This window comes from uncultured Streptomyces sp. (assembly GCF_947488945.1).
In the GTDB taxonomy this organism is placed as follows: domain Bacteria; phylum Actinomycetota; class Actinomycetes; order Streptomycetales; family Streptomycetaceae; genus Streptomyces.
In genome coordinates this window covers 1-57,190 of sequence record NZ_CANLBS010000009.1, presented here as the reverse complement: position 1 = coordinate 57,190, position 57,190 = coordinate 1, and the positions used below count along the sequence as shown (strand labels likewise).

Genomic DNA, 57,190 nt, shown 5'->3' with positions numbered 1-57,190 from the left:
GCGGTCGCCGGGATCCTCTACGGCTCACTGGCCTGCCTGGCCCTGGTCCGGCCGGGTGCCAAGGGCGACCTGAAGCGCCTCATCGCGTACTCCTCCGTGGGGCACATGGGCTTCGTCCTCCTCGGCATCGCCACCATGACCCCCACCGGCGTCAACGGCGCGCTCTTCGCCAACATCGCCCACGGCCTCATCACCGGCCTGCTGTTCTTCCTGGTCGGGGCCGTGAAGGACCGGCACGGCACGGCCGACCTGGACACCCTCGCCGGTGCGACCGGGGCCGCGCTCTACGGCCGGGCGCCCCGCCTCGGCGCCCTCCTCGCCTTCGCCGCCGTCGCCTCCCTCGGGCTGCCCGGACTCGCCGGGTTCTGGGGCGAGATGCTCACCCTGTTCGGCGCCTTCGACCCGGCGCCCGGCCTCAGCCGGCCCGCGTTCCTGACCTTCATGTCGGTCGCCGCGTTCGGCACCCTGCTCACCGCCGGGTACATGCTGCTGGTCGTGCGCCGGGTCTGCATGGGCGGCCACGGCCCCGAGTCGCTGGGGGCCGCGGGCGACGAGCCTGCGGGGGCGGCCGGCGGACCGCCCGCGACCGGCGCGGCCCGCCCGCGGCCGATCCCCGACGTCCAGGGCTACGAGTTCGCCGCCTGGACCCCGCTCGCCGCCCTCACCGTCCTCGCCGGGCTCTGGCCCGCCGTCCTCCTCGGCCTCACCGACCCGGCCGTGCAGAAGCTCCTCGCAGGAGGCAAGTCGTGACCCCGGACCTCGTGACCGCCCTTCCCGCGGCCGCCGGCCCCGTCACCGCGGCGGGACCGGGCGGGAGCCTCGTCCAGTCCATCGACTGGCTCGCGATCGCGCCGCCACTGGCCGTCGCGGTGGCCGCCGTCGGCGTCCTCGTCGCCGACCTCTTCACCGACGCCCGCCACAAGCACCTGCTGGGCTGGGCCACCGTCGCCGGACTCGCCGTCGCCCTCGGCCTGCTCGTCCCGCTGCGCGCGGGGGACCGCTCCACCTTCTGCGTCCCGGCCGGTTCCGGCGGCGAGGCGTGCAGCTACACCGCCGACCACTTCGCCCTCGTCGTCCAGGCCCTCGTCCTCGGTGGCGCGCTGCTGACCGCGCTGCTCTCGCTGGACGACACCCGCCGGCTGCCCGCGGGCGAGTACTGGTTCCTGCTGCTGTCCTCCGCCGCCGGGGCCGCCCTGCTGCCCGCCTCGCGCGACCTCGTCACCCTGGTCGTCGCCCTCGAAGTGGCCTCGCTGCCCGCCTTCGCCCTGGTCGGCATCAAGCGCGGCGACCGGCGCTCCTCCGAGGCCGCCCTGAAGTTCTTCCTCTCCTCCGTCACCGCCACGGCCGTGATGCTCCTCGGCGTCAGCTTCGTCTACGCGACGGCGGGCACCACCCACCTCACCGAGGTAGCCGCCGCCCTCGACGAGGTGCCCGCCCGGTTCTCCACCCTCGCCGCCGCCGGTGTCGTCCTCACCCTGGTCGGCTTCGCGTTCAAGACCGCGGCGGCCCCCTTCCACTTCTGGGTCCCCGAGACCTACGTCGGCGCCCCGCTGCCGGTCGCCGCCTACCTCTCCGTGGTCGGAAAGGCGGTCGGCTTCTCCGGGCTCGTCCTGGTCACCGTCCTCGCCTTCCCCGCTTACGCCGACGTCTGGGGCCCCGCCCTCGCGGTGCTCGCCGCGCTCACCATGACCGCGGGCAACGTCGCGGCGCTGCGCCAGGACGCCGACCGCGCCCGCAGCGCCGTGCGCCTGCTGGCCTGGTCCTCGGTTGCCCAGGCCGGGTACCTCCTGGTGCCGATCGCCGCCACCGCGTACTCCGCCGACCCGCAGACCGGCTCCACCCTCGCGTACGCCCTCATGTACGCCGTGGTGAACCTCGGCGCGTTCGCGGTCGCCGCCCTGGTCGCCCGTACCCACCCCGGCAACCGGATCAGCGACTACCGCGGGCTCTGGACCCGCCGGCCCGCCGCCGCACTGGCACTGGCCTTCTTCCTGCTCTGCCTGGCCGGCCTGCCGCCGGGCGTCATCGGCCTGTTCGCCAAGGTCGCCGTCTTCCGGGCCGCCGTCGACGGCGGCCTCGGCTGGCTCGCGGTCGTCATGGCCGTGAACGTCGTGATCGCGCTCGTCTACTACCTGCGCTGGCTCGCGGCCCTCTTCCGCACCCCGGAGTCCGCCCCCGCCCCGGTCGGCGGCCCCACCGACGACCCCGTCACCGGACCCGCCGCGCAGGCGGTCCCCGTCCGCCGCGCGCCCGCCCCGCTCACCGCCGCGCTGGTCCTCACGGCCGCCGCGGGGATCGTGCTCTCCGGAGCGCCCCAGCTCGTACTCAGGTTCGCCACCGACACCCTTTTCTGACCCGTTCCCCACCTACCGGACCTTCCGCCGCGCCCCTCGCCGCCGGGGCCGTAGATCGGTTTGCCCACCGGGCCCCGGACAGGGCAGGGTCTTGCGTGCATACGTCACGCACAAGGCGGCGGCGTCCCGGGCACACAAGGAGAAGCAGCGGTGCTGAACGGCTTCAAGGACTTCATCCTCCGCGGAAACGTCGTCTCGATGGCGATCGGCCTCGCCGTCGGCGCCGCCTTCACCGCGGTCGTCACCGGCTTCAGCAACGCGTTCATCGTCCCGCTGATCGGCGTCATCACCCGGGGCACCGGCGACTTCAGCAAGGCCCACTTCTCCGTCGAGGGCGTCGACTTCCCCTACGGCCTGTTCATCGCCGCCGCGATCGCCTTCGTCATCACCGCCGCCGTCCTCTACTTCTGCGTCGTCGTCCCCATGGCCAAGGTGCAGGACCGCTTCACCGCCAAGAAGGCCGACCAGCCCGTCGACATCAAGGCCGCCCTCCGCGACTGCCCGCGCTGCTACACCGCGATCCCCGCCATCGCCTCCCGCTGCGCCTTCTGCACCAGCGAGGTCGAGCCCGATCCCGAGGCGCTGGAACTGGCCCAGAAGCTCCCCGCCCAGCGCTGAGCGGGGCGGGGACGGTCCGGCCGGGTCCGGCAGCCGCGCGCGGCACCGACCTCAGCGGCACGGGCTTCCGTGCCACCGGCCTCTCCGGCCTCTCCGGCACCGCCGCACGGCCGACGCGTACCCGGCCGGGTACGCCCCGGTCCTCCGCACGTCCGCCCGCCCCCGGTCCGATGCACAAGGGAACTAGCCCGCGCCACGCGGCGTTGACCTGTACGTGAGCCCCGCCGAGGAGCGGGGCCCACCGAGCAAGGGTCCCCCTGCCGCACGACTTGGAGGGCGTACCGTGCACCGCCGGCACAACGGGCTGAAGACCGCCGTACTCCTCGGCGGTCTGTCCGCACTCATCATCGCGATCGGCAGCTTCTTCGGGCGTGCCGGACTGCTCATCGCGCTCCTGGTAGCCGTCGGCACCAACGCCTACGCGTACTGGAACAGCGACAAACTGGCCCTCAGGGCGATGCGCGCCCGCCCGGTCAGCGAGTTCGAGGCCCCCCGCATCTACAAGATCGTGCGCGAGCTGTCCACCGCAGCCCGCCAGCCGATGCCCCGCCTCTACATCTCTCCGACCCAGGCACCCAACGCCTTCGCCACCGGCCGCAACCCGCGCAACGCCGCCGTCTGCTGCACCGACGGCATCCTGCAGATCCTGGACGAGCGGGAGCTGCGCGGCGTCCTCGGACACGAGCTCAGCCACGTCTACAACCGCGACATCCTGATCTCGTCCGTCGCCGGGGCGCTCGCCTCCGTGGTGATGTTCCTGGTCAACTTCGCCTGGCTGATCCCGGTCGGCCGGTCCGACGACGACGACGGACCCGGCCTCTTCGGCATGCTCCTGGTGATGCTCCTCGGGCCGCTCGCCGCCTCGGTGATCCAGCTCGCCGTGAGCCGTTCCCGCGAGTACGAGGCGGACGCCTCCGGGGCCCAGCTCACCGGAGACCCGCTGGCTCTGGCCAGTGCCCTGCGCAAGCTCGAAGCCGGCACCAAGCAGCTTCCGCTGCCTCCCGAGCCGCGGATCGAGACCGCGAGCCACATGATGATTGCGAACCCTTTCCGCCCCGGGCAGGGACTCTCCAAGATGTTCTCCACCCACCCGCCCATGGCAGAACGCATCGCCCGACTCGAACAGATGGCAGGTCATCGCCCATGAAGACGATCCTGAACGTCATTTGGCTGGTCCTGTGCGGCTTCTGGATGTTCCTCGGCTACCTCGCCGCGGGCCTCCTGCTGTGCATCACGATCATCGGCATCCCGTTCGGCGTGGCCGCCTTCCGCATCGGCGTCTACGCCCTCTGGCCCTTCGGACACATGGTGGTCGACCGCCACGACTCCGGTGGTGCCTCCTTCGTGGGCAACGTCCTCTGGCTGATCCTGGCCGGCTGGTGGCTCGCCCTCGGCCACATCGTCACCGGCATCGCCCTGGCGGTGACGATCATCGGCATCCCGCTGGCGGTGGCGAACTTCAAGCTGATCCCGGTCTCCCTGATGCCGTTCGGCAAGGAGATCGTCGACACCGACCGGCCCTTCGCCACCCGCTGACGGGAGCCGCCTCCCGGGCCGCCGGTCACCGGCGGCCCCGCTCCCGCGCAACCGCCCACCCCGCGCCCGCGTCCTGCATCACAGGACCGGAACAGGGGTAGGTGCGCCGCATGAGCATTGTCGGTTGGATCATTCTCGGACTTCTCGCCGGAGTCATAGCCAAAATCCTGCTGCCCGGACGCGACCCGGGCGGCCTCGTGGGCACCACCCTGATCGGGATCGTCGGCGCCTTCGTGGGCGGCTGGCTCTCCGGGAAGCTCCTCGACCGCCCGATCAGCAACGACTTCTTCGACGCCGCCACCTGGGTCGCGGCCATCGCCGGCTCCCTGGTGCTGCTCATCGTCTACCGCCTGCTCTTCGGCAACTCCCGCGAGCGCCGCTGACGCCCGGCGGAGAGGGCTCCGGGAGGGGCTCTACCCGCCGTCCCCGAGCCCCGTCTCCCGCAGCGTCAGGTTGAGCCGCCCTGCCCGCATCCCGGTGCCGGGCGGAGCCGTTCCCGGCCGCACCTTCGGTACCCCGTGGTACGCGAACCGTGAGGCGCCCCCGAAGACGAAGAGGTCGCCCGACTCCAGCTCCACATCGGTCCACGGGCGCCGCCGGTCCTCCGTGTTGCCGAACCGGAAGACGCAGGCGTCCCCGATGCTCAGCGACACCACCGGCGCACCGGACCGCTCCTCCTTGTCCTGGTGCATGCCCATCCGGGCCGTGTCGTCGTAGAAGTTGATCAGCGCGGTGTCCGGCGCGTACGACCGCGCCCGCGGCCCCTCCCCGTACGCCTCCGCCACGGCCTCCCGGCCGAGTTCCGCCAGCCAGTCGGGGAACGCGGCCACCCGTGCCCCGTTCACGTCGTCCGCAGTACGCCCGTAGCGGTACGGCTGCCAGTGCCAGCCGAGGCACACCGTGCGCACGGACATCACGCCCCCGCCCGGCAGCTCCGTCCGCCGCAGCGGCACCGGCCCCCGCGCCCATCCCCGGCACGCCTCGACCAGCTCCCGCTGCCGTTCCACCGGCAGCCAGCCGGGCACGTGCACCGCTCCCGGCGCGACCTCCGACCGCTCCCGCGGGAACAGCCCGTCCACGGCCCTCACCCTCTCTCCGGGTCATTCCTCGGCCCGCCCTCGGCTTCCGAGGACGACCGACGCCCCCGGCCGCGCGCCCAGGGTCCATCCGGATGCCTGCCCGCGGGCCCCTACGACGTGCGGGGCGGCGCACGCCTCCCGGCACGCCCGCCCCGCACGTCACGGCCCGCCACCCGGGCGGCCGCCGGTTCTACCGGTAGTTCACGTACTGGATCGCGAAGTCGAAGTCCTGCGCCTTGAGCAGCGCCTGGACGGCCTGCAGGTCGTCGCGGCTCTTCGAGCTGACCCGCAGCTCGTCACCCTGGACCTGTGCCTTGACGCCCTTGGGGCCCTCGTCGCGGATGATCTTCGCGACCTTCTTGGCGTTCTCCTGGGAGATGCCCTCGGTGATCTCCGCGAAGAGCTTGTACTCCTTGCCGGACAGTTGCGGCTCGCCCGCCTCCAGCGACTTCAGCGAGATGCCGCGCTTGATCAGCTTGGACTGGAAGATGTCGAGGATCGCCTTCACGCGCTCCTCGCCGCTCGCCTCCATCAGGATCTTCTCGCCGGACCACGCGATCGAGGCGTTGGTCCCCTTGAAGTCGTAGCGCTGGGAGATCTCCTTGGCGGCCTGGTTGAGGGCGTTGTCGACCTCCTGCCGCTCGACCTTCGAGACGATGTCGAAACTGGAGTCGGCCATGACGTGTGGCTCCTTGCGTCGTAAGCGTGCGGTGTGGGGCAAAGCCTAAGGGCTCGCCCTGACCAGGGCCCCGGATCAATCGGGTGGCGGAGCACCCCTGGGCATCGGGTATCGTTTACGTCGTCGCCAAGGAGCTCACCAGCGGGGTTCCGGAGCGATGTTCGAGGCGGTGTGCCCGAGTGGCCAAAGGGAGCAGACTGTAAATCTGCCGGCTCAGCCTACCCAGGTTCGAACCCTGGCGCCGCCACCGAACGGGAAGGGCCCGTGAACAGCAGGAATGCTGTTCACGGGCCCTTTCTGCATGCCGTGACACAGAAAGCCGGTATGGGCGATTGCCCCACTTTGTCTCACTGTGATTCGCGTGCTGACCAGCGGGTGCGGGGCACTCGCGGGGCAGGCCCGCGGGTGCTTACGCGGTCCCACGCAACACCCCTGCCGATCCGCGCGTTCGCGGTCGCCGCGGGTGCCGTCGGGGGAGGTGGCGGAGGTGCGGAACCAGGCGCGCAGGGCTAGGTTCTGACGAGGCGTCAGGGCGGGTCTTCGCCGCGCACGGCAAAGCCGCCGCACCCCGGCGGGCCCGGGTGCGGCGGCTTTCACGTACGGCTGTGCGGGCGGTGCCGGAGCGGGTCGCGGTCAGTTGCCGGCGACGTCCTTCACCGCGACCATCACCGGGACGTTGCCCGAGATCAGTTCGAGGGTCAGACCGGCCGTGCCCGGGGTGTCGAGGAGTTCCAGCAGGGTCGCCGCCACGTCGTCGCGCGGGACCGGGCCGCGGCCCGTCTTCGCGGACAACAGGACCAGACCCGTGCCGGCGTCGTTGGTGAGCATGCCGGGGCGCAGGATCGTCCAGTCCAGGCCGCTCCGGGCGCGTACGTCGTCGTCCGCCTCACCCTTGGCGCGCTGGTAGACGTCGAACACCTCGTCGCCCCGGTGCGAGGCGTCGGCGCCCATGGAGGAGACCACGATGTAGCGCCGCACCCCCGCGCGCTCCGCGGCGTCGGCGAACAGCACCGCCGCCCCGCGGTCGACGGTGTCCTTCCTCGGGGCCCCGCTGTCCGGCCCGGCGCCCGCGGCGAACACCGCCGCGTCCGCGCCCCGCAGCACCTCCGCGACCTCCTCCACGGAGGCCGTTTCGAGGTCCAGGACCACTGGCTGGGCGCCGATCGCCTCCAGGTCCTGGCTCTGGTCCGGGTTGCGGATCACCCCGACCGCCTCGTCCGAGCGTGCGGCGAGCAAGCGCTCCAGCCGCAGCGCGATCTGACCGTGTCCACCTGCGATGACAATGCGCATGTCTCCGACCGTACGCCGCACCGCCCGCTCCTGCCGCCGCTCCCGCCGGGGTTCCGCCGCCGGACCCGGCCCGTCCCGGCCGGCCGGCGTCCTCAGCCGTCGTCGGGCCCGGCCCCCGGTGAGGGCCCCGCCCCCGGCCGTCCCCGCCCCCCTCCCGGATCGGAGCGGCCCTGGCGGGGGAGGCCGGGGCCGCCCGGCGCCTCGGAGTCGCAGTACTCGCGCACCGCGCTGGTACGGGCCACGATCCGGCCGCGGTGGACCACGATCCGGCTGTAGCCGAGCGACAGGACGCCGGCCAGTTTCTCGCCGCGTACCGCCAGCAGCTCGGCCGGGAAGCCCGCCTCGATCCGCACCTCGGCCAAGCCCATGGCCTGCCGGGCGCCCGCCGTCACCGCCTCGTAGGCGTGCTCGGCGGACAGGCCGTGCTGCGAGGCGAGCAGGTACGCCGCTTCGAGCGGGTCGCCGCGGCCCACCGGGTTGGCGACGTCGCGCAGCGCGCCGCCGCCCGCGGCGACCCGCACGCCCGCCGCGCGCAGCAGGCGCACCGGGGCGGTGCCCCGGCGCTCGGTGCCCGAGCAGCCGCCCTGGGGGAGGCAGACCACCGTGACGCCCGCCGCGGCCAGCTGGTCGGCCGCCCGGGAGGCGACGGCGAGCGGCAGGTGGGCGAGGCCGGCGCACGGTCCGATCGTGACGCGGTGCCGCAGCCCGCCCGCCATGGCGGCCAGCCGGGCGAGCCGGGCGGGATCCTCCCCGTCCGTGTGCAGGTCCACCGGGGCGCCGTGTTCGGCGGCGACCATGAGTGCCGCCTCGACGTAGCCGGAGGGGTCCGGGTCGAGGTCCGGCCGGCCGCCCACCGCGTCGGCGCCCATCTTCATGGCGTCCCGGAGCATCGCCAGCCCGTCCCCACCGGCCACCCCGGTCAGCAGCCGGGGCGCCGCCACCGTCGTGACGTCGGCGAGCCCGCGCAGCGCCCGCCGGGTCTGCAGGGCCGCCTCCAGGGGCGTCAGCCCGTGCAGGTCGCCGATCCGGACGTGGCCGCGCTGTGCGGTCGCGCCGTGGCCGAGCTGGAGCAGGGCGGCCTCCGTGGAGCGCCGCTGGACGTCCTCGGCACCGTGCGAGACGGGCCCCCGGCCCTCGGCGGTGAGGGCGCCGTCGCTGTGGCCGTGCGGCTCGGCCGGGGCGGGGAGCAGCAGGTAGCCACCGAGATCGACGCGGGGGCCGCGGGCGGTGAGGCTGCCCGCGGTGCCGACGGCCTCGATGCGGTCGCCGCCGATCCGCACGTCCACCACGCGGCCGTCGGTGAGCCGGGCTCCGCAGAGCAGCAGTGACCCGGCCGCGGCTGCGCGGTCCGCCGGGGAGCCGCCGCCGGTCCCGGGGCCGGAGTCGCCGCGCCCGGGGCCGGAGCCGTCGGCCTCGTCGTCGGGGCGCCGCGGCTGACTGTCGGGCATCGCGCTCCAGGAAGGGATTCGGGGCCGCGGGCGGGAGGCCGCGGGGCGGATCGAGGGCGGGCTGGATCGAGGGCGGGGCGGCCGAGGTCGGGCGGGTGCCGGCCCCGGGCCGGTGCCTCCGGGGCTGCCCGAGCTCGGGCAGGGTTCGGGCGGACGGGCCGGGATGAAGATCCGGACGGGCCGGGGTCAAGATCACGCGGAGTGGTCCGAGCGTAGGGCGGGGTCAGGGCGGCGTCCGGGAGGAGCGGATAAGTCATACCGGCGGGGGTCCGCCGCGACGGCCGTGGCAGGAGGTGCGGGCGGGTTCCGTGGGGCTCCGTCCGGACCGGTCGCGTGCCTGATCAAGGGCCGGATGGCGGTGCGGCGAGGGGGCCGTGGGAGGTTCCGCGGGGGCTGCGGGAAACGGATTTGGGCGATCGGCGAATGACCGTGTAATGTCTTCCTCGCTCGCCCCAATAGCTCAGTCGGTAGAGCGTCTCCATGGTAAGGAGAAGGTCTGCGGTTCGATTCCGCATTGGGGCTCTGGTGATCGGGAACCTCCGTTTCGGCGGAGGGGATCGTCATCAAAGCGGTGTAGCTCAGTCGGTAGAGCAAGCGGCTCATAATCGCTGTGTCACCGGTTCAAGTCCGGTCACCGCTACACACGGTAGCCGATTGTGGGGTCGGTCCTTCGATCGGCTACTCTTTTATGCGTTCATCCGTACATCCGTCCGTCCAAGGAGCACTCACGTGGCTGCCACCGACGTCCGCCCGAAGATCACGCTGGCCTGCGTGGAGTGCAAGGAGCGGAACTACATCACCAAGAAGAACCGGCGTAACAACCCGGACCGTCTTGAGATGAAGAAGCACTGCCCGCGCTGCAACTCGCACACCGCGCACCGCGAAACGCGCTGAATCAGGCTCGTACACGAGGCCGTCCCCACTGGGGGCGGCCTCGTGTCGTTGTACGGGGTCCGCACGTCCGGCCGTGTCTCCGGGCAACGGCGGGCCGGGCCCCTTCGTCCGTTCATCAGTTCTTCTGCTCATCGGGAGGTAGCGCGCTCATGGCGCTCGACCAGTCCTTCGTGGGACGGACCTATCCGCCCACCCCGGCGTACGAGGTCGGCCGGGAGAAGATCCGCGAGTTCGCCGAGGCGGTGGGCGATCTCCACCCGGCGTACGTCGACCCCGAGGCCGCGCGCACGCTCGGTCACCCGGACGTCATCGCGCCCCCGACTTTTGTCTTCTCCATCACGTTCAAGGCGGCCGGCCAGGTCGTCCAGGACCCGCAGCTCGGCCTGGACTACAGCCGTGTCGTGCACGGCGACCAGAAGTTCGCCTACACCCGCCCGGTCCGGGCGGGGGACCGGCTGACGGTCACCTCCACCATCGAGAGCGTGAAGTCGATGGCGGGCAACGACATCCTGGACGTCCGCGGCGAGGTCCACGACGAGACCGGTGCCCACGTCGTCACGGCGTGGACGAAGCTGGTGGCGCGCGGCGCCGAGGAGGCGTGATGGCGGCGAACATCGACTACGACGCGGTCGAGGTCGGCACCGAGCTGCCGTCCCGCTCCTACCCGGTCACCCGCGACACGCTGGTCCGGTACGCGGGCGCCTCCGGCGACTTCAACCCGATCCACTGGAACGAGAAGTTCGCGGTCGAGGTCGGGCTGCCCGACGTGATCGCGCACGGCATGTTCACCATGGCCGAAGCGGTCCGCGTCGTCACGGACTGGGCCGGCGACCCGGGCGCGGTCGTCGAGTACGGGGTGCGCTTCACCAAGCCGGTCGTGGTGCCGAACGACGACAAGGGCGCGCTCATCGAGGTGAGCGGCAAGGTCGCGGCCAAGCTCGACGACCGCCGGGTCCGGGTGGACCTGGTCGTGGTCTGCGACGGCAAGAAGGTGCTGGGCATGTCCCGCGCCGTCGTCCAGCTCGCCTGACGGCCCGGCGGACCCCGCCCGCCCGCGAGGGGCGCCCTCTCCGGAGGGCGCCCCTCGCGGCGTTCCCCGGCCCAGGCGCCCCCTAAGGGCGCTCGCCGCGTCCCGGCGCCCGCTTTCCGCCCGGCCGCCGCCCTCCGCCTCCCGTCGGCCTTACCCCGCACGTCGGCCTCCCGTCCGGGCCCGCGCCCGCCCGGCCTTCCCGCGTGCGGACCGTACTCTTGTCCCCGTGCAGGTACTCCACGACGCCCCCCTCGCCCCCCTGACCACCTTCCGGCTCGGCGGCCCGGCCGGCCGGCTCGTCACCGCCACGACCGACGACGAGGTGATCGCCGCCGTCCGGGAGGCCGACGAGCACGGCACCCCGCTGCTGGTGATCGGCGGCGGCTCCAACCTGGTCATCGGGGACAAGGGGTTCGACGGCACCGCGCTGCGCATCGCCACCCGGGGCTTCACCCTCACCGGCACCTCGCTGGAGGTGGCGGCCGGCGAGGTCTGGACCGACGTCGTCGCGCGCACCGTCGAAGCGGGCCTCGCGGGCGTCGAATGCCTCGCCGGTATCCCCGGATCCGCCGGGGCCACCCCGATCCAGAACGTCGGGGCGTACGGCCAGGAGGTGTCCGCCACCCTCACCGAGGTCGTCGCCTACGACCGGCGCGAGGGCCGCACGGTGACCCTGTCCAACGCCGAGTGCGCCTTCGCCTACCGGCACAGCCGCTTCAAGCAGGACCCGGACCGCCATGTGGTGCTGCGGGTCCGCTTCGAGCTGGAGGACGCCGGCGGCCTGTCGGCACCGCTCAAGTACCCGGAGACCGCCCGCGCCCTCGGCGTCTCGGCGGGGGAGCGGGTGCCCGCCGCGCTCGCCCGCGAGACGGTCCTGAAGCTGCGCGCCGGCAAGGGCATGGTGCTGGACCCGGAGGACCACGACACGTGGTCGGCCGGCTCCTTCTTCACCAACCCGATCCTCGGCGCGGCCGAGTTCGACGCGTTCCTGGCCCGGGTGGCGGCGCGCCTCGGCCCGGACGTGGCGCCGCCGGCCTTCCCGGCCGGCGACGGCACGGTCAAGACCTCGGCCGCCTGGCTCATCGACCGGGCCGGTTTCACCAAGGGGTACGGCACCGGTCCGGCCCGCATCTCCACCAAGCACGCCCTCGCGCTCACCAACCGCGGCGGCGCCACCACCGAGGACCTGCTGGCCCTCGCCCGCGAGGTCGTCGCCGGCGTGCACGCCGCGTTCGGCATCACCCTGGTCAACGAACCGGTCACGGTCGGCGTCAGCCTCTGACCCACCGGCCGCCCCGAGGCACCGGCCTTTCTGACCCACCGGCCCCTCTGAGGCACCGGCCCGTCTGAGGCACCGGCCCGTCTGAGGAGAGCCGGCCCCTCGCAGGCGCCGAACCCCCTGGGGCGCTGCACCTACTGAGGCGCTGCACCCACGGGGGCGCTGACCCGTCCGAGGCGCTGAGACCCTCAGCAGAGGCCCGAGCCCCGTGGCGCGAGCCCTGTTGCGCCACGGGGGCCCGCCGGCCCGGTCAGCCGCGGACCAGCGTGCTCCGGTCGGTCCGCTCCTGCTCCCCGACCGGGCCCGCCAGCCAAGCATCGATGCCGTCCAGCAGCTTGTCGCGCACGTCCGCGGGCGCCACCGACCCCCGCACCGACTGCCGGGCCAGTTCGGCCAGTTCCTCGTCGGTGAAGCCGTGGTGGCGGCGCACCAGCGTGTACTGGTCGGCCAGCCGGGAGCCGAACAGCAGCGGGTCGTCCGCGCCGAGCGCCATCGGCACCCCGGCGTCGAACAGGGTCCGCAGCGGTACGTCCGACGGCTTCTCGTAGACGCCGAGCGCCACGTTGGAGGACGGGCAGACCTCGCAGGTCACCCCCCGCTCGGCCAGCCGGCGCAGCAGCCGGGGGTCCTCCGCGGCGCGCACCCCGTGACCGATCCGGGTGGCGTCCAGGTCGTCCAGGCAGTCGCGGACGCTGGAGGGCCCCGACAGTTCGCCGCCGTGCGGGGCCGCCAGCAGGCCGCCCTCCCGCGCGATGGCGAAGGCCCGGTCGAAGTCCCGGGCCAGGCCGCGGCGTTCGTCGTTGGAGAGGCCGAAGCCGATGACCCCCCGGTCGGCGTAGCGCACCGCGAGCCGGGCCAGTGTGCGGGCGTCCAGCGGGTGTTTCATGCGGTTCGCCGCGATCACCGTGCGGATGCCGAGCCCGGTGTCGCGGGAGGCGGAGTCCACCGCGTCCAGGATGATCTCGATCGCCGGGATCAGTCCGCCCAGCAGCGGGGCGTACGAGGTGGGGTCGACCTGGATTTCCAGCCATCCCGAGCCGTCCGCGACGTCCTCCTCGGCGGCCTCCCGGACCAGCCGGCGGATGTCGTCCGGTTCCCGGAGACAGGCGCGGGCGGCGTCGTAGAGACGCTGGAAGCGGAACCAGCCGCGCTCGTCGGTCGCCCGGAGCCGGGGCGGCTCGCCGCCCGTCAGGGCTTCCGGGAGCCGCACGCCGTACTTGTCGGCGAGTTCGAGCAGGGTGGTGGGCCGCATCGACCCGGTGAAGTGCAGGTGCAGGTGGGCCTTGGGCAACAGACGTACATCACGCTCCATCGGTAGATCCTGCCGCACGCGCGGGTCCGAGCGGTAGCCGCTTTCACCTTCAGGGGGTGGTTCGAACAAAAAAAGTGCCCCCGGCCGGAACCGGGGGCACCTCGCTGGGGGCGGGGTCAGTCCTGCGCCTCGGCCAGCAGCTTCTGGACGCGGGAGACGCCCTCGACCAGGTCGTCGTCGCCCAGCGCGTACGACAGGCGGAGGTAGCCCGGCGTGCCGAAGGCCTCGCCCGGGACGACGGCGACCTCGGCCTCGTCCAGGATCAGCGCGGCCAGCTCCACGGAGGAGGCGGGGCGCTTGCCCCGGATCTCCTTGCCGAGCAGCGCCTTGACCGAGGGGTACACGTAGAACGCGCCCTCGGGGTCGGGGCAGACGACGCCGTCGATCTCGTTGAGCATCCGGACCATGGTGCGGCGGCGGCGGTCGAAGGCGGTGCGCATCTCGGCCACCGCGTCCAGCGGGCCGGACACCGCGGCGAGCGCGGCGACCTGGGCGACGTTGGAGACGTTGGAGGTGGCGTGCGACTGCAGGTTGGTCGCGGCCTTGACGACGTCCTTCGGGCCGATGATCCAGCCGACCCGCCAGCCGGTCATGGCGTAGGTCTTGGCGACGCCGTTGACGACGATGCACTTGTCGCGCAGCTCGGGGAGGATCGCGGGCAGCGAGGTGAAGGTCGCGTCGCCGTAGACGAGGTGCTCGTAGATCTCGTCCGTCATGACCCACAGGCCGTGCTCGACGGCCCAGCGGCCGATGGCCTCGGCGTCGGCCTCGCTGTAGACGGCGCCCGTCGGGTTGGACGGGGAGACGAACAGGACGACCTTGGTCCGCTCGGTGCGGGCGGCCTCCAACTGCTCCACGGAGACCCGGTAACCGGTGGTCTCGTCGGCCACCACCTCGACCGGGACACCGCCTGCGAGACGGATGGACTCCGGGTAGGTGGTCCAGTAGGGGGCCGGGACGATGACCTCGTCGCCCGGGTCGAGGATCGCGGCGAACGCTTCGTAGATGGCCTGCTTGCCGCCGTTGGTCACCAGGATCTGGGACGCGTCGACCTCGTAGCCGGAGTCCCGCAGCGTCTTCTCCGCGATCGCGGCCTTGAGCTCCGGGAGCCCGCCGGCCGGCGTGTAACGGTGGTACTTCGGGTTGCGGCACGCCTCGACCGCCGCGTCGACGATGTAATCGGGGGTCGGGAAGTCGGGCTCACCGGCGCCGAAGCCGATCACCGGACGGCCGGCGGCCTTGAGGGCCTTCGCCTTGGCGTCGACGGCGAGGGTGGCGGACTCGGAGATCGCTCCGACGCGGGCGGACACCCGGCGGTCGGACGGAGAAGTGGCAGCGCTCATGCCCCCATCGTCCCAGACCGGAAACCCGCCCGGCACACGGGTTTCATGGACCGGACACACCGCCTTCCGGGCCCTGTACGGTGCCGTCGGACAGTCGGACGGGAGCCGTCGGCACGTATCTGTTCGACGCGGGGCCCGGGACCACGTACACTCACCTGTCGTTGGCCCTCGCCAGTCACGCCGTCGCCGTACCGGTCCACCCGGTCGGATGCGGTAGGTTGGGGGAAGCCACAAAGGGTCGTAGCTCAATTGGTAGAGCACTGGTCTCCAAAACCAGCGGTTGGGGGTTCAAGTCCCTCCGGCCCTGCTACACACTCCTTCGCCAGGATGTGTGCGCATGTACGTACTTCATTGCACAGCCGTGCGGCTCCACCGGGCGCGGCACGGCCACGACCCGGAATCAGGTGAGTAGCGTGACGGACGCCGTGGGCTCCATCGACATGCCTGATGCTGAGGACGAGTCTCCCGAGTCCAAGAGGCCTCGGAAGGGCGGCAAGCGCGGCAAGAAGGGCCCTCTGGGCCGTCTCGCGCTCTTCTACCGCCAGATCGTGGCGGAGCTGCGCAAGGTCGTCTGGCCGACGCGCAAGCAGCTGTCCACCTACACCACCGTGGTGATCATCTTCGTGGTCGTCATGATTGGTCTGGTGACCGTGATTGACTTCGGCTTCCAGCGGGTCATCAAGTACGTCTTCGGCTGATCCCGCGGAGGGCGCCTCTCCGGGGCGCCCCTTTCGCATGTTCCACCCATTTGTATCCAGGAAGAAGCAGCCATCGTGTCTGACCCGAACCTGAACGACGCCGTCGAGCCCGAGGCGGACGCCGTCGAGTCCGCCGAGGACGAGCGCGACATCGTTGAGGCAGCGGACTCCGTGGACCCGGACCAGGCCGAAGCTGCCGACGACGCCGCGGGCGAGCCCGCCGAGGCCGCCGCGGTGCACGTCGAGTCGGACGAGACCGCCGAATCGGACGAGGCCGGCGAGTCGGACGAGGCCGTCACCGACGAGGCGGCGGCCGACGCGGAAGACGCCGACGACGAGAGCGACGACGGGGAAGAGGCCGAGCCGGCCGCCCCCGTCGACCCCGTCGCCGCCCTGCGCGAGGAACTCCGCCTCCTGCCCGGCGAGTGGTACGTCATCCACACGTACGCCGGGTACGAGAAGCGCGTGAAGGCCAACCTGGAGCAGCGCGCCGTCTCGCTCAACGTCGAGGAGTTCATCTACCAGGCCGAAGTGCCCGAGGAAGAGATCGTCCAGATCAAGAACGGCGAGCGCAAGAACGTCCGTCAGAACAAGCTCCCCGGCTACGTGCTGGTGCGCATGGACCTGACGAACGAGTCCTGGGGCGTCGTCCGCAACACCCCCGGCGTCACCGGCTTCGTGGGCAACGCCTACGACCCGTACCCGCTGACCCTGGACGAGATCGTCAAGATGCTGGCTCCGGAGGCCGAGGAGAAGGCCGCCCGTGAGGCCGCCGAGGCCGAGGGCAAGCCGGCTCCGTCCCGCAAGGTCGAGGTCCAGGTGCTGGACTTCGAGGTGGGCGACTCGGTCACCGTCACCGACGGCCCGTTCGCGACGCTGCAGGCGACGATCAACGAGATCAACGCCGACTCGAAGAAGGTCAAGGGCCTCGTCGAGATCTTCGGCCGCGAGACGCCGGTCGAGCTCAGCTTCGACCAGATCCAGAAGAACTAGGTTCCGCCGGGGCCCGTCAGGGCCTTTCGGACACATGCCTACCGATCAGGTCAGAGGGGCTTCGCAGCCGCTCTGACCTGCTTGGTTTTTGGTCGCACGACCATACCCGTTATCGTTGTGCGGTATGCCTCCGTCCGGATGACCGGAATGGCGGCGAAACACTCTCACAGGACCCGGAGAGAGCAATGCCTCCCAAGAAGAAGAAGGTCACGGGGCTCATCAAGCTCCAGATCAACGCCGGTGCGGCGAACCCGGCCCCGCCGGTCGGCCCCGCACTGGGTCAGCACGGCGTCAACATCATGGAGTTCTGCAAGGCCTACAACGCCGCGACCGAGTCGCAGCGTGGCATGGTCGTGCCGGTGGAGATCACGGTCTACGAAGACCGCTCCTTCACCTTCATCACCAAGACTCCGCCGGCCGCCAAGCTGATCCTCAAGGCCGCTGGTGTGGACAAGGGCTCCGGCGAGCCGCACAAGACCAAGGTCGCCAAGCTGACGGCCGCCCAGGTCCGCGAGATCGCCACGACGAAGCTCCCCGACCTGAACGCCAACGACCTCGACGCCGCGTCGAAGATCATCGCTGGCACGGCCCGTTCCATGGGCATCACGGTCGAAGGCTGACTCAGCCCCGTAGACCTCAGTGGTAGGACCACGCGCCGGTCCGCACCACGACTCCACACTCTGAACACACAGGAGCAGCAGTGAAGCGCAGCAAGAACCTCCGCGCTGCGGACGCCAAGATCGACCGGGAGCGCGTGTACGCCCCCCTCGAGGCCGTCCGTCTCGCCAAGGAGACCGCGACCACCAAGTTCGACGGCACCGTCGAGGTCGCCTTCCGCCTGGGTGTCGACCCTCGCAAGGCCGACCAGATGGTCCGTGGCACCGTGAACCTCCCGCACGGCACCGGCAAGACCGCCCGGGTCCTGGTCTTCGCGACCGGTGACCGTGCTGCGGCCGCGGAAGCCGCGGGCGCCGACATCGTCGGCTCCGACGAGCTCATCGACGAGGTCGCCAAGGGTCGCCTGGACTTCGACGCCGTCGTCGCCACCCCGGACCTCATGGGCAAGGTCGGCCGCCTCGGCCGCGTGCTCGGTCCGCGTGGTCTGATGCCGAACCCGAAGACCGGCACCGTCACGCCCGACGTCGTCAAGGCTGTCAACGACATCAAGGGCGGCAAGATCGAGTTCCGCGTCGACAAGCACTCGAACCTGCACTTCATCATCGGCAAGGTCTCCTTCGACGAGACGAAGCTGGTGGAGAACTACGCCGCGGCCCTGGACGAGATCCTCCGTCTGAAGCCGTCGGCCGCCAAGGGCCGCTACATCAAGAAGGCCGCGCTGGCCACCACGATGGGCCCCGGCATCCCGCTGGACGCCAACCGCACCCGTAACCTCCTCGTCGAGGAGGACCCGGCCGCCGTCTGAGCCTCCGCGCTCACTGCGAACGCCGCGTCACGCGTGTAGCGACGGGCCCCGCCACCTTTCGAGGTGCGGGGCCCGTCGTCGTGTCCGGGGGCGTCCGGAAGCGTTCGGAGGATGTCCGGAACCGGACCACGGGCCTGCCCGGCACCGGTCGCCTGTGCGACGGTGGGGCGACCATGGGGGCCGAGGGGCGGAGCATGTGATGACGGTGGCGACGGGGACGCGCGCGGCGAAGGCGGCACGGCGGCGGAGGTGGGCCGGGACGGCGCTCGCCGCCGCGGTGCTGGTGCCGGTCGCGGCGTGCACCGGCGGGTCGTCCGGCGGCGACGGCGGGGCGGACGCCGGGAACGGGGCGAAGGCCGGCGGGGTGGCGCAGGCGGCCCCGGTCGCCGCGCTGCGGGAGGCGCGGAAGCGGACCGGCGAGACGGCCTCGGCCAGGATCGAGGGGACCATGGAGCTGGGGACGGTGATGTCCATGGAGCAGACCGGCGCCCTGGACTGGTCCGACGGCCTCCGCGGCGAGATGACGATCACCTACGACGGCGGCACGGCGGCCGACGCCCTGAAGCGGTCCGGCGGCGACGGCACCCTGCGGGCGCTCTACCTGAAGGACGCCTACTACGCGCACCTCGGCGACGCCTTCGCGGCCGGCGTCGGCGGTCGGCACTGGATCCGGTACGGGTACGCGGACCTCGCGGCGGCCGCGGGGGCGGGCGGCGACGCCGTACGGGACGCCTCGCGCACCAGCACCCCGCTGGAGGGCGTCGAGGCGCTGCTGGCCTCCGGCGACCTCCGGAAGGTCGGCGAGGAGGACGTGCGCGGGGTGGCCGCGACGCACTACTCCGGGACGGTCGACGTGGCGGAGCCCGCCCCGGCCGGCGGCCTGGACGCCGGTGAACTCGCCGCCTTCCGTGAGCGGATGGCCGCGGCCGGCGTCACCGGCGGGACGGTCGACGTCTGGCTGGACGCGGACCACCTGCCGGTGAAGAAGTCCGAGCGCGCGCGGACCAGGACCGGCACGCTCAACTCCACCGTCTTCTACAGCGATTACGGCGTGGCGGTGGCGGCGAAGGCCCCGGCGGCCTCGGACACCGTCGACTTCAAGGAGATCGCCGGCGCGGCCGCCACGCCCGGCACCGCCCCCTGACGCGGGCGGCCCGGAGGCGGGCCCGGAGCGGCTCCGGGCCGCCCGTCCGGGGCGGATTTGCCCGGCGGCTCCCCGGTCGCGTACTCTCCAGAAGAAGCCAAAGACCGCTGGTCGTTGCCGTGCTCCCGTTGGGGGTGTGGCGGCCGAAGGATCCGTCGACGACGGACGTCCTGCGCAGGTGACTGTGGAATCGCTCCCGGATGTTTCGCATCCGGTCGAGCTGCGCCCTGGCACTTGTGCTGGGGCGTTTCGTCTTTACCGGCCCCTTCTGAGCGGTCCTCATCACCCGGAAGGAGGCCGACGCTCATGGCAAGGCCCGACAAGGCTGCCGCGGTAGCCGAGCTGACGGACCAGTTCCGCAGCTCGAACGCCGCCGTGCTGACCGAGTACCGGGGTCTCACCGTGGCCCAGCTCAAGCAGCTGCGCCGTTCGCTCGGTGAGAACGCCCAGTACGCCGTGGTGAAGAACACGCTGACCAAGATTGCGGCCAACGAGGCCGGGATCGACACGCTGGACGACCTGTTCTCGGGTCCGACGGCGGTTGCCTTCGTCACCGGTGACCCGGTGGAGTCGGCGAAGGGTCTTCGTGACTTCGCCAAGGAGAACCCCAACCTCGTCATCAAGGGCGGTGTCCTTGACGGCAAGGCGCTGTCCGCCGACGAGATCAAGAAGCTCGCGGACCTCGAGTCCCGCGAGGTTCTGCTCTCCAAGCTGGCGGGTGCCCTGAAGGGCAAGCAGACTCAGGCTGCTGTCCTCTTCCAGGCACTCCCGTCGAAGTTCGTCCGCACCGCGGAAGCGCTTCGCGCCAAGAAGGAAGAGCAGGGCGGTGCCGGTACTCCGGCTCCCGCCGAGGCCGCAGAGTAATTCGCTCCGCGGTCCAGCGGGCTCCACGTACGCCCGCCGACATACACCTCCGGCACCTGCCGAATTAGTGGAAGGACGCCTATCATGGCGAAGCTGTCCCAGGACGACCTGCTCGCGCAGTTCGAAGAGATGACCCTCATCGAGCTCTCCGAGTTCGTGAAGGCGTTCGAGGAGAAGTTCGACGTCACCGCCGCCGCCGCGGTCGCCGCCCCGGTCGCCGGTGGCGCCGGCGCCGGTGCTGCCGAGGCCGTCGAGGAGCAGGACGAGTTCGACGTCATCCTCACCGGTGCCGGCGAGAAGAAGATCCAGGTCATCAAGGTCGTGCGTGAGCTCACCTCGCTGGGCCTGAAGGAGGCCAAGGACCTCGTGGACGGCGCTCCGAAGCCGGTCCTCGAGAAGGTCGCCAAGGAGGCCGCCGAGAAGGCCGCCGAGTCCCTCAAGGGCGCCGGCGCCTCGGTCGAGGTCAAGTAATCACCCGAGGGGTCCGCTGACCCCTCAGGGACGCCCCTGCCGCCGCGCAGGGGGGTCCCACGTCGAAGGGCGATCACCCATCCGGGTGGTCGCCCTTCGGCGTTCCCCGGACGCCTCCGAGGTGGCTGCCTTGAACTTCGGGCGTCGAGGGGTATCGTGATCTTCGCCGTACGCCTCCTGGGGGCGCCCTCACGGCCCGGAGCCACCGGCGGTGGCCGTCCGGGGCGGCGTCCGGGCCCGAGGGCCTTGACGAACCGCACGAGGCGCGCAATTCTCAGGACGCGTCCCCATCTCGATCCGCATTCGAGGCATGGATCGGGATGGGAACGGGAAGTAAAGAAGCGCGCACCCGGCGCGAGGGCTAGACATAGGTGTTGAGAACAGCCGTTGACAGCGACGTGGGTCTCTGAGAACCCCGACTGGACATCAGTGTGCCTCTTGGCTACACTGACCCTTTGCGCTGCCTGTTAGCTGCTCCCTGCCCGTCACCAGGGGCATGCCCACGTACGAACACCGGGTTCAGACACTTCCCATCTGGGACGTCCGTGCCGGTGCCTCCGATGTGGGACCGGTACGCGCGTAGTGAGTCCGAGCCCTCGGAAGGACCCCCTCTTGGCCGCCTCGCGCAACGCCTCGACCGCGAATACGAACAACGGTGCCAGCACCGCCCCGCTGCGCATCTCCTTTGCAAAGATCAAGGAGCCCCTCGAGGTTCCGAACCTCCTCGCGCTGCAGACCGAGAGCTTTGACTGGCTCCTCGGCAACGCCGCCTGGAAGGCTCGCGTCGAGGCTGCTCTGGACAGTGGAAACGACGTCCCCACCAAGTCCGGCCTGGAGGAGATCTTCGAGGAGATCTCGCCGATCGAGGACTTCTCCGGGTCGATGTCGCTCACGTTCCGCGACCATCGCTTCGAACCCCCGAAGAACTCGATCGACGAGTGCAAGGAGCGCGACTTCACCTTCGCGGCCCCGCTCTTCGTCACCGCCGAGTTCACCAACAACGAGACCGGCGAGATCAAGTCCCAGACGGTCTTCATGGGCGACTTCCCGCTCATGACCAACAAGGGCACCTTCGTCATCAACGGCACCGAGCGTGTCGTGGTGTCGCAGCTGGTGCGCTCGCCGGGCGTCTACTTCGACTCCTCCATCGACAAGACGTCCGACAAGGACATCTTCTCGGCCAAGATCATCCCGTCCCGGGGTGCCTGGCTGGAGATGGAGATCGACAAGCGCGACATGGTCGGTGTCCGCATCGACCGCAAGCGCAAGCAGTCCGTCACCGTCCTCCTCAAGGCTCTCGGCTGGACCACCGAGCAGATCCTGGAGGAGTTCGGCGAGTACGAGTCGATGCGCGCCACCCTGGAGAAGGACCACACCCAGGGCCAGGACGACGCGCTGCTCGACATCTACCGCAAGCTGCGCCCGGGCGAGCCGCCCACGCGCGAGGCCGCTCAGACGCTGCTCGAGAATCTCTACTTCAACCCGAAGCGCTACGACCTCGCCAAGGTCGGCCGCTACAAGGTGAACAAGAAGCTCGGCGCCGACGAGCCGCTGGACGCGGGCGTCCTCACCAGCGACGACGTCATCGCGACCATCAAGTACCTGGTCAAGCTGCACGCCGGTGAGACCGAGACGGTCGGCGAGTCCGGCCGCTCGATCGTCGTCGAGACCGACGACATCGACCACTTCGGCAACCGCCGTCTGCGCAACGTCGGCGAGCTCATCCAGAACCAGGTCCGCACGGGTCTGGCGCGGATGGAGCGCGTCGTGCGCGAGCGCATGACGACCCAGGACGTCGAGGCGATCACGCCGCAGACCCTGATCAACATCCGGCCGGTCGTCGCCTCCATCAAGGAGTTCTTCGGCACCAGCCAGCTTTCGCAGTTCATGGACCAGAACAACCCGCTGTCGGGTCTGACGCACAAGCGTCGCCTCTCGGCACTGGGTCCCGGTGGTCTGTCGCGTGAGCGGGCCGGCTTCGAGGTCCGCGACGTGCACCCGTCCCACTACGGACGCATGTGCCCGATCGAGACCCCCGAAGGCCCGAACATCGGTCTGATCGGTTCGCTCGCCTCGTACGGCCGCGTCAACGCGTTCGGCTTCATCGAGACGCCGTACCGCAAGGTCGTCGACGGCCAGGTCACCGACGAGGTCGACTACGTCACCGCCGACGAGGAGGACCGCTACGTCATCGCCCAGGCGAACGCGACGCTCTCCGACGAGCTCCGCTTCACCGAGGCCCGCGTGCTGGTCCGCCGCCGTGGCGGAGAGGTCGACTACGTGCCGCCGGCCGAGGTCGACTACATGGACGTCTCGCCGCGCCAGATGGTGTCCGTCGCCACCGCGATGATCCCGTTCCTGGAGCACGACGACGCCAACCGCGCCCTCATGGGCGCGAACATGATGCGCCAGGCGGTGCCGCTCATCAAGTCGGAGGCGCCGCTCGTCGGCACCGGCATGGAGTACCGCTGCGCCACCGACGCCGGTGACGTGCTCAAGGCCGAGAAGGACGGTGTGGTCCAGGAGGTCTCCGCGGACTACATCACCGTCACGAACGACGACGGCACGTACACCACGTACCGCATCGCCAAGTTCATGCGCTCCAACCAGGGCACCTCGGTCAACCAGAAGGTCGTCGTCTCCGAGGGCGACCGGGTCGTGGCCGAGCAGGTGCTCGCCGACGGACCGGCCACCGAGAACGGTGAGATGGCCCTCGGCAAGAACCTCCTCGTGGCGTTCATGCCGTGGGAAGGCCACAACTACGAGGACGCGATCATCCTGTCGCAGCGCCTCGTGCAGGACGACGTCCTCTCCTCGATCCACATCGAGGAGCACGAGGTCGACGCCCGTGACACCAAGCTCGGCCCGGAGGAGATCACCCGGGACATCCCGAACGTCTCCGAAGAGGTCCTCGCGGACCTCGACGAGCGCGGCATCATCCGCATCGGTGCCGAGGTCGTCGCCGGCGACATCCTCGTCGGCAAGGTCACGCCCAAGGGTGAGACCGAGCTGACCCCCGAGGAGCGCCTGCTGCGCGCGATCTTCGGCGAGAAGGCGCGCGAAGTGCGCGACACCTCGCTGAAGGTGCCGCACGGCGAGATCGGCAAGGTCATCGGCGTCCGCGTCTTCGACCGCGAAGAGGGCGACGAACTGCCGCCGGGCGTGAACCAGCTGGTCCGCGTCTACGTCGCGCAGAAGCGCAAGATCACCGATGGTGACAAGCTCGCCGGCCGTCACGGCAACAAGGGCGTCATCTCGAAGATCCTGCCGATCGAGGACATGCCGTTCCTGGAGGACGGCACCCCGGTCGACATCATCCTCAACCCGCTGGGTGTCCCGTCCCGAATGAACCCGGGACAGGTCCTGGAGATCCACCTCGGCTGGCTCGCCAGCCGCGGCTGGGACGTCTCCGGCCTCGGTGACGAGTGGGCCAAGCGCCTGCAGGCCATCGGCGCCGACCAGGTCGCGCCCGGCACCAATGTCGCCACGCCCGTCTTCGACGGCGCGCGCGAGGACGAGATCTCCGGTCTCTTCGAGGCCACGATCCCGAACCGCGACGGCAACCGTCTGGTCCAGCCCACCGGAAAGGCCAACCTGTTCGACGGCCGCTCCGGCGAGCCGTTCCCGGCCCCGGTCTCCGTCGGCTACATGTACATCCTCAAGCTGCACCACCTGGTCGACGACAAGCTGCACGCCCGTTCGACCGGGCCGTACTCCATGATCACCCAGCAGCCGCTCGGTGGTAAGGCTCAGTTCGGTGGACAGCGCTTCGGTGAGATGGAGGTGTGGGCGCTGGAGGCTTACGGCGCCGCGTACGCACTCCAGGAGCTGCTGACGATCAAGTCCGACGACGTGACCGGCCGCGTGAAGGTCTACGAGGCCATCGTCAAGGGCGAGAACATCCCCGAGCCGGGCATCCCGGAGTCCTTCAAGGTTCTCATCAAGGAAATGCAGTCGCTCTGCCTCAACGTGGAGGTGCTGTCCTCGGACGGCATGTCCATCGAGATGCGCGACACGGACGAGGACGTCTTCCGCGCGGCGGAGGAACTCGGTATCGACCTGTCCCGGCGTGAGCCGAGCAGCGTCGAAGAGGTCTGACGGGTAGGCCGGCCGGATCTCCCTGATCCGGCCGGCCCTCCCGGGACCCGTTCAGACCATTGCTGAAGTGCCCCGTTTTCTCGCTCAGGCGAGGGGGCTCGAACCCCCGAAAGAGGGATTGACGACAAGTGCTCGACGTCAACTTCTTCGACGAGCTGCGGATCGGCCTTGCCACCGCGGACGACATCCGGACCTGGTCCCACGGCGAAGTGAAGAAGCCGGAGACCATCAACTACCGCACGCTCAAGCCCGAAAAGGACGGACTCTTCTGCGAGAAGATCTTCGGTCCGACCCGGGACTGGGAGTGCTACTGCGGCAAGTACAAGCGTGTCCGCTTCAAGGGCATCATCTGTGAGCGCTGTGGCGTCGAGGTCACGCGCGCCAAGGTGCGCCGTGAGCGCATGGGCCACATCGAGCTTGCCGCTCCCGTCACCCACATCTGGTACTTCAAGGGCGTCCCGTCGCGCCTCGGCTACCTGCTGGACCTCGCGCCGAAGGACCTCGAGAAGGTCATCTACTTCGCCGCGTACATGATCACGTTCGTCGACGAGGAGCGCCGCACCCGCGACCTCCCGTCGCTGGAGGCGCACGTCTCCGTCGAGCGCCAGCAGATCGAGAACCGCCGCGACTCCGACCTGGAGAACCGCGCCAAGAAGCTCGAGACCGACCTGGCCGAGCTGGAGGCCGAGGGCGCCAAGGCCGACGTCCGCCGCAAGGTGCGCGAAGGCGCCGAGCGCGAGATGAAGCAGCTCCGTGACCGCGCGCAGCGCGAGATCGACCGTCTCGACGAGGTGTGGAGCCGCTTCAAGAACCTCAAGGTCCAGGACCTGGAGGGCGACGAGCTGCTCTACCGCGAGCTGCGCGACCGCTTCGGCACCTACTTCGACGGCTGCATGGGCGCCGCGGCGCTCCAGAAGCGTCTGGAGTCCTTCGACCTCGACGAGGAGGCCGAGCGCCTCCGCGAGATCATCCGCTCCGGCAAGGGCCAGAAGAAGACCCGTGCGCTCAAGCGCCTCAAGGTCGTCTCCGCGTTCCTGCAGACCAGCAACAAGCCCAAGGGCATGGTGCTGGACTGCGTGCCGGTCATCCCGCCGGACCTGCGTCCGATGGTGCAGCTCGACGGTGGCCGCTTCGCGACCTCCGACCTGAACGACCTGTACCGCCGCGTGATCAACCGCAACAACCGCCTGAAGCGGCTTCTCGACCTCGGCGCGCCCGAGATCATCGTGAACAACGAGAAGCGGATGCTCCAGGAGGCCGTGGACGCCCTCTTCGACAACGGTCGTCGTGGTCGCCCGGTCACCGGTCCCGGCAACCGCCCGCTGAAGTCCCTGAGCGACATGCTCAAGGGCAAGCAGGGCCGTTTCCGTCAGAACCTCCTCGGCAAGCGCGTGGACTACTCCGCGCGTTCCGTGATCGTCGTCGGTCCGCAGCTCAAGCTGCACCAGTGCGGTCTGCCGAAGGCGATGGCGCTGGAGCTCTTCAAGCCGTTCGTGATGAAGCGCCTGGTGGACCTGAACCACGCGCAGAACATCAAGTCGGCCAAGCGCATGGTCGAGCGCGGCCGCACCGTGGTGTACGACGTCCTCGAAGAGGTCATCGCCGAGCACCCGGTGCTGCTGAACCGTGCGCCCACCCTGCACCGCCTCGGCATCCAGGCCTTCGAGCCCCAGCTGGTCGAGGGCAAGGCCATCCAGATCCACCCGCTCGTCTGCACCGCGTTCAACGCGGACTTCGACGGTGACCAGATGGCCGTGCACCTGCCGCTCTCCGCGGAGGCGCAGGCCGAGGCCCGCATCCTGATGCTGTCCTCGAACAACATCCTCAAGCCGGCCGACGGCCGTCCGGTCACCATGCCGACCCAGGACATGGTGCTGGGCCTCTTCTTCCTCACCACGGACGAAGAGGGCCGCAACGTCAAGGGCGCCGGTCGCGCGTTCGGCTCCACGGCCGAGGCGACCATGGCCTTCGACGCCCGCGAGCTGTCGCTCCAGGCGAAGGTCGACATCCGCTTCCCGGTGGGCACCATGCCCCCGCGCGGCTGGGTGCCGCCGGTCGCCGAGGAGGGCGAGCCCGAGTACCAGCCGGGCGACACCTTCCGCCTGCGCACCAGCCTGGGCCGCGCGCTCTTCAACGAGCTGCTGCCCGAGGACTACCCGTTCGTCGACTACTCGGTGGGCAAGAAGCAGCTCTCCGAGATCGTCAACGACCTGGCCGAGCGCTACCCCAAGGTCATCGTGGCGGCGACGCTCGACAACCTGAAGGCCGCCGGCTTCCACTGGGCGACGCGCTCCGGCGTCACCGTGGCCGTCTCCGACATCGTCGTCCCCGAGGCCAAGAAGGCCATCGTCAAGGGGTACGAGGACCAGGACGAGAAGGTCCAGAAGCAGTACGAGCGCGGTCTGATCACCAAGGACGAGCGCACGCAGGAGCTCATCGCGATCTGGACCAAGGCGACCAACGAGGTCGCCGAGGCGATGAACGCGAACTTCCCGAAGACGAACCCCATCTTCATGATGGTCGACTCGGGCGCCCGAGGAAACATGATGCAGATGCGTCAGATCGCGGGTATGCGTGGTCTGGTGTCGAACGCCAAGAACGAGACGATCCCCCGTCCCATCAAGGCGTCCTTCCGCGAGGGCCTCACCGTTCTGGAGTACTTCATCTCCACGCACGGTGCCCGTAAGGGTCTGGCGGACACCGCCCTGCGTACCGCCGACTCGGGTTACCTGACCCGTCGTCTGGTGGACGTCTCGCAGGACGTGATCATCCGCGAGGAGGACTGCGGCACCGACCGCGGCCTGAAGCTGAAGATCGCGGTCAAGGGCGCCGACGGCGTCCTGCGCAAGACGGACGACGTCGAGACCTCGGTGTACGCCCGCATGCTGGCCGAGGACGTCGTGGTGGACGGCAAGGTCATCGCCCCCGCCAACGTCGACCTCGGTGACGTCCTGATCGACGCGCTGGTCGCGGCCGGCGTCGAGGAGGTCAAGACCCGCTCGGTCCTGACCTGCGAGTCCGCGGTCGGCACCTGTGCCTTCTGCTACGGACGCTCGCTCGCCACCGGCAAGCTGGTCGACATCGGTGAGGCGGTCGGCATCATCGCCGCCCAGTCCATCGGTGAGCCCGGTACCCAGCTGACGATGCGTACCTTCCACACCGGTGGTGTGGCCGGTGACGACATCACCCAGGGTCTGCCGCGTGTCGTCGAGCTCTTCGAGGCCCGTACGCCCAAGGGTGTCGCCCCGATCTCGGAGGCGGCCGGCCGCGTCCGGATCGAGGAGACCGAGAAGACCAAGAAGCTCGTCGTCACCCCGGACGACGGCAGCGACGAGACGGCGTTCCCGATCTCGAAGCGTGCCCGTCTCCTGGTCGGCGAGGGCGACGCGGTCGAGGTGGGCCAGAAGCTCACCGTCGGTGCGACCAACCCGCACGACGTGCTGCGCATCCTCGGGCAGCGCGCGGTCCAGGTCCACCTGGTCGGCGAAGTCCAGAAGGTCTACAACTCGCAGGGCGTGTCGATCCACGACAAGCACATCGAGATCATCATCCGGCAGATGCTGCGCCGTGTGACGATCATCGAGTCCGGCGACGCGGAGCTGCTTCCGGGCGAGCTGGTCGAGCGGTCGAAGTTCGAGACCGAGAACCGTCGTGTGGTCACCGAGGGCGGTCACCCCGCCTCCGGCCGTCCGCAGCTGATGGGTATCACCAAGGCCTCGCTCGCGACCGAGTCGTGGCTGTCGGCGGCGTCCTTCCAGGAGACGACCAGGGTCCTCACCGACGCGGCGATCAACGCCAAGTCGGACTCCCTGATCGGCCTCAAGGAGAACGTCATCATCGGTAAGCTCATCCCGGCCGGTACGGGTCTGTCCCGCTACCGCAACATCCGGGTCGAGCCGACCGAGGAGGCCAAGGCCGCGATGTACTCGGCCGTCGGCTACGACGACATCGACTACTCGCCGTTCGGCACCGGCTCCGGCCAGGCCGTCCCGCTGGAGGACTACGACTACGGTCCGTACAACCAGTAAGCGAGTCGCTTGACCGACCGGAGGGCGGTCACCCCGTTGCGTACGGGGTGGCCGCCCTTCGGCGTGCCCGGACGTCTCCCGTCCGGAACCCGTCCCTCCGTAAGCCCTCGTGAGCTGCGGCTTTAGGGCCGCCTAAGAGGTGCCCTTAGCGCGGTGTGCGGTCATTGCCCCGTCGCCACTGATCGGCAGTGGTCTACACGGAGGTTGCTGATATGGCACTGCGTGACGTTCTGCAGTCCCTGAACGACACCGAGCTCGTCGCGAACCCGGCGGAGTCCCGCCTGGCCGGCGAGGGCGTCATCGACCCGGAGCGTGCGTCGGTCCTGCACCACGACGAGTCCCAGGACGCTCCGATGATGGTCATGAGCCAGATCAACGAGGCCTGACGGCTCCGCGGTCGAACGAGGCCCGGGGGCGTTCCGCGCCCCCGGGCTCCACCGAGCAGAGGGATGGGAACATCGCATGAGCACAGCCAATGTCCTGCCCGCCCCGTTGCGGGAGGAGCTCCTGGGAGAGGAGACCTGGGGCCGCTCGCACCGCGTGGTGAGGAACGCCGTCGATCCGTCGCTGCTGCTGTCCTCGGCCGACATCGGGGCCCGACTGGACGCCAGCCTGCTCAAGTGGCCCTATTTCACCCTGCTCAAGAGCGGTGAGGCGCCGGCGCCGTCGTCGTACACCACGGTCCGTGACGTCATCGGGCACAAGGTGGGCGGCTTCGCGGACGCCGCGGCGATCCGCAGGCACATGGCGGCGGGGGCCAGCCTGAAGCTGAACCAGGTCGCCGACTGGCACCGTCCCACCCGGGACCTGGCCCGCACCCTGGAGCAGCAGACCGACTGCGCGGCCAACTCCTACATCTTCTGGACCCCGGAGGCGCAGCAGGGCATGCTGCCGCACCGGGACGCGGCGCACGTGCTGGCGATCCAGGTCGAGGGCCGCAAGGAGTGGCATCTGCACGCCTCGCCGGAGCAGATCGGCGCGCGGGCCGGGCTGGACGTGGACAGCTCCGCCCCCACCCACGTGTTCACCATGGAGCCCGGCGACGTGCTGTACCTGCCGCACGGCTGGCCGCACGACGCGGTGGCCCTGGACGGCGGTTCGCTGCACCTGACCTTCACCCTGACCGGGCCCACGCCCGAGGACCTGGTGGACGCGGTGCTCCGGCGCTTCCTCCAGGACGAGGAAGACCTCGTCCACCACTTCCACACGCGTCCGCTGGACGCGCGCACCGCCGAGGTGCGGGCGGCGCTCGCCCGGACGGTGGGCGACCTGGACGGCGGCGCCTGGACGCGCACCGCACTGGACTCCATGCGAAAGGCGATCAGCTGATGACGACGACGGCACCGGTCCCCGCCCCGCGGACCGAGGAGGCCCCGGCCGGGACCCCCACCCTGCTGGAGCACCTGGTCGGCGACACCGAGGCCTTCTTCCGGGACCACTGGGCCCATCAGCCCGTGGTGCTGCGCGCGCCGCACGACCTCACCGGTCTGATCACCGAGCAGGAGATGTGGGACGAGGTCGAGTGCGGGATGCTCTCGCGCCCGTACTTCACCGCCTTCAACGAGGGGGTCCGCACCGCGATCAGCGACATGACCACCAAGCGGAACGTGGTGGGGCACGAGCTGTCGGGGTACGTCCGCGAGGAGCAGATCCGCAGCGACTTCGAGGCGGGCGGGACCTTCAAGTTCAACCAGGCCGAGCACTGGCACCCCCGTATCCGGGCGCTGGTCAAGGGCATGGAACCGCACTTCGCCGGCGGCCTGGAGTCCTTCGTCTTCCTCAGCCCGCCCGGCAAGACGGCGATGCAGGCGCACTACGACGGGGCGCACGTCTTCGTGCTCCAGATCGCCGGGGTCAAGGACTGGACGTTCGGGCGGATCCACCCCGGGTCCACCAGCGACTCCGTCCTGCACGAGGGCATGATCGCCGACGACCAGCGGATCGAGACCACGCTGCGCCCCGGCGACGTGCTCTACATGCCGCACGGCACCCCGCACTGCGCGACGGCGCGGGAGGGCAACTCGATCCATATCGCGATCACCGTCGAGGAGCCCACCGCGGAGAACCTCGCCAGTGTCTTCCTGGCCTCGTTCATGGGCAGCGACGCCTTCGCGGAGATCGAGCGGGACCACCACACCCGGAGCCTCGACGAGCGGGTGGAGAGCGTCCGCAAGGCGCTGCTGGGCCATCTCGCGGAGGCCGACGAGCGGCGCGTCCGCGACGCGGCGGTGAAGCTGCGCCGGGAGCACAGGTGAGGCCTGCCCACGCCCCCTGGATGACCGGCGGGGCGCCGCCGGTCACCACCCGCGGGACCCTGCGCGGCGTCGAGCCGGAGGAGACGTGGGCGCGGCTCGTGCCGCTGCTGCCCGGACGCGGCGTGACGCGGGTCGCCGATCTCACCGACCTCGACGTGCTCGGGATCCCGGTGTGGTCGGCTCTCCGGCCGGCCGCCGCGACCCTGGTCGCCAGCGCGGGCAAGGGCCTCACCCACACTGCCGCGCGGATCTCCGCGGTCGTGGAGTCCCTGGAGGTGGCGGCGGCGGAGCAGACGCGTCCGCCGGTCGTCCACCGGGGCACGGCCGCCGGGCTGGATCCCGGCTACGGCGTGCGCGAACTCTCCCTGCACCCGGTCTCGTTGGCCGACGACCGGACCGTGCTGGAGTGGACGGACGGGTGGGACCTGGTCTCCGGCCGGCCCGCCCCGGTGCCGGCGGCCGCCGTCGGCCTGCGCGGCTGGGCGGCGGACGGCTGGCAGCCGCCGCTGTTCGTGACCACCACCAACGGGCTCGCGGGCGGCAACGACCACGTGGAGGCGGCCCTGCACGGGCTGCTGGAACTGGTCGAGCGCGATTCCCTGGCCCGGCTCGCACCGGGCGGCGGGACGCGGGTGGACCCGGACGCCCTGGGCGACCGGCTCGGCCCGGTGGTGGAGCGGGTGCGGGCGGCCGGCGCCGAGATCGTGCTGGAGCGGATTCCGTCGGTGCCCGGCACCTGGACGTACACCTGCTGGCTGATCCAGCCGGAGATGTGGCAGGTCTTCGGCGGTTCCGGCTGCCACACCGTGCCCGCCATCGCCGCCGAACGGGCCCTGATGGAGGCGGTTCAGAGCCGGGGCTCCACCATCAGCGGCGCCCGCGACGACATCCCCGACTGGACCTTCCGCCGGGCCGGACCGGCCCCCCGGCCGCCGCTGCGACCGGCCGGCGTGTCGGAGGGACTGCCGCTGGAGGACCCGCCGGTCCGGCCGCTGGACGAAGTCCTGGACGGCGTGGTGGAAGCGGTCCGCGCGACCACCGGCAGGCCCGTGCTGGCCGTGGACCTGACCCCGCCGGCGGCGCCCTGGCCCCCCGTCGTCCAGGTCTTCGCCCCCGGCCTCGGCCTGACCCTGGAGCATCCGCGCCCGCAGGAACTCACGAGCAGGAGTTTTGTGTGACGTCCCGCCGCTTCGCGTTCGTGGGCCCGACGCTGCCCCCGTCCGAACGCCCCGACCACGGGTACACCTATCTGCCGCCGGTCCGGCACGGCGACCTGTACGCGCTCGACGCGCGCCCCGGTGACCGGATCCTGATCGTGGACGGCGTCTACCAGCACTTCGCCCCGATCCGGCACAAGGAGATCCTGGCCCAGCTGGCCCGCGGGGTGCACGTCGCCGGGGCGGCCAGCCTCGGTGCGCTCCGCGCCGCGGAGCTGGACGGCTTCGGCATGCGCGGCATCGGCCACGTCTACGGGCAGGCACGCGACGGCCGGCTCGTCGCGGACTCCGACGTCGCGCTGCTGCACGCGGACGACGGCGAGGACGAGGGCGCCGCCCGCGGGCTGACCCTGCCGCTGGTCGCGGTGCGGCACGCCGCGGGAAGGCTGCTGGCCGCCGGGAAGCTGGACGCGCAGGCCGCGGCGGAGGCCGAACGGGCGGCGGCGGCACTGCACTTCACCGAGCGGTCGGCCCGCGCCCTGCTGCACCGGGCCGGGGACGCGCGCGGGGCGGTGGAGGCGGTGCTCGCCGAGATCGCCGAGCACGGTGACGTGAAGAAGCAGGACGCCCTGCTGGCGCTGGCCGCCGAGGACGCCCCCGCGGCCGTCTCCGTTCCGGCCGCGTCCGTCTGGCACAGCTCGTACGGCCGGGAGGGCGAGTTCGACCACCGGCCGCTGCTGCCCGGCTCGCGGGTGACGGCCCGGATCGCGCTGGCCTGCCTGCAGTTGTTCGCGGCCGACTTCCCCGACCGGCACCGCGCCTACGCCCTGCGGCTCGCGGCCACCGCCGCCGGTCCGGCGCCGGACGCGGACGCCGGACGGGTGCTGGCCGCGGCGGGCTTCCCACCGGCCCCGCGCCCCGAAGCCCTGCTGGCCCGGTCCACGGCGGCCACCGTGGGCTGGACGGCGGACGAACGGCTGCTGGCCCGCACGTTCCGGCTGCCGCCGGGCCGACTCGTCTACCACGACCTGCCGCCCGAGGCGCTGGCCGGCGCCTCGCCCGCCGAGGTCGAGCGCTGGTGCCTGCGCCTGCTGCCGCCGGCGGGCCGCCCGCCGGCCCCGACCGGGCGCTGCCACCTCGTGCTGCGCGACCTGTGGCAGGCGCGCAGCGACCACGAGTACCGGCTGTGCGTCCTGGAGCGCGGGTTCCGGGACGAGCAGGAAGCCGCCCGGCTGGCCCGGGTGTTCGATCTGGAACTGGTCGACCGCCTCGCCCGGACGGCGGCCTGATGACCGCGCCCACCGCCGAGAAGGCCCCTCCCGGGCAGACGCCCTTCGGGCGGGCCATGGGCTTCGTGGAGGAACTGGTCCTCGAACCGCGGGCCGGACAGGTCGCCGCGTTCGGCGGCGACGAGGTGCTGCTCGGCGTCTCGGCACCGGCCCCGGACAACGCGCTGGTCCCCACCCTGGTCGCGTACGCGCGGGACGCCGCGGGCGCCTGGAGTCCGGTGTGGACGATGCCGTACGCCGACGAGGCGGTGCGGGTGCCGGGCGGATTCGTGTGCGTACGCCGCCGGCAGGGCCAGAGCCTCGTGCTGCGCCGGACCGGCGGCCCGGAGCGGGTGCTGCACCACACCTCCGGGCGGGTGCTGGGCCTCGCCGACCGGCCCGGGACCGCCGACGTCGTCTGTGTCGTCGGCGTCGCCGACGCCTCGGTCCGCCATCCGCGCGGGCTGTTCGCCGGGTCCGACGCGGTGTGGTCCGACGGCTCGGACCTCTCGCTCGGCGCGGCCCGCCGCCCTCTCGACGCCTGGCGCGTCCTGCTGCTCACGACCAGCGCCGACGGGGCGCCGCGCGAGCTGCCCATCGAGGTGCCGGCGGGCCGGCAACTCACCGGCGAAGCGGCCTGGGCCGGGGCCGGGACCCTGCTGCTCGGGATGTGCGCGCAGTCGCCCGGCGGGGTGCGCCGTTTCTCGCTGCTCGCGGTCGCCGTCGACGGGGAGGGGTCGCCGCACGGGCGTCCGCTCGACTTCGAGGGGCTGGACCTCTGCTATCCGGTGCAGCACCCGCGCGGTGGCTCCGTCGCCTACCTCGGCACCACGGTCCCGTCCGGCGACGAGCCGCCCGCGCAGATCGCCTGCGTACTGGACGGCTCCACGGGGGAGTTGCGGAGGCTGACCGAGCCGGGCGGCCTGTGGCAGCGGCCGGCCGGCTGGACCCGCTCCGGGAAGCTCGTCTGCACGGCCGAGGACGGGCCGCGCCGGTCCGTCCACGTGTACGACCCGGACGGCGGCGGCTGGACGACCGTGCCGGTCGGGGGGTCGGTCCTCCATCTGCGGGTGTGGGACGAGTACGCCTCCGTGCTGGTCTCCACCCCCGACGTGCCGCCGGCCCTGGACGTGGTGGACCTGCGCACCGGCGCCGCCGAGCGGGTGGAGACGACCCGGCTGCCGCCGGTCCCGGGCCGGGCGGCCCACCGCACCCAGCGGGTCGGGGGCGTGGCGGGCCCGCTGGCGAGCTGGCTCTGCCTGCCCGACGACGGGCCGGCGCGGGCCACCGTCGTCTTCTTCCACGGTGGCCCCTTCAAGAGCTGGACGGAGTGGTCCTGGCGCTGGAACCCCTGGCCGTTCGTGGCGCAGGGCTACGCGGTGGCCCTGGTCGAGCCGCCCCTGAGTCTCGGCTACGGGGCCGCCGTCGGCGCGGGCTGGCGCGCCTGGCGCACCGGCATCGCCGCGGCCGCCGCCGAACAGGTGCGCATGCTCCGGGCCGACGCCGGCCTGGAGGCCACCGACCTCGCCCTGATGGGCGGCAGTTTCGGCGGCTACCTGGCGCTGGCCACGGCGGCGGAGCTGCGCCCCCGGCTGGTGGCGGCGCACGCCGCGCCGCTCGACTTCGTCCAGGTGGCGGCCGGCAGCGACGTCGGCTGGCAGTGGGTGCGCGAGTACGGCGACCTGGCGGCGCGCGAGGCCGACTACCTCGCGCAGAGCCTGCCCCGCCGCCCGGTGCTGCCCGGCACCCGCGTGCTGCTCTCGCACGGGGTGCACGACGGACTGGTGCCGCCCACCGAGACCCTGCGAGCCCACCGGTCGCTGCTGAGCGAGGGCGCCCGCAGCGAGGTGGCGTTCTTCCCGACGGAGGCGCACCCGCTGAGCCGGCCCGGCAACGTGCGCGCCTGGTACCGGTGGGCGCTCACGGCGTGCGCCGACGAGTTCCGCCCGCCCGGCACGCGACCGGACGCGGGAACGGACGCCGGGCCGGCCGCCGGGACCGGCGCGGGGGAGGAGCGGTGGTGACCGGCCCCGCTCCCCGCCCGGTCGTGACGCGCGGCAGCATCGCCCGGGGCCTGGAAGCCCTCGGAGTCGGCCCCGCGAGCGTGGTCCTGGTCCACTCGTCGCTGCGCTCCTTCGGCTACGTGGCCGGCGGCGCGCAGACCGTCCACCTCGCGCTGCGGGACGCGCTCGGGCCCGACGGCACCCTCGTGGTGCCCGCCTTCACCCCGCAGCTCTGCCACCCCTCGACCTGGCTCCGCCGCGACCTGGCCCAGCCCTCCGAGGTGGCGGACACGGCCGCCGTGGCCGCCGAGATGCCCGTGTACGACCCGCTGCGCACCCCGGTCGCGCGGACCGTCGGCGCGGTGCCGGACCTGGTGCGGTCGCTGCCGGACGCCCTGCGGTCCTCGCACCCGCACGTGTCGTTCGCGGCCGAGGGCCCGCTCGCCGCCACCGTCGTCGGTAGCCATCCCGACGCCTGGCGGTTCTCCGCGCAGGGCCCGCTGGGGCACCTGTGGGACCTCGACGCCACGGTCCTGATGCTGGGGACGGGGTGGGACCGCTGCACGGCCCTGCACCTCGCCGAGTACCAGGTGGCCTATCCGGGCCGCCGGGCCGGCCGGTGGGCGCTGCCCCGCGCCGGGGCGGACGGTGCGACCGACTGGTATGACGTACCTGAACTCCTCGTCTGGGAGGGCGACTTCCCGGCCGTCGGGACGGCGTACGAAGAGGGCGGCGGGCCGGTGCGCGCGGTGCGCGTCGGTGACGCGGTCTGCCGTGCGGTGCCCCTGCGGCCGCTGGTGCGCTTCGCCGCGCGCCGCATGCTCGCCCACCGCGACCTGCGGCGCGGCGTCGCGCCGCCCGGCTGGCGCGACGTCGTCGAGGCGGACGGTCCCCTTCCCGTGCTGCTCGCGGACTGGGCCGACGAGGAGCGCGCGTACGAGGAAACACCCACCACCAGGAGCACCACGTGAACCATGAAGTCTCCCTGCGGCCCGTCACCGAAGCCGATCTCTTCCTCTTCGAGCGGGAGTTCGCCACCGAGGAGGGGACCGGGCCCTACCAGTGGTTCGGCTTCACCCCGGCCACGGGGCTGCGCCGCCGCCTCCCCGAGGACGGGCTGCTGGGCCCCGACGGAGGCATGCTGAGCGTGGCGGCGGACGGGGAGACGGTGGGGCGGACCGAGTGGTTCCGTTCCTCCTGGGGGCGGCCCGACACGTCGTCCTGCTGGACGGTGGCCATCGGACTGTTCCCCCCGGTGCGCGGCCGGGGCATCGGCACCGAGGCGCAGCGCCTCCTGCTGGGGTACCTCTTCGACCACACGCGTGCCGAGCGCGTCCAAGCGTGGACCGACCACGCCAACATCGCCGAGCAACGCGCCCTGGAAAAGGCCGGGTTCGTCCAGGAGGGCGTCCTGCGCCGGGCCCAGTGGCGGTCCGGCGCCTGGCACGACCAGGTGCTGTACGCCGCCCTGCGCGGGGAGGGGCCGCGATGACCGGGCCGATACCGGGGAGCCTGCGGCTCGACAACGGGATGCGCGTCCTGCTGGAGCCGCTGCCCGGCACCCATGTCGTCGCGGTCTGCCTGCACGTGGGCACCGGCTTCCGCAACGAGCCGGTCGCGGGCGCCGCCCACCTCCTCGAACACGTCCTGGTCCAGGGCGCGTCCAGCAGTCGGCCGCTGACCGACGCCGTCCTCGCCATGGGCGGCACCATGAACGCGCGGACGGCCGCCGACTACACCCAGTTCACCTCGGTGCTGCCGGCGGACGGCCTGGAGATCGGGCTGCGCATCGAGCACGAGCGGCTGGCCGACCCCGACCTGTCCACCGGGCACGTCACCGCCCAGAAGGACGTGGTGCTCGCCGAGATCCGGCGCAACATCCTCCAGCGACCGCACGGCGGACTGGTCCTGTTCGACCTGCCGGACCTGCTGCACGACTCGTGGGAGAACCGGCACAACGGCTACGGCGACGCCGAGGCGCTGGCCGGACTGGACCCCGAGGCGCTGAGTGCGTTCCACGACCGCTCGTACGCCCCGGAGAACGTCCACCTGGTGCTGGCGGGCGACTTCGACCCTGACCGGGCGCGGGAGCTCGTCGCCCGGACGCTGGGCACGCTGCCCGCCCGGCCCACCTGGCGCCGGGCCCCCGTCGGGGAAGGGCCCTCGACCGCTCCCCGGCGGCGGGAGCGCGCCGACCGGGTGGCCCCGGCGGGCCGTACCGTCTGCGGCTTCCGCAGTCCCTCCCCCTCGGCCGACCCGGCCGGTCACCTGGCGACGGTGCTGCTGAGTGAACTCGTCGAGACGCTCGGGGAGGCCTGCGACTGCCACACCCCCGCCGACCGCCCCTGGGGCGGCTTCCGGGCGCGGGTGAGCCGCACCGGCAACCCCTTCGACGTCGCCCACGACACCCTGTTCTCCGTCGACTTCCCGCACCCGGCGGACGCCTCGCCCGACGAGGCGGAGGCGTGCCTGCGCCGGCTGCTCGGCCGCGTCGCCGAAGCCCGGATCCCGATCGCGGAGCCGCTCGCCGTCATCCGCCGGCAGACCGCGCTGCACCTGCACGCGGAGCTGGACTCGGTGACCAGCCGCGCCTCCTGGCTCGCCGTCGGCGCGGCCGTCCACGGCGATCCGCACCACCTGGCCGGGCTGCCCGACGCGCTGCGCGCGGTGCCGGACGAGGAGGTGGCCCGGTGGGCGGGCCACTACGCGAACCGTCCGGGAGCCCGGATCACCAGCCTTCCCGCCCCGGCCGGCCTGCCCGCCGGCCCGGTGCCGTCAGGAGCCGTCCGATGAACGCACCCGCCCCGCCGGTCCTGCCCGAACCGCACTTCGTGCCGCCGGAGCACCTGGACACGGCCGGTCCGCGCGGCACCGCCGTCGCCGTCGCCCGGCCCGGCGCCGGCGGACTCGCCGAGGCCCGCCTGCTGCTCCCGCTGGCTCCGGCCCCGGCGGCGCACACCACCCGTACCAAGATCGCGGCCGAGGTGGTCGGGGCCGCGCTGGAGGAGGCCGTGGGCGCGCTGGCGGTGGTCCGGACCGAGGTGCGGGGCGACCGGCTGGTGATCGCGCTGCGCACCTTCCGGGACGACCTGGCCGACGTCTGCGGCCGGGTCGCCGCCACCGTCGCCGCGGACGGCACTTTCACCCCGGAGCGCGTGGGGCGCGCGGCGGCCCGCGTGGCCGAGGGCCTCACCGCCGCCGCCGGGCACCCCGCCGTGGTGGCCCGGAACGGCTTCCTGGCCGCCGTGTACGGCGACCACCCCTACGGGCGCCCGGCGACGGCGGCCGAGGCGGCGGCGGTCACCGGGCCGGAGGCGTCCGCCCTGCTCGCGGGCGCGCCCGCGGCCGGCCGCCGGGCCGTCGTGGTGGGCCCCGGCCCCGCCGACGCGCTGCTGGCGGACGCGACGGCGCTGCTGCCCGGTCCGGGGACGCCCCCGTCCGGACCGGCCGCGTCCGGTCCCGGCCCGGCGCAGGGGCCCCGGCCGGGACCGTCCGGCCGCGGGCCCGTCACGCTGGTGCTGCCCGCCGCTCCCCAGACGCTGATCCGGCTGGGCGGGCACGTCCCCGGCCGCGGCGACCGGGACTACCCCGCCCTCCAGCTGGCCGTCCTCATGCTCGGCGGCTACTTCGGCAGCCGGCTGACCCGCGTGCTGCGGGAGCGCGAGGGGCTCGCGTACGCCCCGCGCGCGGTGCTCGACCCGCTCGGCCGGACGGCCGCGTTCACCGTCGAGGCCGACGTGCGCAACGACGGCGCCGCCCGTGCCCTGGTCCTGATCCGCGAGGAACTGGACCGGCTCGCGGCGGGCGGTTTCACCGGCCCCGAGCTGAGCGGCGCGTGCCACTACGCCGTCGGTTCGATGGCGATGGCCTGCTCCTCGCGCTCGGGCACCGCCTCCACCCTCACCGGCGTCCTGGCGAGCGGGCTGGCCCCCGACTGGCTCCGCGGGTACGAGGACCGGCTGCGCGCCACCACGGCCGAGGACGTGGCCCGCGTCGCCGCCGCCCACCTGGCGCCCGGCACGACCGGGGTGGTCGTCGCCCCGGCCCTCGCGCCCGGCCTGCCCCCGCCGCCCGTCTGAACCCGCCCCGGCCCCGCCCGGTCACCGCGCCCCGCCCGATGGCCACGCCCTGCCCGAAGACCACGCCCCCGCCCGTCCGCCTCCGTCGATCGGCCCCGCGCATGCTGAAGAAATTCGTCCGGGACAACTTCTCCACGCTCACCGGCCCCGCCAGGACGCTGGGCGTCCTGCACTTCCTCGACAGCATGGGCAACGGCCTGTTCCTGTCGGGTTCGGCGGTCTATTTCGTCCTCGTCGCGGACCTGCCCGTCGCCACCGTCGGTCTCGGGCTCTCGCTGGCCGGGTTCAGCGGCTTCCTGTCGAGCGTCCTGCTCGGCCGGATGACCGACCGGACCGGCGCCCGGCGGCTGCTGTCGATCCTGCTGTTTCTGCTCGCCGGCGCGTACACGCTGTACCCGCTGGTGGACTCGGCCGTCCTGTTCTTCCCGCTGGTGATCCTCATCGGCGCGCTCGAATTCGGCTGCGGGCCGGCCTTCGGCGCCCTGGTGATGGACCTGATCCCGGAGAAGGACCGGGTGACCGCGCGGGCCGCCCTGCGTTCCCTGTTCAACGTGGGCTTCACCATCGGCACCCTGGTCTCCGCGCTCCTGATCGGCCTCGGCGGGGCCGCGCTCCAGGCGTTGCCGCTGGGCAACGGGCTCACCTTCCTGCTGGCCGCCGCCCTGGTGCTGACGCTGCCGGCGACCCTCGCCAAGCCGGCCGGTGGCGGCCGCGGCCGGTTCCGCGCCCTGCGCGACCGGCCGTTCCTCGCCGTCGTCGGCGCCTCCAGCCTGCTGGCCCTGCACAGCGCCGTCCTGCTGGTGGGCATCCCGCTGTGGATCGTGCGCGGCACCAGCCTCCCGCACGGCATCGTCCCGCTGGTCATGGGGGTGAACACCGTGCTGGTGGTCCTCTTCCAGGTGGCGGCCTCCCGGGGCTCGGACACCCTGGACGGTGCCGTCACCGCCGCCCGCAGGGCCGGCCTCGTCAGCGCCCTCGCCTGTGTGGCCCTCGCCGTCGGGGGCGGCTTCGGGAACGTCGCGACCGGCGCGGTCGTGCTCGTCGCCGTGCTGCTGCTCACGCTGGCCGAACTCTGGCAGTCCGCCAGCGGCTTCGGCCTGGGCTTCGGGCTCGCCCCCGAGCACGCGCGGGGCGAGTACCTGGGCGCCTTCCACCTGCACATGGTGATCCAGGCGACGATCGGGCCGGCCGCCGTGTCGCTCCTGGTGGTCGGGCACGAGACGGCCGGCTGGCTCGCGGTGGGACTGATCTTCCTGGTCGGGGTCGCCGCGATCGGTCCGTCCGTCGCCCGCGCCCGCCGCGGCGTGGAGTCGCCCGCCGCCGACGCGGCCGGAGCCGACGCCCCGGCCGCCTGATCTCCGGGGGGTCCGGTGCGCGGGCGTCCGCGCACCGGACCCGTGTCCGCGTACCGCTCAGGTCGCCGAGAGGTCCAGACAGCGGTCCGCGCAGATGATCTGCTGCTGCACCTGTCTCAGTGACCGCCCCGGCTCGACGCCCAGGGCTCTCCTCAGGGATCTTCGTGCGTCCTGGTACGCCATGAGGGCGTCACCCTGCCGCTCCGACCGGTACAGCGCCAGCATGAGCAGCCGGTGGAACGCCTCGCGCAGCGGATGCTGGGCGACCAGGGTGCGCAGCGGCGCGATGATCTCGCGGTGCCGCCCGCAGGCCAGATGCGCTTCCATCAGCATCTCCGCGCACTCCAGCCGGGCCTCGCCGGCCCAGGTGGCGAAGGTGCTGATGATCGGGCCCTCGGCCAGGTCACCCACCCACGGGCCCCGCCACAGGGCCGCCGCGCGGCGGAACGCCCGCGACGCCCGCTCGTGGTGCCCCGCCCTGCTGCTGGCCCGGCCCTCCGCCATGAGGGTCTGGAACTCCCGCGCGTCCAGCCCGGCCCCGGCGAGCTGGAAGGCGTACCCCGGGGACCGGGTCACCAGCGGCGTCCCGGAACCGCAGTCGGCCGCCGCGGGATCCGCGAGCCCCGCGAGCAGTTTCCTCGACTGGGAGATGTACACGTGCAGTGCGGCCGCCGCCCGCCGGGGCGGACGGTCGCCCCACAGCTCCGCGACGAGCTGCGACGCGGTCACGGTCCGTCCCGCGTCCACGAGTAGCGCGGTGAGCAGCAACTGCATCTTGGCGGGACCGACGTCGATCACGACATCGCCCGCCACGGCACGGACAGGGCCGAGTATTTCGTACCTCACGCACGATCTCCTTGCGATTCACCAAAAAACGCTTCCACGCATGTCGGGTAAGCCGGGCAAAAAGAGGTGCCGCGGCGCGGGGCGCGCGCGGACGGTGCGGGCCGTTCGGATCGGGCACGTAGGGGCCCGGACCACCGGGGTCGGTGGGACGGGGGGAATGCTAGGTGACGGGTGTGATGATCTCCGTATAGCCTGCGCACAATCGCGGTACAGGGACGTGCCCTTCGGCGTCACAATGGACGGTGCCCGTGCGTTTCGACGTTCTTGGTCCCCTCAGGGTGGTGCGCGACGACCGGGAGGTCCCGCTGGGGCCGGTCAAGCAGCGCCTCCTGCTGGCGGCCCTGGTGCTGCGTCCGGGCGAGGTCGTCGGCGTCGAGGACCTCACCTCGGTGCTCTGGGGCGACGCGGCCCCGGCGTCGGCCGCGGCCAACCTGCGCACCTACGCACGGGGGTTGCGGCTGTCGCTCGGCGACGGCTCCGCGGAACGCATGCCGGCGGTGACCGGCGGTTATCTGCTGCGGGTGGAGCCCGGCGAACGCGATCTGGACCTCTTCGACAGCGCCGCCGAACGCGGGCGCGCCGCGCTCGCCGCCGGTGACCCGGCCGCCGCCGGGACCGAACTGTCCGCGGCCCTGGGATTCTGGCGCGGCACCGCGGCACTGGCCGGCCTGCCGCTCTCGCCCCGGCTGGCCGCCCACGTCGCGCGGGCGGGGGAGCGGCGGCTGATCGCCGAGGAGGACTACGCCGAGGCGCTGCTCGGGGTGGGCGGCGCCGCCGGAGCGGTCTGCCGGCTGCGCGACCTGCTCGACCGGCACCCGCTGCGGCAACGCGCCTGGGGGCACCTGATGCTGGCGCTCTACCGCATCGGCGACGTCTCCGGTGCGCTCGACGCCTACCGGCAGGCGCGGCGGGCGGTCGCGAAGGAGACCGGACTCGACCCGCTGCCCGCCCTGACCCGGCTGTACGACGACATCCTGCACCACCGCCCCAGCCTCCAGGAGGGCCCCGCGGACCTCCCGGCCGCGCCCCGGCCCGGAGCCGCCCCCGCCCGCGTACGCCCCGAGCAACTGCCCGCGTCGGTCGCGCACTTCGTGGGCCGGGCCGGGGAACTGGCCCGTCTCGACGCCCTCTGCGCCGAGCAGCGGGAGAACGCGGAGACCACCGCCGTCGCGGTGGTCTCCGGGATGGCGGGGGTCGGCAAGACGGCCCTGGCCCTGCACTGGGCACGCCGGACGGCCGACCGCTACCCCGACGGACACCTCTACGTGAACCTCCGCGGCTACGACGCGGCGGACGAGGTCACTCCGCTCGGCGCGTTGCACGGCTTCCTGGAGGCGCTGGACGTCCCGCTGTCCCGGATACCCCAGGGGCTGGAGGCGCGCGCGGGGCTCTTCCGCAGCCTGCTGGCCTCCCGCCGCATGCTCGTGGTCCTCGACAACGCGCGGGACGAGGAGCAGGTGCGCCACCTGCTGCCGGGCGCGGGCCTGGTGGTGATCACCAGCCGCAACCGGCTCGACGGGCTGGTCGCGGCCGAGGGGGCGTGGCCGCTGGCCCTGGACGTGCTCCCCGACGAGGAGGCGGCGAGTCTGCTGGCCGGGCGGCTCGGGGCGGGGCGGCTCGACGCCGAGCCCGAGGCGGTCGCCTCGATCATCGCCGCGACCGGAGGACTGCCGCTCGCCCTGTCGATCGTCTCCGCACGGGCCGCCGCCCATCCCGCCTTCCCCCTCGACACCTTCGCGGCCGAACTGCGCCCGGACGGGGCGCGGCCGGGCGCCATGGCCGAGGGCGACGCCCGCCGCGTCTTCTCCTGGTCCTACCTCGCCCTCAGCACCCCCGCCGCGCGCCTCTTCCGGCTGCTGGGACTCCACCCGGGACCGGACCTGACCGCGCAGGCCGCCGCCGCCCTCGCCGGGGAGCCGGAGGCGGCCGTCGCCCCGTCGCTGCGCGAACTGACCCGGCTGAGCCTGCTCTCCGAGCACGTCCCGAACCGGTACGCCTTCCACGACCTGCTGCGCTCCTACGCGGCCTCACTGGCCCGTCCGGCGGACCGGACCGGCGAACGGCGGGCCGCGCTGCGCCGGTTGTTCGACCACTACCTGCACCAGGCGCTGCCCGCCGCCGCACTCCTCCAGCCGCAGTGGCTGACGATCACCCCCGTGCCGCCGCTCCCGGACCGCACCGGGGCGCCGCCCGCCGACCACGCGGCGGCGCTCGCCTGGTTCACCGCCGAACGCCCCGTCCTGCTGCGGGCGGTCCGGCGGGCGGCGGAGACGGGCTTCGAGGCGTACGCCTGGCAGCTCGCCTGGGCGCTGACCGCGTACTCCGCGCCGCGCGGGCTGTGGCGGGACCAGTTGGCGGGCCAGCGGATCGCGCTCGCCGCGGCGGAGCGGATCGGCGACGTGGCCGGTCAGGCCACCGCCCACCGGCTGCTGGCCCGCGCCTCCACCCGGCTCGGCGACTTCGACGCGGCGGAGGACAGCCTGCGGCGGGCCCACGAGCTCTACGGCCGGCTCGGCGACCCGCTGGGCCGCGCGCAGACGCTGCACAACCACATGGAGGTCTGCCACCTGCGCAAGCGGCCGGACGAGGCGCTGGCCCACGGCACCGAGGCGCTGCGGTTGCAGCGCGGGGCCGGGCACGCGGCGGGGGAGGCGAGGACCCTGAACGCCATCGGGTGGCTGCACGCCACGGCCGGCGACTATCCCCGGGCCATCGCCCGGTGCACCGAGGCGCTGGCCCGCCAGCGCCTCATCGGCGACCGCAACGGCCAGGCCGCCACCCTCGACAGCCTGGGCTTCGCGTACGACCGGCTGGCCCGGCACGACGAGGCGGCGGAGTCCTACGAGCGGGCCGTCGAGCTGTTCCGCGCCTCCGCCGACCGCTACCACGAGGCGGAGACCCTGGTGCGGCTCGGCGACACCCGCGCGGCGATGGGCGAGCCCACCGCGGCGGCCGACGTCTGGCGCCGGGCCGCGGGCATCTTCGACGAATTGGGGGACCCGGCGGCCGAGGACGCGCGGGCCCGGCTGACGGGGGCGGGCAAAGAGCGCGGCCGGGGCTGACGGGGCGGGAGGGGAGCGCGGCCGGTCCCGCGCCGCGCACGGGACCGGCCGCACGGGCCGCACCGCCGGCCCTCAGTGCGGCCGCAGGCCCCACAGGGCGAGGGCGGCGGTGGTGACGGCGGTGAGGGCGCCGATGCTGGCCAGCGGCCAGCGGTTGCGTTCGAGGTCGCCGAGGCGGATCTCGTGCTCCGTGAGCTGCCGGTCGCTCTGGTCGCTGCGCTGCACCAGGAGCGCGAACGCGCCGTCGACGCGCGCGAAGCCGGCCTCGGCCGTGCCCCGCAGGCGTTCCAGTTCGACGGCGACGGCCGAGGTCTCCTGGTGCACCGGCCCGGTCACCCGGGCACCCCCTGGTCGTGCGCGGCGGTCGTGGGGTACCCCGGGGACGTCCGGGTGGGTGTCTCCATGAGCTGATCACGCCCTTTCAGGAGGTATGGGGGACCTTCAGCGCGGCCCAGGACGCGCTGCCCGGCCAGCCGTCGGCGTCCGTGCCGGAGTAGCCGAGCTTGCGCTGCCACCGGGCGTAGCCCGCCCGGTCGGCCTCGGTCCACTGCGGGCCGGGCCCGGTGCGGTAGGCGGAGCAGCCGACGGCGACCAGGCGCCGGCCCATGGCCGTGACGATGGCCGACCTCGGCGCCTTCCTGAACCAGGCGGCGCCGGGGAACGGCTCCAGGGCGCCGGCTCCGGTGGACGCCCCGCCTCCGGTGGACCCGGCCGGGCCGGTGGACGCGCCGGAGGCGAGGCGGGCGGCGATCCGGGCGCGCAGGGACGCCATGGTGAAGCCGACCGGGTCGATCTTCGCGCTGGTCCACTCCTTGTGGCCGATGACCGACGCGGCGCTCCAGCCGTGGGCCCGGCACAGCGCGGCCGACGCCCTGGTGACGGCGTTGAGCTGGGCCTCCGGCCACGGGTCCTTGCCGTTGCCGAGGTTCTCGCACTCGAAGCCGTAGAAACGGGTGTTGCCGTCGGCGCCGCTCCGGCGGGGCGCGGGCAGCGTGCCGCGCTCGGCGACGACCGCGGCCAGCACGTCCGGATCGCCCGAACCGGCGTGGTTGGCGCGGCCGTTGCCGACGAGGTGGACGGTGCCGTCCTTGGCGATGACCCCGTGGCAGAGCGGGCCGGGCAGGTCGGAGCGTCCCGAGGAGCAGAGGGCGACGGTGGCGGCGGTGCCGGAGGTGACGGTGTGATGGATCATCACACCGTTCACCGGGCCCCAGGCGCCCTTGGCGTTGCGGTTGTGGGTGCGCCAGCCGCCGTGCTCGACGACGGTCAGGCCCTCGGCCTTCAGGGCGGCGAGCAGGGCGGCGGCGGTCAGGGGTGTGGCCATGGTGGTCCTTCGCTGGGGATCGGGCGCGGGAACCGGACGGGCTGCGGCCTCAGCGCGCCAGGATCTCCCACAGGGTGAGGAGGGCGACGGCGAGTGCGGTGAGGGCGCCGATGCTGGCCATCGGCCAGCGCCCGCGTTCCAGCGCGTCGAGCCGTGCCTCGTGGTCGGTGAGCTGCCGGTCGGTCCGGTCGCTGCGCTGGACGAGCAGCGCCAGGGAGCCGTCGACCCGGGCGAACCCGGCCTCCAGGGTTCCCCGCAGGCGCTCCAGTTCGCGGGCGTCGGCGACCGGGTCGTGCGCGTGGGCGTCGGTCGGCGTCATGGGCGCCCCGGTTCGCCGGTCGCGGTGGCGGCGGTCGCGTCGTCGGGCGCGGTCAGCCAGGCCGGCAGCAGCCTCTGGACCGCCGGAACGGCCATCAGCCGGGCCAGCAGACCGGAGACGGCGAGGGCGCCGCCCACCCAGGGCAGCGAACGGGGCAGGGCCCCGCCGTCCACCAGGGCGGGCAGGGCGAAGGCGATCCCGACGGCGGTCTGGAGGACCGTGCGCAGGACGCGGGTGGTGGCTGGGGACATTGCGGAGTGCCTTTCGTGCGAGCGTGCGGCCCGGAGCGCGCAGGGGCGGCGCCGCGCGGGCCGGCCGGTCCGTCCCCGGAGCGGTGGCGCGCGGAGGACGGGTGCCGGCCGGACGGTGCGGACGGGGTGCGGAGCCCTGCCCCGCCAGGGGTCAGGCGGTGTACGGGACCTTCAGCGCGGCCCAGGAGCCGGCGCCCGGCCAGCCGTCGGCGTCCGCGCCGGTGTAGCCGAGCTTGTGCTGCCACAGGGCGTACGAGGCGCGGTCGGCCTCACCCCACTGCGGGCCGGGGCCCTCGGTGTAGGCGGAGCAGCCCTCGGCGACCAGCCGGCCGCCCATCGCGGCCACGATGGTGGAGTTCGGCGCGGCCGTGAAGAAGGCGGCGCCCGGGAACGGCTGGAGACGCACGGCGCTGCCGCCGGGGGCGGCGGCCAGCAGGGCGGCCACCCGGTTGCGCATCGACGCCATGCTGAAGCCCTTGGGGTCGATCTTGGTGTTGGTCCACTCCTTGTGGCCGATGACCGAGGCGGCGTTCCAGTGGTGCGCCCGGCAGATCGCGGCCGACACCCGGGCGACCGCCTCCAGCTGGGCCTCGGGCCACGGGTCGGAGCCGTCGCCGAGGTTGACGCACTCGAAGCCGTAGAAGCGGGTGTTGCCGTCGGTGTTGTTCTCGTCCGGCGCCGGCAGCGCGGTCTCGTTGACCACGGCGGCCAGCACGTCGTCGTCGCCGAGGCCCGCGTGGTTGGCGCGGCCGTTGCCGACGAGGTGGACGGTGCCGTCCTTGGCGATGACGCCGTGGCAGAGCGGGCCCGGCAGCTCGGCGTAGCCGTCGTAGCAGAGGGCGACCGAGGCGTCGGTGCCGGTGGTGACGGTGTGGTGGACGACCACGCCGTTCACCGGGCCCCAGGCGCCCTGGGTGTTGCGGTTGTGGGTGCGCCAGTCGCCGTGCTCGACGACCTGGACGCCTTCGGCGGTCAGGGCGGCGACGAGGGCGTCGGCGGTGAGCGGTGTTGCCATGGTGACTCCTGCGGTGGTGCCGGAAAAAGGGGAGGGCCCGGCCGGTGCGCGGGTCGCGCACCGGCCGGGCCCGGCGGGGGAAGGGAGCGGTCAGGAGACGGCGGCCCAGATGGCGTTGGCGTCCGCGATGACGGTGGTGGCGCTCGGGGTGAACTGGGTGGGCAGCGAGATCTGTCCGGTGGTGGACAGCCGCGCGTGCCGGACGAACGCGGACCCGATCCGGGCGCTGCCGCCCGGGAAGTTGCCGACGCTCGCGCCCACCATGAAGGCCGGGCCGTTGGTCTTCGGGTCCGGTCCGTTGATCAGCAGGGCCACCCAGTAGTTGCCCGCCGGAGCGGCGTAGGCAGTGGTCAGCTTCAGGACGACGGTGGTGCCCTCGGTCTTGGTGATCAGTTTGTCGAGGGTGCCGGTGACGCCGACCCGGGTCCCGGAGCTGTTGTAGAGCCCCGCGTACGAGGTGGCGGCCAGACCGGAACCGGCGAAGCCGGGCACGTAGAACACCACGTTGGTGATGGTCGTGTCGGCGGTCAGGGGGACGCCGATCAGATAGACGGTCCCGTTGATGCAGTACTGCGGGTTGGTCACCGACGACGTCGCCGGGTCGAACGCCCATGCCTTGAAGCCGAGGGCGGCGGGCGTCCAGACCCCGGTGGCCGCCACCTTCTCCACGTAGGAGCGGCGCGCGAGCTGGTTGCCGTTGGCCGGGTCGGCGGAGACGGTGGGGACGGTGGAGAAGGTCTTGGCCCCGGCCACCGTCTGGGCTCCGGTGAGCAGCACGGCCTGGTCGGCGGAGACCGCCCCGAGATCACCGGAGGTCAGGGTGATCGCACCGGTCTGCCCGTTGACGGAGGTCACCGGGGCGGCGCCGACGGCGAGGTAGCGGGTGTCGGCGGTGGCGGGGGTGAGCGCGCCCAGGTCGGCCGCCGCGAGGGTGATCGCACCGGTCTTCCCGTTGAGGGAGGTGACGCCCTGGCCGGTGCCGTCCGGGAGCTGGGTGAGAGGCACCTTGCCCCCGGCGTCGAGCTGGGCGATGCCGCCCGCCCGGCCGGCGGCGGAGGTGGCGACGGCGCCGAGGTCGGCGGCGGCCAGCACGATGTCGGTCTCGGTGTGGCCGTTGACCGAGCGGACCGGGCCCGCCGGCCCCTGCGGCCCCGGTTCGCCCTGCGGCCCCTCCGGGCCGGGCACGCTCACGTACTGCGCCCCCGCGGGATCGGCGGGCGCGATGTCGGCCAGGTCCATCTCGGAGACGGCGGCGGGCAGGGCGATGCGGTAGGCGCGGTTGCGGCCGACGCCCGCGATCCGCTCGGTGACGGCGTACGTCCAGCCGAAGGGGTTCCAGCCCTCGGCGTCGGTCGCCGGGAGGGTGACGTCGATCCGCCCCTCGGAGTCGAGGGAGGCGACGGTCGGGCCGCCGACGAAGAGGTCGGCCTCCGCGTGGGTGAGCAGGGCCGGCGGCTGGAACTCGACGCTCCCGCTCAGCGGGCGGCCGTCGAGGGAGAGGTACTGGGCGGTGAGCCGTACGGTGGGAATGGATTCGGGCAGCACGGGAACTCCGTTGGGTGGCAGGGGTGTGGGACGTGGGGGCCGGCCGCGCGGGCGGCGGCGAAGGCCCGCGGCGGGGGCACGACCGTCAGGACTGCACGCCGTACAGGCCGCGCGGCAGGCAGGCGACGGTGTCGCCGGCGGCGGCGACCTTCGCCTGGATCTCGAAGTCCACCGTGTCGCCGAAGGACGCCGGCAGGTCCTCGACGAGGGTGACGGCGAGATCCGCGCTCTGCCCGGCGGTCCCGGCGAGCGTCTGCTCGGCGCCGACCGGTTCACCGTCGACGAGCAGCCGCACGGCCGCTCCCACGGTGCCGCTGACGGCCAGCACGCAGTACACCTTGGGGTGCTGGGCGAAGCCGGGCCCGGCGTAGAGCGTCGTCCAGTCGGTCGAACCGGTGGACTCCCAGGCCGCCTTGCGCACCGGCGCGGGCAGGGGGAACGGCAGATAAGGGCGGGCGAGACCGCCGCGGGCGGAGTCGGTCGCCAGGACGGTGTCGCCCCGGTGGTCCAGGACGCGCAGCGCCTGCACCGGGGTGTTCACCGGGTCGGTCGTGATCAGCGAGAGGGCGAGGGAGCCGTCGTCGCGCCGCAGCTCCAGGCCCTGCTGGAACGCCTCCGCTTCGGTGTCGCGGTCGGGCTGCACCCGGCCGACGAGCAGCAGGTCCTCGCCCTGCGAGGTCCTGGCGCGGATGCGCCCCCGGTCGCCGACGACGATGTCGCCGCTGCCGACCTGGTTCATCGCCGGGCTGCTGTTGGCGCTCGCCATCAGCCCCCGGATGCGGCGCTCGATCTCCCGGACGCGGTCCAGCAGGTCGGTGGGGATGGTGGCCATCTCCTACACCCCTTCCAGGTAGAGGGTCGCCGTCTCGGGCTTGGTGCGCTGCGGCGGTTCCACCGCGAGGCCGACGACGCGGTACTGCTCGTCCTGCGGCTGCTGGTGCCACAGGTCCCGCAGCCGCAGCCGGATGCGCGCCCCCAGCAGGGCCGGGGTGATCCGGCCGTCCAGCCGCACGGTGATCTCCGGGATCACCTCCGGCATGCGCTGGCGGGACAGCTCCGCCCCGGCCAGCGAACGCAGGGTCTGCGCGTCGGTGACCCCGCTGTGGTCCGAGGTGGACTCCAGCCGGGGCCAGCCGGCCGCGAGGTCCTCGGGCGACTCCACGGAGACGGTGAGCGGCTGGGACTCCTCGGCCTGGTCGGTGTTGGGCGAGTCGCCGCGGGCCACCCACACGTCGGCCTGCACGGTCGAGTCGGCCGGCAGGCTGTAGGTGAGGACCTGGCCCGGATGGTCCAGGACGATGTCGGCGGCGCCGGCGGTGATGACCGGGTGACCGAGCTGGAGCCGCTTGGCGCGCCGCCCCTCGGCGTCCCGGTAGCAGTGCACCCGCCACTCGAAGCCGTCGGCCAGCTTGCCGAGTTGGTCCAGCAGCTCCCTGATCCGGGTCAGCGAGGAGTAGGCGAAGGCGCAGTCGCGGGCGATGCCGGACATCTCGTCGCCGAGCTGGATGCCGATGTCGCCGCCCGGCTGCTCCTGGGCGTGCGCGACGAGCAGCCGGGCGATCTCGAACTGGTCCGTCGCCGTGCAGGTGAAGGGCGCCGACAGGATGCGGTGGTCCAGGTAGGAGTCGAACGTGCCCGCCTGGAACTGCACCTGGATACGGCCGCGTTCGTCGCTGGACGGGGTGCAGGTCCACAGCACCCCGCCCCACCAGATGTCGCCGTCGCGCTCCAGCCACACCGCGGTGCGGCCGGGGACGAGGGCCGCCCTCGCCCGGCGGGCGAGGGCGGCGTCCGGCAGCGGGACCGTCGCGGACAGCGATCCGGCCTTGCCGATGTAGTCGTCGAACTTGGTCTCCGTCAGCGGCAGCACGTCCAGCACCTGGTCGGTGCGCAGGTCGCAGAAGACCGCCCGGTAGACCGGGGTGAGCGGGGTGTACGCCGTACGGGGCGAACTCGTCACGCCGCCCTCCTCAGAGCATCGGGTCGACGCGGATGAACCGGTTGTCGAACCAGTGGTTGTTGGTGGTCGCGCCGGAGCAGTACGCCGAGACCGCGGTGTAGGTGGCGCCCGCCTGGAGCCCGGTGATCTGGAAGACCGTGCTCACCGACTGGTTGCCGCGCCCGGTGTCGATGGCCGACCGGGTCTCGTCGGCGCCCAGTCCGGTGACCAGCACGCCGTTCTTGCGGATGTTGACCGACATGCGGCCCCAGCCGCCCTCCACCGAGGGCTGCCCCTGGAAACCGAGGTGGACGAGGACCCTCCCGGAGACCGGCGCGGTGAAGGTGGTGGTGATCGTCGGCCCGACCGTGTCGGTCACCGCCTCCGTCCAGGTGGTGGTCTTGCAGTAGCCGCCGTCGGTGTTGTACGAGAACGCCGGGTTCGGTACCGCCAGCACCCAGTCGGTGCCGCTCCACCGCTCCAGCCGGCCGTTGTTGTCCCGGTACTGGCCCACGTAACCGCCGGCCGCCAGCTGCCCGGTGGGGGCGATGCCGCCGAGCTGGCTCGGGTAGCCGACCCAGGTGTTGCCGTCCCACCGCTGGAGCTGGACGCCGATGTCCCGGTACTGGCCCGGATAGGCGCCCGGCTCGTTGGTGTTGCCGTACAGCGGCAGGATGCCGCCGGCCGCGACCGTGCTGGTGCGCAGGTTGGCGACGGCGGAGGCCCAGGCGATGCCGCCGGTGCCGACGGACGCGCCCGCCGGGACCCGGACGGTGGCCAGCGGCAGGGAGGCGGCCGGGGTCTGCGGGACCTGCGGGTTGCCCTCGGGGGCACCCTGCACGATCTCCAGGACGGCCTCGGTGCGGCCGGACTTGTCGACCTGTGCGTCGTAGATCCGCAGGACCACCAGGTCGATGCGCGGGTTGTTGGCGTCGCCGTCGGCGAACACCACCGTGGTGTAGTCGGTCAGCACCACCGGGTAGGCGCCGGCCGCCTCACTGCCCTGGACGACGGCACGGCCCGGAGCGACGGTGGCGGTCATGCCGGCGGTGGAACTGAAGACGTAGAACGCGGACATCAGGGACTTGCCGTCCGGCGAGCCCGGAATGACGCCGCCGCGGCTGGCGAGCCCGCTCGTCGGGGTCATGGTGCCGGTCGGGGCGAGCCGGGTGTCGGCGCGGGACTGGCCGGATTCGACGTCGGTGCGGTTGACGAGCCATGCGCTGCGCACGGGCATGTGGTCCTCCTGGAGGGATCGGCGGGGTGACGCGGGGGTACGGGGGTGTGGCGCGGGGTGCGCCGATGGCGAGCGGCGCGGGTCACCAGTGCCCGTCGCGCCAGCGGACGGTGACCGAGGCGGCCGGGTCGGCGGTGACGTCGTCCGAGCGGAACGCCAGCTCGGTGGTGCCCGGTTCGAGCTGGAAGAGCTGCTCCGGCGAGGAGTCCGGGGTGGCGGTGTAGATGCGGGACGCGGTCTCGTTCAGCAGGACCGTGCCGGACTCGGTGTCGACGGTGAGCACGTCGCCCGCGCCCAGCGCCAGGTCGTACTGGAGCTGCCGGCCGTCGGAGAGCCGGGTCAGCGACGGACGCTGCACCGGTCCCCGGAACTCCACGACCGGGCGGACGGCCGCGCCGCCGCCGTTGACGGCGGTGATCGAGCCGGCAGCGCCGTTCGCGCCCCAGGCCAGCGGCCACACCAGACCGGAGCCGGCGTCGTCGTCCCAGGCCATCCCGGACTCGCTGACCGGCAGACCGGTGATCGCCTCGTGCTGGACGGTGCCGTAACGGCGCGGGTCGGTCGCGGTCCACTGGATGCTGACCTTGGCGAAGCCCTGCACCGCGTACGAGCGGTCCTGCGGTACCACGCGGCGGCTGACCCGGGCCCGGACCGCCAGGGTCTCGCCCAGCAGTCGTACGGCGAGCCAGCGTTCCTGGCCGTTCGGGCCGGTGGCGGCGCGGAAGGCGGTGGAGGTGACGAGCGGGTCCGTCCCGGCCGGTGGCGCGAGCCAGACGGTCGCCCCGACCAGGCGGGGCTGCGCCCAGCGGTCGCCGGGCCAGGAGCCGTGCTGGTCGGGCCGGAGCACGTCGCCGAGGTCCAGCTCGGGCAGGTCCTCCCAGCCGGTGATCCCGGTGCGGTCGACCGGGTAGGGCGTACCGGCACCCATCAGGAGCCCGCCCCACTGGACCTGGCCGTCGCGGGTGATCAGGGAGCCGGGGGTGGTGTCGTCGGAGAGTGGGGTCGGGAGGGTGGAGACGGTATCGGCCATGTCGGGCCGTCACCTCGCTTCGGTTCGGGGCGTACGGGAGGAGCGCGCCGCCCGTCGCTGACGACGGCGTGGGCGCTCCGGGCCGTCCGGGCGGTGTGCGGGCGCGGGCATGCGGGCCTGTGGGCATGCGGGAGCCCGGCGTGGCGGTGCGGGGTGCGTGGCCGGGGCGCTGTGCCGGGGCGCGTGGCGGTGCGGGTGGCCGGGGTGCGGGGCCGGCGCTTGGTGCGGCGCCGGGGCGTACGGGCCGGGATCAGGCCGCGGTGCGGTACAGGAAGTGCAGGTCTTCCGCGACGGTCATGGGGCTGCTGCCCTCGCGCTCCTGGTAGACGCGGACCCCGGGGCGGCCGGCGAAGAAGGCGGGCCCGGTGGTGGCGGAGGCGCCGGCCCGCGCGGGGAGGTACCGGCCGAGCTGGGACAGCGGCTGCACGGACGAGGCGCCCGGCACGGCGGCAGGCAGCACCACACCGCCCTCGGCGAGCTGCGGGATCTTCGACAGGTGCACGCCGAACTTCTTGCCGAGGAAGTTGAAGCTCAGGTGGTTGAGCCCGTCGATGATCCAGTTGGCGAAGGCGATCAGGCCCTTGACGGGCCCGGTGATGACCCCGGCGATCGTCTGGATGCCGGTGGACATGAACGTGCCCATGCCGTGCAGCGACTTCGACATGGCGTCGCGGACCCGGGTGAAGGCCGAAGGCAGCTTCTGCGTGAGCCAGTTGAGCGTCGGCTGGATGACGCCCCGGAAGCCGTTCCAGGCGCCCGTGACGATCGAGGTGACCGCGCGGGTCGCCGAGGAGATGGTGCTCCGCGCGCCCTCGAACCCGGACCTGAGGGAGGAGCCGATGCTCTTGAGGACGGCGCCGACGGTCCTCTGCACCCCTTCGAACACCTCGGACACGGTCTTCGCCCAGCCCGCGATGACCGGAGCCATGAACTCCCAGGCGGCCCGGAACATGTCCAGCGCGGACTGGAAGACCTGCTGCATCAGCTTCTGGCCGGTGGCGGAGTTCATCGCGTAGTCGATGAGCAGGGCGACCAGCGGGGTGACGATGCCGAGGACGAAGCCGAGTGGGTTGGCCTTCATGACCGTGTTGATCGCGGTCATGACGACGGAGCCGACGGTCATGGCGACGCCGAAGGCGGTCATGGCCTTGGTGACCGTCGGGGTGTACTTCCCGAACAGGTCGGTCATCGACCCGAACGCTCCGGCGCCGGCGACGAGCGTGCCGAGGACACCGACGGGGCCGCGCACCTTGGTGGCCCCGGCGCGGAGGCGGGTCGCGGCGGTGGAGGCGGAGGCGCCGAGCTTGCGGATTCCGCCCGCGGCCTTGGTTGCAGGGGAGGCGACGGCCCTAAGGCCCGTGCGGGCCGAGCCGGCACCGGCCCGTATCCGGTCGACCGCAGCGCTGACCTGGCGGAGTGATGCGGTGAGGCGTTGGGTGGAGCCGCGCGCCGCGGTGACGTTGCTCGAGAACGCGCGGACGGGCGCCGCGATTCCGGCCAGCGGGTCGGCGACGCTCATCCTCGGGCCTTCGACAGGTACAGCAGAGCGCTGGCGGTGTCCTGGACGCTGCTGCTCGACGCCTCGTAGTACTGCTCGATGTAGAAGCCGCCATCGGTGGCCGCGGCCCCGGCGCCGACCTGGCCGGCGCGCGTGGTGTGGCCGAGGAGCCGGCTGAGCTTGGAGAGTGGCAGAACTGCTTCCGCTTCACCGGCCTCGGCGACGATGGTGTGCACGCCGCCGTTGCGCGGCTGGACGATGCCGCCCTGGGCGAGGCGCGGGATGGTCGGCAGGTGGATCCCGAAGGACTTCCCGCCGACGACCGGCACCCAGCCGGGCACGGACACCTTGATGCCGTTGAGCTTGCCGATCGCGGAGTTGATCAGGCCGATCACCGCGTTGATCGGGCCGCTGACGGCGCCCTTGATCGCACCGAACGCGTTGCTCGCGATGGACTTGAGACCGTTCCACGCGCTGGACAGCTTGCTCTTGACGGCGGTGAAGGCGGCGGGGACGACGCTCTTGATCCAGTTCACCACCGGGGAGATGACGGACTTGATGCCGTTCCAGACGCTGGTGATGACCACCTTCACGGCGGTCATCACCCCTGTGATGATCGTCTTCCAGAGGGTGAAGTAGGTCTTGATGACGGCCGCGACCGCCTTCACGACCGTCGAGACCGCGGTCTTGATGCCGTTCCACACGCTCTTCATGAGCTTGCCGGCCGACTGCATGATCGGGCCGACCGCCTTCATCACCGCAGTGATCACGCTCTTGATGACGGAGAACGCGGTGCTGAGGACCTTCTGCATGGTCTTCGAGCGGGTCGCCATGTCCACGACCTTGGCGATCAGCGGGGCCAACAGGTCGAGCAGGACGCCGATGAGGTTCCCCTTCATCGACTTGTTGAGCCCCTTCATGCCCTTGTCGGCCTTGGACGCACCGGACTCGAACTTACCGAGGGCGGTGCCGCCCGTTTGGCCGGACTTGCCGGCCTTGGTGACGGACTTCTCCGTCTTGTCGGCAGCCTGCTGGAGCGATTTGAGTTCTTTGGCGGACTGCTGGGATGCGCTCTTCATCCCGGTCATTCCGCTGCTGCTGCTCTGTACGTTCTGTTTCAGGCCGGTCGCGGCGCGGCCTGCCTGATCGAGACTGGTCTTGAAGGTACGGAGATTGTCCGACGCCTTCTTGAGGGAGGCGGTCAGTGCCATGCGGATTCCGATCGTTCAATGGTCGGCTGCCAAGGATTTCCTCGCCGAGGGCTTGTTTGCCGATCAGCCCGCAGTTCCGGCCAGCGTGCGCATTTCTCTGTTGAGAGTGCTGATCGAGGTGGCCAGCGTGTCGATGGACTGGTGCTTCTTGGCGGCGGCCTCCAGCTTTTTGGCTGCCGAAGCCATCTGCCGCATCGCGGTGGGGGTGGCGAGGCCGCGCACCTTGCCGCGATAGGTGTCGATCTCGGCGTTGAGATTCACCATGGCCGACTTGACGGCGTCGATCTGCGTGACCGACGGAAGGTTCGGCTGCTGCGCCCGACCCGCCCCCTGCGCCTGACCCGCCCCCTGTGCCTGTGTCTGTCCTTGAGGCGCTTCGGCGGGTTGCATCCCCCACCCGCGCCATCCCCCCTGCTCTCCGCGGCCGAAATAGCGGGGATTGATTTCCTCTTGCGGCCGAACGGCGCCGAAAGCGCCCATGGTTCTGGCCCGACCGGTGTACGCGATCGTCATCTGCTTGGCCTTCACCAGCAGGCCTGCCACCAGTCCGGCGGCGGCAGTCGCGGCCGCGGCTGCCAGCAGCACCTGGGCCAAGAAATCGCCGCCTTTGAAGACGGCTAGGAACTCCTTGACCGGAGAAGTCTCCTTGATGATGTCTTTCCAGGTTTGCTTTTCCTCCTTCTTGGGACCCTTTTCGATGGCAGTCTTGAGGGTTGCAACCTTTTCGTCGAAGTGTTTGGTCGTGAGAGTGGTTGCTGCTATTCCGTCAATTTTCCCTTCGACGACGACTACTTTGTCGTACACTTCATCCGTGGTGCGTGACGCCATGAATTACTCCCGCCTGAAGTAGAGGGCCCAGCCTTCTGCTTGCTCCGGCCCGGCCACATCTGATATTGTTCGGAGGAAAATCTTGAAAGTGGGGGTTCGTGAACGTCAAGCTTTTCTTTCTCGCCGTGGGCCTCATGATGTTTGCCGGCCTGTTTTTCTTCTTTGCTCTCGGCTCCTTCGACGTACCCCGGGAAAGGCGGCGGTATGGAATCGTCGCATCGTGGTTCTGCCTGGGTCTGGCTTTTCTGGGCTCGGCGATCTACGCACTGTCCCTCTGATCCGGGGCCGCATTCGTACGTGGCGCAGTCCGCGCCCCCACACGACTGCCGGGCCTCTCCCCGCCGGCGTCCTGGGTGGGGAATTTCGGGGATGGTCGCGGCAAGGACG

At 72.3% G+C, this 57,190-nt stretch carries 52 protein-coding genes and 4 tRNA genes (1 of these 56 cut by a window edge); 36 read left to right on the top strand and 20 right to left on the bottom strand.

Annotation, left to right across the window (positions count from 1 at the left end; translation table 11 throughout):
* From Q0994_RS16335 to Q0994_RS16310, 6 genes are all read left to right on the top strand, one after another.
* Window positions 1-750 carry the 3' portion of an NADH-quinone oxidoreductase subunit M gene (locus Q0994_RS16335; protein ID WP_299535714.1) on the top strand. It extends 870 nt beyond the left edge of the window, so only the last 750 of its 1,620 coding nucleotides appear in the window; the start codon falls outside the window, past its left edge; it ends in the stop codon at window positions 748-750.
* Between the two features lie 11 nt (window positions 751-761).
* Entirely contained in the window at window positions 762-2,354 is a 1,593-nt protein-coding gene (locus tag Q0994_RS16330) for an NADH-quinone oxidoreductase subunit N (protein ID WP_299535712.1), read from the top strand.
* Window positions 2,355-2,504: 150 nt separating this feature from the next.
* Entirely contained in the window at window positions 2,505-2,972 is a 468-nt protein-coding gene (locus Q0994_RS16325; RefSeq protein WP_299535012.1) for an MscL family protein, read from the top strand.
* A 283-nt stretch (window positions 2,973-3,255) separates the two neighbouring features.
* On the top strand, window positions 3,256-4,119 hold the full coding sequence (gene htpX / locus Q0994_RS16320) for a zinc metalloprotease HtpX (RefSeq protein WP_299535009.1): 864 nt from the start codon (window positions 3,256-3,258) through the stop codon (window positions 4,117-4,119).
* Complete coding sequence (locus Q0994_RS16315; RefSeq protein ID WP_299535006.1) at window positions 4,116-4,508, top strand: YccF domain-containing protein; 393 nt, start codon at window positions 4,116-4,118, stop codon at window positions 4,506-4,508. Before htpX ends, Q0994_RS16315 begins: the two co-directional genes overlap by 4 nt.
* A gap of 110 nt (window positions 4,509-4,618) precedes the next feature.
* Complete coding sequence (locus Q0994_RS16310) at window positions 4,619-4,891, top strand: GlsB/YeaQ/YmgE family stress response membrane protein (protein WP_299535004.1); 273 nt, start codon at window positions 4,619-4,621, stop codon at window positions 4,889-4,891.
* Between the two features lie 30 nt (window positions 4,892-4,921).
* Here the strand turns inward: Q0994_RS16310 and Q0994_RS16305 are convergent, their stop codons facing one another.
* Together Q0994_RS16305 and Q0994_RS16300 are read right to left on the bottom strand one after the other, a co-directional pair.
* A complete protein-coding gene (locus Q0994_RS16305) occupies window positions 4,922-5,587 on the bottom strand; it encodes an alpha-ketoglutarate-dependent dioxygenase AlkB (protein ID WP_299535001.1) in 666 nt (221 codons plus the stop codon).
* A 190-nt stretch (window positions 5,588-5,777) separates the two neighbouring features.
* Window positions 5,778-6,266: a YajQ family cyclic di-GMP-binding protein gene (locus Q0994_RS16300; RefSeq protein WP_299534997.1), complete on the bottom strand. Its 489-nt coding sequence runs from the start codon at window positions 6,264-6,266 to the stop codon at window positions 5,778-5,780.
* Between the two features lie 165 nt (window positions 6,267-6,431).
* On the opposite strand from Q0994_RS16300, the gene Q0994_RS16295 reads away from it, so the two are divergent.
* A tRNA-Tyr gene (locus tag Q0994_RS16295) sits at window positions 6,432-6,513 on the top strand.
* Window positions 6,514-6,899: 386 nt separating this feature from the next.
* Here the strand turns inward: Q0994_RS16295 and Q0994_RS16290 are convergent.
* Both Q0994_RS16290 and Q0994_RS16285 read right to left on the bottom strand, forming a co-directional pair.
* Window positions 6,900-7,556, bottom strand: coding sequence for an SDR family oxidoreductase (locus tag Q0994_RS16290; RefSeq protein WP_299534996.1), 657 nt, complete (start codon window positions 7,554-7,556; stop codon window positions 6,900-6,902).
* 92 nt (window positions 7,557-7,648) lie between these two features.
* Window positions 7,649-9,004, bottom strand: coding sequence for a hydrolase (locus Q0994_RS16285; protein WP_299534994.1), 1,356 nt, complete (start codon window positions 9,002-9,004; stop codon window positions 7,649-7,651).
* A 449-nt stretch (window positions 9,005-9,453) separates the two neighbouring features.
* Here Q0994_RS16285 and Q0994_RS16280 point away from each other — a divergent pair.
* The 6 genes from Q0994_RS16280 (at window position 9,454) to Q0994_RS16255 (ending at window position 12,210) form a co-directional block, all read left to right on the top strand.
* Window positions 9,454-9,526, top strand: a tRNA-Thr gene (locus tag Q0994_RS16280).
* Between the two features lie 45 nt (window positions 9,527-9,571).
* Window positions 9,572-9,644 (top strand) — tRNA-Met (locus Q0994_RS16275).
* Window positions 9,645-9,733: 89 nt separating this feature from the next.
* On the top strand, window positions 9,734-9,898 hold the full coding sequence (gene rpmG, locus Q0994_RS16270) for a 50S ribosomal protein L33 (protein ID WP_003956487.1): 165 nt from the start codon (window positions 9,734-9,736) through the stop codon (window positions 9,896-9,898).
* A gap of 149 nt (window positions 9,899-10,047) precedes the next feature.
* Entirely contained in the window at window positions 10,048-10,500 is a 453-nt protein-coding gene (locus Q0994_RS16265) for a MaoC family dehydratase N-terminal domain-containing protein (RefSeq protein WP_299534978.1), read from the top strand.
* Window positions 10,500-10,928, top strand: a complete 429-nt coding sequence (locus Q0994_RS16260) for a MaoC family dehydratase (RefSeq protein WP_299534976.1) — start codon at window positions 10,500-10,502, stop codon at window positions 10,926-10,928. The genes Q0994_RS16265 and Q0994_RS16260 overlap by 1 nt, the downstream gene beginning before the upstream one ends.
* A gap of 226 nt (window positions 10,929-11,154) precedes the next feature.
* Complete coding sequence (locus Q0994_RS16255; protein WP_299534974.1) at window positions 11,155-12,210, top strand: UDP-N-acetylmuramate dehydrogenase; 1,056 nt, start codon at window positions 11,155-11,157, stop codon at window positions 12,208-12,210.
* Between the two features lie 247 nt (window positions 12,211-12,457).
* Here Q0994_RS16255 and Q0994_RS16250 read toward each other — a convergent pair whose 3' ends face one another.
* Window positions 12,458-13,519: an adenosine deaminase gene (locus Q0994_RS16250; protein WP_299534972.1), complete on the bottom strand. Its 1,062-nt coding sequence runs from the start codon at window positions 13,517-13,519 to the stop codon at window positions 12,458-12,460.
* Between the two features lie 116 nt (window positions 13,520-13,635).
* Window positions 13,636-14,862, bottom strand: coding sequence for a pyridoxal phosphate-dependent aminotransferase (locus Q0994_RS16245; protein WP_299534969.1), 1,227 nt, complete (start codon window positions 14,860-14,862; stop codon window positions 13,636-13,638).
* A 234-nt stretch (window positions 14,863-15,096) separates the two neighbouring features.
* On the opposite strand from Q0994_RS16245, the gene Q0994_RS16240 reads away from it, so the two are divergent.
* From Q0994_RS16240 to Q0994_RS16140, 21 genes are all read left to right on the top strand, one after another.
* A tRNA-Trp gene (locus tag Q0994_RS16240) sits at window positions 15,097-15,169 on the top strand.
* Window positions 15,170-15,275: 106 nt separating this feature from the next.
* On the top strand, window positions 15,276-15,560 hold the full coding sequence (secE, locus tag Q0994_RS16235; RefSeq protein ID WP_299534966.1) for a preprotein translocase subunit SecE: 285 nt from the start codon (window positions 15,276-15,278) through the stop codon (window positions 15,558-15,560).
* 75 nt (window positions 15,561-15,635) lie between these two features.
* Complete coding sequence (nusG, locus tag Q0994_RS16230; protein ID WP_299534964.1) at window positions 15,636-16,553, top strand: transcription termination/antitermination protein NusG; 918 nt, start codon at window positions 15,636-15,638, stop codon at window positions 16,551-16,553.
* A 185-nt stretch (window positions 16,554-16,738) separates the two neighbouring features.
* Entirely contained in the window at window positions 16,739-17,173 is a 435-nt protein-coding gene (gene rplK, locus Q0994_RS16225) for a 50S ribosomal protein L11 (RefSeq protein ID WP_010058817.1), read from the top strand.
* An 80-nt stretch (window positions 17,174-17,253) separates the two neighbouring features.
* Window positions 17,254-17,976: a 50S ribosomal protein L1 gene (rplA, locus tag Q0994_RS16220; RefSeq protein WP_299534958.1), complete on the top strand. Its 723-nt coding sequence runs from the start codon at window positions 17,254-17,256 to the stop codon at window positions 17,974-17,976.
* 199 nt (window positions 17,977-18,175) lie between these two features.
* The gene (locus Q0994_RS16215; protein ID WP_299534956.1) at window positions 18,176-19,120 is read left to right on the top strand and encodes a hypothetical protein; all 945 of its coding nucleotides are present in this window, start codon (window positions 18,176-18,178) and stop codon (window positions 19,118-19,120) included.
* Window positions 19,121-19,426: 306 nt separating this feature from the next.
* Complete coding sequence (rplJ, locus tag Q0994_RS16210) at window positions 19,427-19,984, top strand: 50S ribosomal protein L10 (protein ID WP_299534954.1); 558 nt, start codon at window positions 19,427-19,429, stop codon at window positions 19,982-19,984.
* Between the two features lie 84 nt (window positions 19,985-20,068).
* Window positions 20,069-20,455 carry a 50S ribosomal protein L7/L12 gene (rplL, locus tag Q0994_RS16205; protein ID WP_299534952.1) on the top strand — a complete coding sequence of 129 codons (387 nt, stop codon included), beginning with the start codon at window positions 20,069-20,071 and terminating at the stop codon, window positions 20,453-20,455.
* 612 nt (window positions 20,456-21,067) lie between these two features.
* Window positions 21,068-24,553 carry a DNA-directed RNA polymerase subunit beta gene (gene rpoB, locus Q0994_RS16200; RefSeq protein WP_299534950.1) on the top strand — a complete coding sequence of 1,162 codons (3,486 nt, stop codon included), beginning with the start codon at window positions 21,068-21,070 and terminating at the stop codon, window positions 24,551-24,553.
* A gap of 128 nt (window positions 24,554-24,681) precedes the next feature.
* Complete coding sequence (locus Q0994_RS16195) at window positions 24,682-28,581, top strand: DNA-directed RNA polymerase subunit beta' (protein ID WP_299534948.1); 3,900 nt, start codon at window positions 24,682-24,684, stop codon at window positions 28,579-28,581.
* A gap of 212 nt (window positions 28,582-28,793) precedes the next feature.
* Window positions 28,794-28,967 (top strand): hypothetical protein, encoded by a 174-nt coding sequence (locus Q0994_RS16190; RefSeq protein ID WP_018550653.1) that lies wholly within the window; start codon window positions 28,794-28,796, stop codon window positions 28,965-28,967.
* Window positions 28,968-29,043: 76 nt separating this feature from the next.
* Window positions 29,044-29,910: a JmjC domain-containing protein gene (locus Q0994_RS16185; protein WP_299534944.1), complete on the top strand. Its 867-nt coding sequence runs from the start codon at window positions 29,044-29,046 to the stop codon at window positions 29,908-29,910.
* Window positions 29,910-30,836 (top strand): JmjC domain-containing protein, encoded by a 927-nt coding sequence (locus Q0994_RS16180; protein WP_299534942.1) that lies wholly within the window; start codon window positions 29,910-29,912, stop codon window positions 30,834-30,836. Before Q0994_RS16185 ends, Q0994_RS16180 begins: the two co-directional genes overlap by 1 nt.
* Window positions 30,833-32,014, top strand: a complete 1,182-nt coding sequence (locus Q0994_RS16175) for a YcaO-like family protein (RefSeq protein WP_299534940.1) — start codon at window positions 30,833-30,835, stop codon at window positions 32,012-32,014. The genes Q0994_RS16180 and Q0994_RS16175 overlap by 4 nt, the downstream gene beginning before the upstream one ends.
* The gene (locus Q0994_RS16170; protein ID WP_299534938.1) at window positions 32,011-33,282 is read left to right on the top strand and encodes a TfuA-like protein; all 1,272 of its coding nucleotides are present in this window, start codon (window positions 32,011-32,013) and stop codon (window positions 33,280-33,282) included. The genes Q0994_RS16175 and Q0994_RS16170 overlap by 4 nt, the downstream gene beginning before the upstream one ends.
* Complete coding sequence (locus Q0994_RS16165; protein WP_299534935.1) at window positions 33,282-35,285, top strand: prolyl oligopeptidase family serine peptidase; 2,004 nt, start codon at window positions 33,282-33,284, stop codon at window positions 35,283-35,285. Before Q0994_RS16170 ends, Q0994_RS16165 begins: the two co-directional genes overlap by 1 nt.
* Window positions 35,282-36,235 carry an aminoglycoside N(3)-acetyltransferase gene (locus Q0994_RS16160; RefSeq protein ID WP_299534933.1) on the top strand — a complete coding sequence of 318 codons (954 nt, stop codon included), beginning with the start codon at window positions 35,282-35,284 and terminating at the stop codon, window positions 36,233-36,235. The genes Q0994_RS16165 and Q0994_RS16160 overlap by 4 nt, the downstream gene beginning before the upstream one ends.
* Window positions 36,232-36,756 carry a GNAT family N-acetyltransferase gene (locus Q0994_RS16155; protein WP_299534930.1) on the top strand — a complete coding sequence of 175 codons (525 nt, stop codon included), beginning with the start codon at window positions 36,232-36,234 and terminating at the stop codon, window positions 36,754-36,756. Before Q0994_RS16160 ends, Q0994_RS16155 begins: the two co-directional genes overlap by 4 nt.
* Window positions 36,753-38,057 (top strand): pitrilysin family protein, encoded by a 1,305-nt coding sequence (locus tag Q0994_RS16150; protein WP_299534927.1) that lies wholly within the window; start codon window positions 36,753-36,755, stop codon window positions 38,055-38,057. Before Q0994_RS16155 ends, Q0994_RS16150 begins: the two co-directional genes overlap by 4 nt.
* The gene (locus Q0994_RS16145) at window positions 38,054-39,343 is read left to right on the top strand and encodes a pitrilysin family protein (RefSeq protein ID WP_299534925.1); all 1,290 of its coding nucleotides are present in this window, start codon (window positions 38,054-38,056) and stop codon (window positions 39,341-39,343) included. The genes Q0994_RS16150 and Q0994_RS16145 overlap by 4 nt, the downstream gene beginning before the upstream one ends.
* A 101-nt stretch (window positions 39,344-39,444) precedes the next feature.
* Window positions 39,445-40,698: an MFS transporter gene (locus Q0994_RS16140; protein ID WP_299534923.1), complete on the top strand. Its 1,254-nt coding sequence runs from the start codon at window positions 39,445-39,447 to the stop codon at window positions 40,696-40,698.
* Between the two features lie 57 nt (window positions 40,699-40,755).
* Here the strand turns inward: Q0994_RS16140 and Q0994_RS16135 are convergent, their stop codons facing one another.
* Window positions 40,756-41,544 carry an AfsR/SARP family transcriptional regulator gene (locus tag Q0994_RS16135; protein WP_299534921.1) on the bottom strand — a complete coding sequence of 263 codons (789 nt, stop codon included), beginning with the start codon at window positions 41,542-41,544 and terminating at the stop codon, window positions 40,756-40,758.
* A gap of 248 nt (window positions 41,545-41,792) precedes the next feature.
* Here Q0994_RS16135 and Q0994_RS16130 point away from each other — a divergent pair, with 248 nt between their 5' ends.
* Window positions 41,793-44,606, top strand: coding sequence for a BTAD domain-containing putative transcriptional regulator (locus Q0994_RS16130; RefSeq protein ID WP_299534918.1), 2,814 nt, complete (start codon window positions 41,793-41,795; stop codon window positions 44,604-44,606).
* Between the two features lie 72 nt (window positions 44,607-44,678).
* Here Q0994_RS16130 and Q0994_RS16125 read toward each other — a convergent pair whose 3' ends face one another.
* The 13 genes from Q0994_RS16125 to Q0994_RS16065 form a co-directional block, all read right to left on the bottom strand.
* On the bottom strand, window positions 44,679-44,942 hold the full coding sequence (locus tag Q0994_RS16125) for a hypothetical protein (RefSeq protein ID WP_299534914.1): 264 nt from the start codon (window positions 44,940-44,942) through the stop codon (window positions 44,679-44,681).
* An 85-nt stretch (window positions 44,943-45,027) separates the two neighbouring features.
* Window positions 45,028-45,930, bottom strand: a complete 903-nt coding sequence (locus tag Q0994_RS16120; RefSeq protein WP_299534911.1) for a peptidoglycan-binding protein — start codon at window positions 45,928-45,930, stop codon at window positions 45,028-45,030.
* Between the two features lie 49 nt (window positions 45,931-45,979).
* Window positions 45,980-46,249, bottom strand: coding sequence for a hypothetical protein (locus Q0994_RS16115; protein ID WP_299534909.1), 270 nt, complete (start codon window positions 46,247-46,249; stop codon window positions 45,980-45,982).
* On the bottom strand, window positions 46,246-46,500 hold the full coding sequence (locus Q0994_RS16110; protein WP_299534907.1) for a hypothetical protein: 255 nt from the start codon (window positions 46,498-46,500) through the stop codon (window positions 46,246-46,248). The genes Q0994_RS16115 and Q0994_RS16110 overlap by 4 nt, the downstream gene beginning before the upstream one ends.
* A 151-nt stretch (window positions 46,501-46,651) precedes the next feature.
* On the bottom strand, window positions 46,652-47,515 hold the full coding sequence (locus Q0994_RS16105) for a peptidoglycan-binding protein (RefSeq protein ID WP_299534905.1): 864 nt from the start codon (window positions 47,513-47,515) through the stop codon (window positions 46,652-46,654).
* Window positions 47,516-47,605: 90 nt separating this feature from the next.
* Window positions 47,606-49,060, bottom strand: a complete 1,455-nt coding sequence (locus Q0994_RS16100) for a phage tail protein (protein WP_299534903.1) — start codon at window positions 49,058-49,060, stop codon at window positions 47,606-47,608.
* Window positions 49,061-49,145: 85 nt separating this feature from the next.
* A complete protein-coding gene (locus Q0994_RS16095) occupies window positions 49,146-49,892 on the bottom strand; it encodes a hypothetical protein (protein WP_299534901.1) in 747 nt (248 codons plus the stop codon).
* 3 nt (window positions 49,893-49,895) lie between these two features.
* Window positions 49,896-51,020, bottom strand: a complete 1,125-nt coding sequence (locus tag Q0994_RS16090) for a hypothetical protein (protein WP_299534899.1) — start codon at window positions 51,018-51,020, stop codon at window positions 49,896-49,898.
* 10 nt (window positions 51,021-51,030) lie between these two features.
* Window positions 51,031-52,236 (bottom strand): hypothetical protein, encoded by a 1,206-nt coding sequence (locus Q0994_RS16085; protein WP_299534897.1) that lies wholly within the window; start codon window positions 52,234-52,236, stop codon window positions 51,031-51,033.
* Window positions 52,237-52,318: 82 nt separating this feature from the next.
* Window positions 52,319-53,266, bottom strand: coding sequence for a phage distal tail protein (locus Q0994_RS16080; RefSeq protein ID WP_299534895.1), 948 nt, complete (start codon window positions 53,264-53,266; stop codon window positions 52,319-52,321).
* Between the two features lie 250 nt (window positions 53,267-53,516).
* Complete coding sequence (locus tag Q0994_RS16075; protein ID WP_299534892.1) at window positions 53,517-54,785, bottom strand: hypothetical protein; 1,269 nt, start codon at window positions 54,783-54,785, stop codon at window positions 53,517-53,519.
* Complete coding sequence (locus tag Q0994_RS16070; protein WP_299534888.1) at window positions 54,782-55,975, bottom strand: phage tail protein; 1,194 nt, start codon at window positions 55,973-55,975, stop codon at window positions 54,782-54,784. Before Q0994_RS16070 ends, Q0994_RS16075 begins: the two co-directional genes overlap by 4 nt.
* A gap of 63 nt (window positions 55,976-56,038) precedes the next feature.
* Entirely contained in the window at window positions 56,039-56,803 is a 765-nt protein-coding gene (locus Q0994_RS16065) for a hypothetical protein (protein ID WP_299534886.1), read from the bottom strand.
* A 98-nt stretch (window positions 56,804-56,901) separates the two neighbouring features.
* On the opposite strand from Q0994_RS16065, the gene Q0994_RS16060 reads away from it, so the two are divergent.
* On the top strand, window positions 56,902-57,081 hold the full coding sequence (locus Q0994_RS16060; RefSeq protein ID WP_299534884.1) for a hypothetical protein: 180 nt from the start codon (window positions 56,902-56,904) through the stop codon (window positions 57,079-57,081).
* Window positions 57,082-57,190 lie beyond the last annotated feature (109 nt).

Bases quoted from the DNA above. Each gene is read 5' to 3' on its own strand.
- Q0994_RS16290 (WP_299534996.1), bottom strand. From the start codon at position 7,556: ATGCGCATTGTCATCGCAGGTGGACACGGTCAGATCGCGCTGCGGCTG.
- Q0994_RS16140 (WP_299534923.1), top strand. From the start codon at position 39,445: ATGCTGAAGAAATTCGTCCGGGACAACTTCTCCACGCTCACCGGCCCC.
- rplK (WP_010058817.1), top strand. From the start codon at position 16,739: ATGCCTCCCAAGAAGAAGAAGGTCACGGGGCTCATCAAGCTCCAGATC.
- Q0994_RS16150 (WP_299534927.1), top strand. From the start codon at position 36,753: ATGACCGGGCCGATACCGGGGAGCCTGCGGCTCGACAACGGGATGCGC.
- Q0994_RS16095 (WP_299534901.1), bottom strand. From the start codon at position 49,892: ATGGCCACCATCCCCACCGACCTGCTGGACCGCGTCCGGGAGATCGAG.
- Q0994_RS16215 (WP_299534956.1), top strand. From the start codon at position 18,176: ATGACGGTGGCGACGGGGACGCGCGCGGCGAAGGCGGCACGGCGGCGG.
- Q0994_RS16265 (WP_299534978.1), top strand. From the start codon at position 10,048: ATGGCGCTCGACCAGTCCTTCGTGGGACGGACCTATCCGCCCACCCCG.
- Q0994_RS16300 (WP_299534997.1), bottom strand. From the start codon at position 6,266: ATGGCCGACTCCAGTTTCGACATCGTCTCGAAGGTCGAGCGGCAGGAG.
- Q0994_RS16105 (WP_299534905.1), bottom strand. From the start codon at position 47,515: ATGGCAACACCGCTCACCGCCGACGCCCTCGTCGCCGCCCTGACCGCC.
- Q0994_RS16185 (WP_299534944.1), top strand. From the start codon at position 29,044: ATGAGCACAGCCAATGTCCTGCCCGCCCCGTTGCGGGAGGAGCTCCTG.
- Q0994_RS16110 (WP_299534907.1), bottom strand. From the start codon at position 46,500: ATGTCCCCAGCCACCACCCGCGTCCTGCGCACGGTCCTCCAGACCGCC.
- Q0994_RS16245 (WP_299534969.1), bottom strand. From the start codon at position 14,862: ATGAGCGCTGCCACTTCTCCGTCCGACCGCCGGGTGTCCGCCCGCGTC.
- rplL (WP_299534952.1), top strand. From the start codon at position 20,069: ATGGCGAAGCTGTCCCAGGACGACCTGCTCGCGCAGTTCGAAGAGATG.
- Q0994_RS16315 (WP_299535006.1), top strand. From the start codon at position 4,116: ATGAAGACGATCCTGAACGTCATTTGGCTGGTCCTGTGCGGCTTCTGG.
- Q0994_RS16115 (WP_299534909.1), bottom strand. From the start codon at position 46,249: ATGACGCCGACCGACGCCCACGCGCACGACCCGGTCGCCGACGCCCGC.
- Q0994_RS16070 (WP_299534888.1), bottom strand. From the start codon at position 55,975: ATGGCACTGACCGCCTCCCTCAAGAAGGCGTCGGACAATCTCCGTACC.
- Q0994_RS16145 (WP_299534925.1), top strand. From the start codon at position 38,054: ATGAACGCACCCGCCCCGCCGGTCCTGCCCGAACCGCACTTCGTGCCG.
- Q0994_RS16190 (WP_018550653.1), top strand. From the start codon at position 28,794: ATGGCACTGCGTGACGTTCTGCAGTCCCTGAACGACACCGAGCTCGTC.
- Q0994_RS16065 (WP_299534886.1), bottom strand. From the start codon at position 56,803: ATGGCGTCACGCACCACGGATGAAGTGTACGACAAAGTAGTCGTCGTC.
- Q0994_RS16250 (WP_299534972.1), bottom strand. From the start codon at position 13,519: ATGGAGCGTGATGTACGTCTGTTGCCCAAGGCCCACCTGCACCTGCAC.
- Q0994_RS16285 (WP_299534994.1), bottom strand. From the start codon at position 9,004: ATGCCCGACAGTCAGCCGCGGCGCCCCGACGACGAGGCCGACGGCTCC.
- Q0994_RS16180 (WP_299534942.1), top strand. From the start codon at position 29,910: ATGACGACGACGGCACCGGTCCCCGCCCCGCGGACCGAGGAGGCCCCG.
- Q0994_RS16075 (WP_299534892.1), bottom strand. From the start codon at position 54,785: ATGAGCGTCGCCGACCCGCTGGCCGGAATCGCGGCGCCCGTCCGCGCG.
- Q0994_RS16080 (WP_299534895.1), bottom strand. From the start codon at position 53,266: ATGGCCGATACCGTCTCCACCCTCCCGACCCCACTCTCCGACGACACC.
- Q0994_RS16120 (WP_299534911.1), bottom strand. From the start codon at position 45,930: ATGGCCACACCCCTGACCGCCGCCGCCCTGCTCGCCGCCCTGAAGGCC.
- Q0994_RS16310 (WP_299535004.1), top strand. From the start codon at position 4,619: ATGAGCATTGTCGGTTGGATCATTCTCGGACTTCTCGCCGGAGTCATA.
- rplJ (WP_299534954.1), top strand. From the start codon at position 19,427: ATGGCAAGGCCCGACAAGGCTGCCGCGGTAGCCGAGCTGACGGACCAG.
- Q0994_RS16085 (WP_299534897.1), bottom strand. From the start codon at position 52,236: ATGCCCGTGCGCAGCGCATGGCTCGTCAACCGCACCGACGTCGAATCC.
- Q0994_RS16165 (WP_299534935.1), top strand. From the start codon at position 33,282: ATGACCGCGCCCACCGCCGAGAAGGCCCCTCCCGGGCAGACGCCCTTC.
- Q0994_RS16260 (WP_299534976.1), top strand. From the start codon at position 10,500: ATGGCGGCGAACATCGACTACGACGCGGTCGAGGTCGGCACCGAGCTG.